The 57671-nt window shown below is 44.5% G+C and carries 48 protein-coding genes (2 of these 48 only partly in view); 16 read left to right on the top strand and 32 right to left on the bottom strand.

What is annotated here, in order from left to right; translation table 11 throughout:
* On the bottom strand, positions 1–124 hold the start of the coding sequence (locus tag L3V35_RS15255; RefSeq protein WP_237290192.1) for a LysR family transcriptional regulator. Its footprint begins 761 nt before the window's first position; only the first 124 of its 885 coding nucleotides appear in the window; the start codon lies at positions 122–124; the stop codon falls past the left edge of the window.
* 238 nt (positions 125–362) lie between these two features.
* Here L3V35_RS15255 and L3V35_RS15250 point away from each other — a divergent pair, with 238 nt between their 5' ends.
* Positions 363–1034 carry a type 1 glutamine amidotransferase domain-containing protein gene (locus L3V35_RS15250; RefSeq protein ID WP_237300194.1) on the top strand — a complete coding sequence of 224 codons (672 nt, stop codon included), beginning with the start codon at positions 363–365 and terminating at the stop codon, positions 1032–1034.
* 156 nt (positions 1035–1190) lie between these two features.
* On the opposite strand, the gene L3V35_RS15245 is transcribed toward L3V35_RS15250, so the two are convergent.
* Positions 1191–2426 carry a cysteine desulfurase-like protein gene (locus L3V35_RS15245; RefSeq protein ID WP_237300193.1) on the bottom strand — a complete coding sequence of 412 codons (1236 nt, stop codon included), beginning with the start codon at positions 2424–2426 and terminating at the stop codon, positions 1191–1193.
* Positions 2410–3066 (bottom strand): 2OG-Fe dioxygenase family protein, encoded by a 657-nt coding sequence (locus L3V35_RS15240; protein WP_004733405.1) that lies wholly within the window; start codon positions 3064–3066, stop codon positions 2410–2412. The genes L3V35_RS15245 and L3V35_RS15240 overlap by 17 nt, the downstream gene beginning before the upstream one ends.
* A 1107-nt stretch (positions 3067–4173) precedes the next feature.
* On the opposite strand from L3V35_RS15240, the gene L3V35_RS15235 reads away from it, so the two are divergent.
* The 5 genes from L3V35_RS15235 (at position 4174) to L3V35_RS15215 (ending at position 11890) form a co-directional block, all read left to right on the top strand.
* On the top strand, positions 4174–5118 hold the full coding sequence (locus L3V35_RS15235; RefSeq protein ID WP_237300192.1) for a hypothetical protein: 945 nt from the start codon (positions 4174–4176) through the stop codon (positions 5116–5118).
* Between the two features lie 514 nt (positions 5119–5632).
* Positions 5633–6592 carry a thioredoxin-disulfide reductase gene (gene trxB, locus L3V35_RS15230; protein ID WP_237300191.1) on the top strand — a complete coding sequence of 320 codons (960 nt, stop codon included), beginning with the start codon at positions 5633–5635 and terminating at the stop codon, positions 6590–6592.
* A gap of 161 nt (positions 6593–6753) precedes the next feature.
* Positions 6754–8538 carry a cysteine/glutathione ABC transporter permease/ATP-binding protein CydD gene (gene cydD / locus L3V35_RS15225; RefSeq protein WP_099165423.1) on the top strand — a complete coding sequence of 595 codons (1785 nt, stop codon included), beginning with the start codon at positions 6754–6756 and terminating at the stop codon, positions 8536–8538.
* Positions 8531–10252, top strand: a complete 1722-nt coding sequence (gene cydC / locus L3V35_RS15220; protein WP_237300190.1) for a cysteine/glutathione ABC transporter ATP-binding protein/permease CydC — start codon at positions 8531–8533, stop codon at positions 10250–10252. The genes cydD and cydC overlap by 8 nt, the downstream gene beginning before the upstream one ends.
* A 231-nt stretch (positions 10253–10483) precedes the next feature.
* Positions 10484–11890: a hypothetical protein gene (locus tag L3V35_RS15215; RefSeq protein WP_237300189.1), complete on the top strand. Its 1407-nt coding sequence runs from the start codon at positions 10484–10486 to the stop codon at positions 11888–11890.
* 82 nt (positions 11891–11972) lie between these two features.
* Here the strand turns inward: L3V35_RS15215 and L3V35_RS15210 are convergent, their stop codons facing one another.
* The 9 genes from L3V35_RS15210 to L3V35_RS15170 form a co-directional block, all read right to left on the bottom strand.
* Entirely contained in the window at positions 11973–13856 is a 1884-nt protein-coding gene (locus tag L3V35_RS15210; RefSeq protein ID WP_004733396.1) for a methyl-accepting chemotaxis protein, read from the bottom strand.
* A 298-nt stretch (positions 13857–14154) separates the two neighbouring features.
* Positions 14155–15726, bottom strand: a complete 1572-nt coding sequence (locus tag L3V35_RS15205) for a BCCT family transporter (RefSeq protein ID WP_017093820.1) — start codon at positions 15724–15726, stop codon at positions 14155–14157.
* A gap of 272 nt (positions 15727–15998) precedes the next feature.
* On the bottom strand, positions 15999–17597 hold the full coding sequence (locus L3V35_RS15200) for a BCCT family transporter (RefSeq protein ID WP_237300188.1): 1599 nt from the start codon (positions 17595–17597) through the stop codon (positions 15999–16001).
* Positions 17598–17766: 169 nt separating this feature from the next.
* On the bottom strand, positions 17767–18405 hold the full coding sequence (locus L3V35_RS15195) for a response regulator transcription factor (protein WP_171316073.1): 639 nt from the start codon (positions 18403–18405) through the stop codon (positions 17767–17769).
* Positions 18398–19753: a cache domain-containing protein gene (locus tag L3V35_RS15190; RefSeq protein WP_237300187.1), complete on the bottom strand. Its 1356-nt coding sequence runs from the start codon at positions 19751–19753 to the stop codon at positions 18398–18400. The genes L3V35_RS15195 and L3V35_RS15190 overlap by 8 nt, the downstream gene beginning before the upstream one ends.
* A gap of 104 nt (positions 19754–19857) precedes the next feature.
* On the bottom strand, positions 19858–21141 hold the full coding sequence (locus tag L3V35_RS15185; protein WP_017083881.1) for a TRAP transporter large permease subunit: 1284 nt from the start codon (positions 21139–21141) through the stop codon (positions 19858–19860).
* Positions 21142–21150: 9 nt separating this feature from the next.
* Positions 21151–21723: a TRAP transporter small permease subunit gene (locus L3V35_RS15180; protein WP_171309127.1), complete on the bottom strand. Its 573-nt coding sequence runs from the start codon at positions 21721–21723 to the stop codon at positions 21151–21153.
* A gap of 211 nt (positions 21724–21934) precedes the next feature.
* On the bottom strand, positions 21935–23029 hold the full coding sequence (locus L3V35_RS15175; RefSeq protein WP_029223544.1) for a TRAP transporter substrate-binding protein: 1095 nt from the start codon (positions 23027–23029) through the stop codon (positions 21935–21937).
* Between the two features lie 594 nt (positions 23030–23623).
* Positions 23624–24016: a hypothetical protein gene (locus L3V35_RS15170; RefSeq protein ID WP_004733388.1), complete on the bottom strand. Its 393-nt coding sequence runs from the start codon at positions 24014–24016 to the stop codon at positions 23624–23626.
* Between the two features lie 220 nt (positions 24017–24236).
* On the opposite strand from L3V35_RS15170, the gene L3V35_RS15165 reads away from it, so the two are divergent.
* Entirely contained in the window at positions 24237–25052 is an 816-nt protein-coding gene (locus tag L3V35_RS15165) for a DUF2982 domain-containing protein (protein ID WP_237300186.1), read from the top strand.
* A 103-nt stretch (positions 25053–25155) separates the two neighbouring features.
* Here the strand turns inward: L3V35_RS15165 and L3V35_RS15160 are convergent, their stop codons facing one another.
* The 15 genes from L3V35_RS15160 to nrfB all read right to left on the bottom strand — a co-directional run bounded on the left by L3V35_RS15160 (position 25156) and on the right by nrfB (position 39892).
* Entirely contained in the window at positions 25156–25809 is a 654-nt protein-coding gene (locus L3V35_RS15160; protein WP_237300185.1) for an MBL fold metallo-hydrolase, read from the bottom strand.
* 100 nt (positions 25810–25909) lie between these two features.
* Positions 25910–26458: a YcbK family protein gene (locus tag L3V35_RS15155; RefSeq protein WP_004733385.1), complete on the bottom strand. Its 549-nt coding sequence runs from the start codon at positions 26456–26458 to the stop codon at positions 25910–25912.
* A 199-nt stretch (positions 26459–26657) separates the two neighbouring features.
* Positions 26658–28196, bottom strand: a complete 1539-nt coding sequence (locus L3V35_RS15150) for a L,D-transpeptidase family protein (RefSeq protein ID WP_237300184.1) — start codon at positions 28194–28196, stop codon at positions 26658–26660.
* An 80-nt stretch (positions 28197–28276) separates the two neighbouring features.
* Positions 28277–29365 (bottom strand): DUF1513 domain-containing protein, encoded by a 1089-nt coding sequence (locus tag L3V35_RS15145; RefSeq protein ID WP_237300183.1) that lies wholly within the window; start codon positions 29363–29365, stop codon positions 28277–28279.
* Entirely contained in the window at positions 29355–30416 is a 1062-nt protein-coding gene (locus L3V35_RS15140; protein WP_237300182.1) for an imelysin family protein, read from the bottom strand. The genes L3V35_RS15145 and L3V35_RS15140 overlap by 11 nt, the downstream gene beginning before the upstream one ends.
* A 158-nt stretch (positions 30417–30574) precedes the next feature.
* Positions 30575–31963, bottom strand: a complete 1389-nt coding sequence (locus L3V35_RS15135) for a di-heme oxidoredictase family protein (RefSeq protein ID WP_237300181.1) — start codon at positions 31961–31963, stop codon at positions 30575–30577.
* A gap of 112 nt (positions 31964–32075) precedes the next feature.
* A complete protein-coding gene (locus L3V35_RS15130) occupies positions 32076–33335 on the bottom strand; it encodes an imelysin family protein (RefSeq protein ID WP_065204828.1) in 1260 nt (419 codons plus the stop codon).
* A 176-nt stretch (positions 33336–33511) separates the two neighbouring features.
* A complete protein-coding gene (gene ribA / locus L3V35_RS15125) occupies positions 33512–34108 on the bottom strand; it encodes a GTP cyclohydrolase II (protein WP_004733379.1) in 597 nt (198 codons plus the stop codon).
* Positions 34109–34357: 249 nt separating this feature from the next.
* Positions 34358–34534: a hypothetical protein gene (locus tag L3V35_RS15120; protein WP_017063565.1), complete on the bottom strand. Its 177-nt coding sequence runs from the start codon at positions 34532–34534 to the stop codon at positions 34358–34360.
* 89 nt (positions 34535–34623) lie between these two features.
* Positions 34624–35064 (bottom strand): heme lyase NrfEFG subunit NrfF, encoded by a 441-nt coding sequence (nrfF, locus tag L3V35_RS15115; RefSeq protein WP_237300180.1) that lies wholly within the window; start codon positions 35062–35064, stop codon positions 34624–34626.
* On the bottom strand, positions 35061–35615 hold the full coding sequence (locus L3V35_RS15110; protein WP_114633719.1) for a DsbE family thiol:disulfide interchange protein: 555 nt from the start codon (positions 35613–35615) through the stop codon (positions 35061–35063). The genes nrfF and L3V35_RS15110 overlap by 4 nt, the downstream gene beginning before the upstream one ends.
* Positions 35596–37512, bottom strand: coding sequence for a heme lyase CcmF/NrfE family subunit (locus L3V35_RS15105; protein WP_114633720.1), 1917 nt, complete (start codon positions 37510–37512; stop codon positions 35596–35598). The genes L3V35_RS15110 and L3V35_RS15105 overlap by 20 nt, the downstream gene beginning before the upstream one ends.
* Positions 37513–37640: 128 nt before the next feature.
* Entirely contained in the window at positions 37641–38615 is a 975-nt protein-coding gene (gene nrfD / locus L3V35_RS15100) for a cytochrome c nitrite reductase subunit NrfD (protein ID WP_029222016.1), read from the bottom strand.
* Positions 38616–38617: 2 nt separating this feature from the next.
* Positions 38618–39304, bottom strand: coding sequence for a cytochrome c nitrite reductase Fe-S protein (gene nrfC / locus L3V35_RS15095; protein ID WP_114633721.1), 687 nt, complete (start codon positions 39302–39304; stop codon positions 38618–38620).
* A 3-nt stretch (positions 39305–39307) separates the two neighbouring features.
* A complete protein-coding gene (gene nrfB / locus L3V35_RS15090; RefSeq protein ID WP_004733372.1) occupies positions 39308–39892 on the bottom strand; it encodes a cytochrome c nitrite reductase pentaheme subunit in 585 nt (194 codons plus the stop codon).
* Between the two features lie 481 nt (positions 39893–40373).
* Between nrfB and nrfA the strand changes: the two genes are divergently transcribed.
* Positions 40374–41804, top strand: coding sequence for an ammonia-forming nitrite reductase cytochrome c552 subunit (gene nrfA / locus L3V35_RS15085; RefSeq protein ID WP_237300179.1), 1431 nt, complete (start codon positions 40374–40376; stop codon positions 41802–41804).
* Between the two features lie 125 nt (positions 41805–41929).
* On the top strand, positions 41930–42274 hold the full coding sequence (locus L3V35_RS15080) for a rhodanese-like domain-containing protein (RefSeq protein WP_065204832.1): 345 nt from the start codon (positions 41930–41932) through the stop codon (positions 42272–42274).
* A 51-nt stretch (positions 42275–42325) separates the two neighbouring features.
* Here L3V35_RS15080 and L3V35_RS15075 read toward each other — a convergent pair whose 3' ends face one another.
* Together L3V35_RS15075 and gyrA are read right to left on the bottom strand one after the other, a co-directional pair.
* Complete coding sequence (locus tag L3V35_RS15075; protein WP_171313118.1) at positions 42326–42955, bottom strand: tetratricopeptide repeat protein; 630 nt, start codon at positions 42953–42955, stop codon at positions 42326–42328.
* A 200-nt stretch (positions 42956–43155) separates the two neighbouring features.
* Positions 43156–45843, bottom strand: a complete 2688-nt coding sequence (gene gyrA / locus L3V35_RS15070) for a DNA gyrase subunit A (protein ID WP_237300178.1) — start codon at positions 45841–45843, stop codon at positions 43156–43158.
* A 258-nt stretch (positions 45844–46101) separates the two neighbouring features.
* Between gyrA and ubiG the strand changes: the two genes are divergently transcribed.
* The 4 genes from ubiG (at position 46102) to yfaE (ending at position 51149) form a co-directional block, all read left to right on the top strand.
* On the top strand, positions 46102–46845 hold the full coding sequence (ubiG, locus tag L3V35_RS15065; RefSeq protein WP_017078713.1) for a bifunctional 2-polyprenyl-6-hydroxyphenol methylase/3-demethylubiquinol 3-O-methyltransferase UbiG: 744 nt from the start codon (positions 46102–46104) through the stop codon (positions 46843–46845).
* Between the two features lie 508 nt (positions 46846–47353).
* Positions 47354–49636 carry a class 1a ribonucleoside-diphosphate reductase subunit alpha gene (gene nrdA / locus L3V35_RS15060; protein ID WP_108176287.1) on the top strand — a complete coding sequence of 761 codons (2283 nt, stop codon included), beginning with the start codon at positions 47354–47356 and terminating at the stop codon, positions 49634–49636.
* Between the two features lie 101 nt (positions 49637–49737).
* Complete coding sequence (nrdB, locus tag L3V35_RS15055; protein ID WP_004733365.1) at positions 49738–50871, top strand: class Ia ribonucleoside-diphosphate reductase subunit beta; 1134 nt, start codon at positions 49738–49740, stop codon at positions 50869–50871.
* The gene (gene yfaE / locus L3V35_RS15050; RefSeq protein WP_004733364.1) at positions 50871–51149 is read left to right on the top strand and encodes a class I ribonucleotide reductase maintenance protein YfaE; all 279 of its coding nucleotides are present in this window, start codon (positions 50871–50873) and stop codon (positions 51147–51149) included. Before nrdB ends, yfaE begins: the two co-directional genes overlap by 1 nt.
* A 178-nt stretch (positions 51150–51327) precedes the next feature.
* On the opposite strand, the gene napF is transcribed toward yfaE, so the two are convergent.
* Positions 51328–51840 carry a ferredoxin-type protein NapF gene (gene napF / locus L3V35_RS15045; protein ID WP_004733363.1) on the bottom strand — a complete coding sequence of 171 codons (513 nt, stop codon included), beginning with the start codon at positions 51838–51840 and terminating at the stop codon, positions 51328–51330.
* Positions 51840–52406 carry a molecular chaperone gene (locus L3V35_RS15040; RefSeq protein ID WP_237300177.1) on the bottom strand — a complete coding sequence of 189 codons (567 nt, stop codon included), beginning with the start codon at positions 52404–52406 and terminating at the stop codon, positions 51840–51842. Before L3V35_RS15040 ends, napF begins: the two co-directional genes overlap by 1 nt.
* Positions 52407–52604: 198 nt before the next feature.
* Between L3V35_RS15040 and L3V35_RS15035 the strand changes: the two genes are divergently transcribed.
* The 3 genes from L3V35_RS15035 to L3V35_RS15025 are packed head-to-tail and all read left to right on the top strand — an operon-like array spanning position 52605 to position 56522.
* Entirely contained in the window at positions 52605–55043 is a 2439-nt protein-coding gene (locus tag L3V35_RS15035) for a DmsA/YnfE/YnfF family dimethyl sulfoxide reductase (RefSeq protein ID WP_237300176.1), read from the top strand.
* An 11-nt stretch (positions 55044–55054) separates the two neighbouring features.
* On the top strand, positions 55055–55675 hold the full coding sequence (locus L3V35_RS15030; RefSeq protein WP_004733360.1) for a DMSO/selenate family reductase complex B subunit: 621 nt from the start codon (positions 55055–55057) through the stop codon (positions 55673–55675).
* Position 55676: 1 nt separating this feature from the next.
* On the top strand, positions 55677–56522 hold the full coding sequence (locus L3V35_RS15025; RefSeq protein ID WP_237300175.1) for a DmsC/YnfH family molybdoenzyme membrane anchor subunit: 846 nt from the start codon (positions 55677–55679) through the stop codon (positions 56520–56522).
* 161 nt (positions 56523–56683) lie between these two features.
* On the opposite strand, the gene L3V35_RS15020 is transcribed toward L3V35_RS15025, so the two are convergent.
* Positions 56684–57671, bottom strand: the 3' portion of a protein-coding gene (locus tag L3V35_RS15020; protein WP_237300174.1) for a CinA family nicotinamide mononucleotide deamidase-related protein. 251 nt of this gene lie beyond the right edge of the window; only the last 988 of its 1239 coding nucleotides appear in the window; its start codon lies beyond the right edge, outside the window; the stop codon is at positions 56684–56686.

Raw genomic sequence — 57671 nt, 5'->3', positions numbered from 1 at the left:
CTTCTAACCTTGAAACTTGACGGCTTACATGACTGGTACTGCAACCCAGTTGTTTTGCTGCTGCAGAAAAGCCGTGACACTCGGCTACCGCAACAAACTCATTAATACCTTCAAAGCTATCCATACTTCACCTGTTTACATATAACGAATTCACATCCGACTAATTCTCACCCTACTATTGCTATATAGCAATAATGTTTTGTCTATTCGGCATATTATCACTCAAATGGTTTACTACTAGTATTACAGCTAACGAAACAGCGGTATCTCAATTGAAAACTTTGGTTTTCTAAATAAAAACCACGATGCCTAAAGCAAACAACGACGCTGAAACCAAACAAACGTGCTCAAAGGGACGAATCATGAAAAAAATACTAATACCTGTAACTAACCACGCAACACTAGGCGATACCGACCAAGCGAACGGTACTTACGCGCCTGAACTGACTCATGCTCTCAAAGAGATCATTGCTGCGGGTTTTGAATACGACATCGCTTCTATCAAAGGTGGCAAAGGCCCATTGTATGGAACCGATATTGAAGGGGATTCAGTAAACGCCGAGATCTTGGCTGACGATGACTTCCAAAACCGTATTAACAACACGATTCCTGTAAGCCAAATTAACGTAGAAAGCTACGATGCTATCTTCTACCCAGGTGGTTTCGGTTTGCTTTCTGACTTAGCAACCGACGAGCAATTCGCAGCTATTGCGGCTAAGCATTATGAAGATGGCGGTGTGATCGCGTCTGTATGTCACGGCCCAGCAGCACTGCTTCCGATTGTTTTAAGCAACGGCGAGAAGCTATTGAGCTCTAAATCGGTGACTGGCTTTACACGCGAAGAAGAGATCGACTTTGGCACAATCAATGACATTCCGTTCTTATTGGAAGAATCTCTTGCTCGCAGCGCAGCGCGTTTCAATAAGGTTCAACCTTGGCATGAGCTTGTGATTGTTGATGAGCGAGTGATTACCGGTCAGAACCCAACCAGTGCGCACGCAGTAGGCGCAGCTCTGGTCAAGCACCTTTCTTAGTTAAATCAAGGTCTTATTTGAATAACTGGCGTTGATCAAATAAGATCAATCAAACAAAAAGAGCACACTTCCTACTCAATATTCTTGAGAGAAGCATGCTCTTTTCTAATTCTGTAGCTATTAATGTGCTAGTGACTTCTTGCTAGTCGCTTCTTACTAGTTACTTCGCAAGATCCCTTCAAGCACATTGAACAACAAGTCGATCTCTTCAATCGAGTTGTAATGCATACAACCAATACGCACCACGCCTTGCTCTTCAATACCCAACTGTTTGACAAGCCCTAATGCATAGAAGTGGCCATTCCACACACAGATATTATGCTCACCTAACTTCTTAGCGATGAACTCTGGAGAGTAATTATCAAAGGTAATCGCAAACGTTGGGGTTCTTAGGTTCGAATCAAATTCGGTTTTCCCGTAAAGCTTTGCCCCTTCAAGATCGGACAAGCGTTTAAGGAAGTACTCACTGAGTTGGCTTTCATGCTTATTATAAAGCGCATAGCTTTGTTCTAAACGAGAACGCAATGAATCGGCTGGATCACCTAACTGCGCCAAGTAATCCACCGCCGCAATCACACCGGCAAGGCCTTCAAAGCTTTGTGTTCCTGTTTCAAATCGACCTGGGCCGATGTTAGTCGCAGGCTCTACCTTGTAAGGCTTTAAAGTATGCAGCCATTGAGGCGCAACATAAGCAATGCCCACATGCGGGCCGAAGAACTTATAAGCTGAACACGCTAAGAAATCACAATTCAGTTGCTGAACATCAATCAAGTGATGCGGTGCGTAATGCACGGCATCGACATAAACCTGCGCACCATGCTGATGTGCAAGCTCGATCACTTTCGCCATGTCGACAATCGAGCCAGTGGTATTCGAAGCAAACGTCACCGCGACAAGCTTGGTTTTCTCGTTAAGCAGCGATTCAAAATGCGCCATATCCAAACTACAATCCGACTCGTCTACACGAACTTGGCGAACAATCGCGCCTTTGTCGTCTGCCGCTTGCTGCCAGCTAGATACATTTGAGTAATGGTCTAACGCCGTGACGATAACTTCATCGCCCTCTTTCCAATCGCGGCTGATCGCTCGGCTAAGTTGGAAGGTCAGAGATGTCATGTTCGCGCCGAACACAACGTTGCCAGAAGACTCCGCATTGAGCAGTGCTTGCGCCGCTTCTCGCGCTTGCTGCATTAAGCTTGTGGTCTTTTGGCTAGAAAAATAGTGGCCGCCTAGGTTTGAATTGAAATGCCCTAAGTATTCGGTCATCGAAGCTAAAACATTCTCAGGCACCTGAGATCCACCCGGACCATCAAAAAAGGTCACAGGCTTGCCGTTATGATATTGCCCTAAAGCACTAAATTGTTGGCGCACATCATTAAGAGTGAAGGACATTGCGCGCATCCTTAGCTGTTAGAACAAACACATCCATATAGCCCATCTCATCGTGGTCTATGGTGCGAATCGGTTGTGCATTGTGCCAAAGCTTACTGTCTGCCAGCATCGCAACCTCGCCATCACCTAGCACCTTTCTAAAGAATGGCGCTTCATGTGAGTCTTGATACAGCATGATTTCACCACCCACAATGTTGTGACGGTTCACACCGATCAAAGCGATATGGTCAAAACCATCTTGGTGAACCCCTTCTGGAGCAACCTGAGTCTCTTCAAAAATAGCGGCAATGCGGATCTGATGGATTTCGATTTCTTGCCCGTCTTCAAGCCCGTTGGTTTCTATAAACAGCTCACACATTTCTTGCATGCCTTCACTGCTTAGAATCTTCGCTTCAATCGGCTCGAACTGACGAACAACGTCACCTTGAAAGTGATTAATGTTTTCAGACTGAACAAAGTTATGTTTGTCTTGCTCAACGACTTGTCCATTACTGAATTGAACCACCGAGTATCTTCTCAATCGAAACTGGCCATCCGCATGCTCTGTGCTTGGTAGCTTAGAGAATGATGGTGACAACTCCTCAACCGCATGGTTACTGAGGTGGGTAATATGTAGGGTATTTTCGTGAGCATGTAACATCATCGACTCCTTAATGATTGTTAATTAACTTTCGATATTTAACGTTTTGTTTACATAAAGGATACTTGAAGATCTTGTCAAATCAACATTAAACAATCATTTATCCCGTCAGATTTAATAATTCAGACACAAAATCCAATTTGAAAATCAAAAGCAGTGTATAACACCAGAATAAAAGATGACCAACTCTTAAAACTAGCACACTCCACTAGCTAGTTATAAATATCTAAAAATTTAAATTTAGCGATATTATTAACTAGCAAGTGATGTTTCATATTGTGTTAGCCCTTTCGCTTCAATACGCCAGCCTCCTTACCTGAGTTCAAGCATCACGCTCGTCATCATTCATTTCTATGCTTTTGCACAACGAAATACGACCTACCTATCAATTGCCAAGCTATTGATTATTTACACAACAAACTGAAATTGGTTAATTTATGAGTACGCCAGAATCCACACGCCTTTGCTTGCGCGTCTGGAACAGGTCGAGTTCGGGGGGAACTCGGCCGCCCTCAAATGGTTTACTTCTTCTTGGGGCTGGGACTTCACTGGTCTTCAATTTTTGAAAGCGCTTGAAGTCGAATATTACGAACGGAGTTGACTTGGTGTTTTTTGACTGCCAGAACATAGTTAGGTGCTCACAAATGTTCGAGGCTTTTCGCTAACACGTTTATGCCCCATTCCGAGTTTGCACACAAGAACGCAGATAAATCCCGCCACAAAATAGTTCGACTTTTACTAATGGCAGACCGCGCAACGCCGATGCGCGGAGCCTCCCAAGAATGAGCAGAAACAGCCATTTTGACCAATGATTGTCGCCAGCATTGTTATACAAGTTGGCTAGGAGGCATATCTCGCAATTGTACGAAGACTCGTTAGAGTAGAGCACCTAGAGCCCGTTATCGCATAACCTTTGGTCTCTCATCAATTGAGCCTCTCTTATGCAGCGATCTTTTTCACACCGCCCATTTTCACTTAGCCTGACAGATAAGACGCATTTTTCTTGGTCGAATTTGAACTGTTCTTGATAAAAGTTATATTTGTTAAGTAGTTACATACATGTTAAAACGCCACATGCATCAACTAAAAATCCCTTAAGGTATCGTAATGTCAACAGGCAGCATCGCCCCTAATTTTCATGAAGGCGCTAGATCAGAGTACCTAGCTCAATATGTATTAACCTCTTTTGGAACAGCTACATTAGTTCCAAGACCCGAAGATTATGGCGTAGATTTTTTTTGTAGTTTAGGCCATAGAATCGGTCAAAGGCTCCACATCGAGAACTACTTTAGCATACAAGTCAAAAGCAACACTAAAGATGTAGTCTACGATGGCAGAAAGTCCGTAGAGTGGCTAACCTCGCTTAATTCTCCATTATTGTTCTGCTGCGTTGATAAGAGCAAAAGTGAAGTAAAAATATACGCAGCACTTGGAATCTGCATGCTGTCTGCAAAAAACAGTTTGGAGTTTGTTCGGCTTATTTTTGAGCCAATACCCTATAAATACAATGAAGTACAAGGGTCTCCAAAGCCAATAGCAGAGCACAAAAATAACCTTCATGCAGATGTGTATTTAGGGGATCCAATTCTTGAGTTTAATATTGATAAACTATCAGACAAGGAGTTCTTGTCTAAGGCGAAATCAATTCTTAAGAAATGGATTGAAATCGATCAAGGAAACTTAGATCATCGTTCAATGGGTTACACTTTCTACCATATGCCTGGAGAGCATGTACCAAACCAAATGCCTCGTGAAGAAACTCATATTGTTGGCAACTTCTTAGATGCGCTCGATGACGAAAAGAATACCCAAAAGCACTATGACACGCTTTATAAGGTTCTCTCACAACAAGTTAACTGGGCTTCAAACTATCAGGACCGTGAGATGTTTAGAATATTGCATAACACCGCGCTCAGCATAGTGAAACTAAAACCTAACACTAAAGGTAACGGTGGAGTTACTCTTGTATCTTCTATAGTGTTCGGAGGACAGCATCTAAATGAAGATGTTGATCCATATTTTAGTGAAGTGTTTGGCCCGATTTTGCCTTAAAAGGAAATCGCGGACATACACTTGTCCGCTATGAAACTGGCACCAATAACTTTGTAATTACTTGGCTTGCATAAATTAAAGCGATACCCCGTGGCTGTCTATGCTCAGATTTGTCCAGCTCCGTGCATTTCGGCCTCCACAGGAAAGCGGTGGCAGACTGCGTTTAAGGATACTAAAAGTTATCCATGGGGTAGAAACAAGTATGTTGCTGTAACACGAAAATGTCCAATTGTGAGTTTAAGAACCTGCAACAAATCTCGCTCGCACCAAAACATACAGGCTTCTTCGGGTCGATTTCAAATCAACGGACGATAAGCGTGACTAACCAAATACAAGCCCACTTGGTACAATGGTTTTCACTGATCTTACAGCCACGAAAACGTTTGTCTCCATTAAGTTCTAACCTATAACGATTAATTACACTTCAGCCCTTGTTTAACCTTTTATTGCCTCCATATTTTCCATACAATCCTAAGCGATTATAAATAAAAACAATTTCAATTTCGGAGTCCTCATGAGCGACGTAAAGCACTGTAATTTATTGATTCTTGGTTCTGGCCCTGCTGGCTATACAGCTGCAGTTTACGCTGCTCGTGCAAACCTAAACCCTGTACTTGTTACGGGTATGCAGCAAGGTGGTCAGCTTACAACCACAACAGAAGTGGAAAACTGGCCGGGTGATGCTGAAGGTTTAACGGGTCCAGCTTTAATGGATCGCATGAAAGAGCACGCAGAACGCTTTGAAACAGAGATCCTGTTCGACCACATTAACGAAGTCGACCTATCTAACCGCCCTTTCCGTCTTAAAGGCGATTCTGGCGAGTACACGTGTGATGCATTGATCATATCAACGGGCGCATCGGCTAAGTACCTAGGTTTAGAGTCTGAAGAAGCATTCAAAGGTCGTGGCGTTTCTGCTTGTGCAACGTGTGATGGTTTCTTCTACCGCAACCAGAAAGTAGCGGTTGTTGGTGGTGGTAACACCGCTGTTGAAGAAGCACTTTACCTATCTAACATCGCGTCTGAAGTTCACCTAGTTCACCGCCGTGACACATTCCGCGCTGAAAAAATTCTAGTGAAACGTTTATTGGACAAAGTAGAGAACGGCAACATTGTTCTTCACACTGATCGCACGCTTGACGAAGTTCTGGGAGACGACATGGGCGTAACGGGCGTTCGCATTAAAGATACTCAGTCTGATAAGACAGAAGACATCGAAGTAATGGGCGCATTCATTGCTATCGGTCACCAACCAAACACTGAAATCTTCAAAGGCCAAGTAGACATGAAAGATGACTACATCATCGTTCAGTCTGGTCTTGAAGGTAACGCAACACAAACTAGCATCCCAGGCGTGTTCGCTGCAGGTGATGTAATGGACCACAACTACCGCCAAGCAATCACTTCTGCTGGTACAGGTTGTATGGCTGCACTGGATGCTGAACGCTTCCTAGATGGCCTTAACGATAAGTAAATCTGAGATTGCAGATTTGATTATCGGTGCTCTCGCCTCAGTAGATGCAGGGCGTCATCACATTTTGTTGTAAATCCCTAGAGCCCAGTGGTATATCCACTGGGCTTTCTTTTGTATACTAGCCGCCCTCAACAAATAATAATTATCATTAAGCCTTCATAATGGATAAGAAAAAACAACGCAGCTTGAACAAGTGGCTTAAGCAACAGAGTAAGTTAGCGAAACGCTGGCTTATGATTGCGATTAGCCTTGGCGTACTTTCAAGCGTGTTCTTAATTGCTCAAGCAGCTCTTCTCGCCTCTATTCTTCACCAGCTGATCATCGAGAATGTCGATAAATCTGAACTGGTTGGTCATTTCGCAGGCTTGGCATTATCGGTCGTTGGCCGTGCTGGCTGTACATGGGGACGTGAAATCGCAGGTTATCGCTGTGGTGAACAGATCCGGGTCTACATAAGGCAACTCATCCTTGATAAGTTACGTGAGTTAGGCCCTGCTTACATTAAGGGTAAACCTGCCGGTACGTGGGCAACCCTGTTGCTAGAACAAGTAGAAGACATGCAAGACTTCTTCTCTCGTTACTTACCTCAGATGTCTTTATCGGTAATGATTCCATTCATTATTTTAGTTGTGGTGTTCCCAGTAAACTGGGCAGCAGGACTGATCTTCTTGATTACTGCTCCACTGGTACCGATGTTCATGGCACTTGTTGGTATGAAAGCGGCCGATGCAAACCGTAAAAACTTCAAAGCGCTGCAGCGTCTTTCAGGTCACTTTTACGACCGTTTGCAGTCAATGACAACCATTCGTCTATTTGACCGCACCAACGCTGAAACAGAAGTACTTAAAGGTGCATCTGAAGTGTTCAGAACGCGTACTATGGATGTGTTGAAAATCGCTTTCTTGTCTTCTGCGGTACTTGAGTTCTTCACGTCTATCTCTATCGCGATGACGGCGGTTTACTTTGGTTTCACTTACATCGGTGAGCTTAACTTCGGCCACTACGGCGCAGGCATTACGCTATTCGCAGGTTTGTTTATCCTTATCTTAGCGCCAGAGTTTTACCAACCTCTGCGTGACTTAGGTACTTTCTACCATGCGAAACAACAAGCGGTTGGCGCAGCCGAAAGTATTGTCGAGTTCCTAGAAACCGACATCACTAAGGTTAAATCAGGCAACACTCAGCTCGATCCGGCTCAAGGCATCAATATTGAAGCTACCGACCTAAAAGTGTTAAGCCCTGAAGGTGTTCAATTAGTTGGTCCTATCTCGTTCGCATTGAACACTCGCCAATCGACTGCGTTAGTTGGCCCAAGTGGTGCGGGTAAAACAAGTTTGATCAATGCCATCCTTGGTTTCATGCCTTATGAAGGAAGCTTGAAAATCAATGGTATTGAATTACGTGACCTCGACTTAGCCTCTTGGCGTAAAACGATTAGTTGGGTTGGTCAAAACCCATTGTTGTTGCACGGCAGCATTCGTGACAACGTCACTCTAGGTAAGCACGATATTGCTGACCAAGTTGTCGAAAATGCTCTTGAGCAATCATTTGCTAGCGAGTTCGTTAACGAGCATGGCTTGGATTACATGATATCTGATCGCTCTGGTGGCCTGTCTGTTGGTCAATCTCAACGTTTGGCTCTGGCTCGCGCAATGATTCAAGACGGTCAGTTCTGGTTATTAGATGAACCAACAGCCAGCCTAGATACTCGTAGCGAACAGTTAGTGATGAAAGGCATCAATAGCAACATTGAAAGCCGCACTGCCCTGCTTGTGACGCACCAACTCGCTCCTCTTAAATCAGTCGATAATATTCTGGTTATGCGCGATGGTGGTCTGGTTGAACAAGGTCATTACTCTCAGCTTTCGACTGCGGGTGGTTTGTTTGAAGAGATGCTGAACGCGAACTTAGCTCAACAAGATAATAAGGGTAATTTAGATGCGTGATTTACTGCCTTACCTGAAACTCTATAAAAAGCATTGGTTTGGCCTATCGCTAGGCATGCTATTGGCTTTAGCTACTCTGTCGGCTTCTATCGGCTTGTTAACGCTATCAGGCTGGTTCATTTCAGCTTCTGCGGTTGCAGGCCTTACGATTGCACGTGAAACCTTCAACTACATGCTGCCGGGTGGTGGCGTACGTGGTTTGGCAATGAGCCGAACGGCGGGTCGTTGGGGTGAACGTGTTGTCAGCCACAATGCAACATTCAAGCTGTTAACTGATTTACGTATCTTCTTCTTCAAGAAGCTAGCTCCGCTGATCCCAGGTCGAATTTCGAACCTTCGTGATGCTGACCTTCTCAACCGTTTGGTTGCTGATGTCGACGCAATGGATCACGTGTACTTGCGCTTAGTAAGCCCAGTGACGGTGGGTGTGTTCGGGATTTTCTTCCTAACTCTGTTCTTGATGTGGTTCGATAGCTCACTAGGTTTAATCTTGGGTTCTATCCTTCTGATCATGCTGTTGGTTTGGCCAATCTTGTTCTACAAATTGGGCAAACGTAACGGTGGCGAGCTTACACAGAACAAAGCGGATCTTCGTGTAACGACGCTAGATTGGATTGAAGGCTACAGCGAACTGACTTTGTTCGGTGCTGAAGAGCGTTACCGCAATGCGATTCTAGAAACGCAACAGAAGCTGATGGCGAATCAGTTTGTGAATGCTAACCTAACCGGTATGGCGTCAGCAGCTCTGATGCTGTTCAACGGTTTGACGCTTGTTCTTATGCTTTGGCTTGCGGCTGACGGCGTGGGTGGTAATGCACCAGACCCGTTCATCGCGCTAATGGCATTCGCAACTATGGCAAGCTTCGAGCTATTAATGCCAATTGCAGGTGCGTTCCAGCATTTAGGTCAAACTCTGTCTTCAGCACGTCGCTTGAACGAAGTTATTTTGTCGGAGCCTGAAGTTCAGTTTGCTGAAGAGAAACTCGACATCAACAAGCCGCTTGATATTACGTTCTCAAACGTGACGTTCAACTACCCTGATTCTGAGCGTAGTGTTCTGAACGCTGTTGACCTAACGATCCCTGCCACGCACAAGGTTGCGATTGTGGGTCAAACGGGTTCAGGTAAATCGACTCTGATTCAGCTTCTGACTCGCTACTGGGATCCTAAAAAGGGCTACATCTCAATCGCGGGTATTGAACTGACGCAGTGGAACGAATCACAGCTTCGTGAATCAATCAGTGTAGTAAGCCAACGTGTCGATATCTTGAACGGTACTTTGCGTGACAATCTATTAATTGCAATGCCTGAAGCAGCGGATGAGCATTTAGCGAACATCTTAAAAGACGTGGGTCTTGAAAAGCTTCTTGACGGTAACGCGCTTGATAGCTGGTTAGGTGACGGTGGTCGTCAACTGTCTGGTGGTGAGAAGCGCCGTATTGGCATCGCACGTGCGATTCTTCATGATGCTCCTATCCTGCTTCTCGATGAGCCGACAGAAGGCTTAGATAAGCAAACAGAACACAGCATCATGACGCTGTTCGAGAAGCACTTTGAAGGCAAGACGGTTATCTTCATCACACACCGTTTGATTGGTCTGGAATCGATGGATTCTATCGTTCTGATTGAACAAGGCGAGATTGTAGAAAACGGTTCCCATGAAACGCTGTTAAACGAAGCAGGACGTTATTTCCAACTTCGCCAGGCAATCTAGTTCCTCATAAGTTATAAAGAAAACCATTCAAAGCCCGAGTTTATACTCGGGCTTTTTTGTGTCTGTGATTCTAGTATCGAGCAGCTACCAACCGACAACCAATAGCTTCAATAAATAACAAGTTATTAATTTGTAAGCACCATCAATACAAAACTTACAAAGGCTTACCAAGAGCAAATGCCATTTCTTGTAACATGCTGGCTTTATAGCTTGCAGATAACTTGGTTCCCTATGGTATACAAACTCACTATTCCAACTCTTGTTCTGACTACGATGCTCACTGCATGCGGCGGCAGCGACAGCAATAACACTAGCGCGTCAAAGAATGTAATCGATGCATCAAGCGCAAAATCCGTTGTTAGCTTAGGAAGCAATTACTCACTGCATTTCAGCGTGAAGTCGATTGCTGCGGGTACAGACAAAAACGTAAATATTGATATTACCCAGTACGGTAATACACAAAAAGCGAGCGGCAGTTTCGCGCAAGTCCACGGCATTCCTGAGCGCAATTACAAGACTCAAAGCGATGCAGATATCACCTTCTCTGTGACGGCAACAAACTCTGCGGGTAAGACATTCGACGTTGAAAATTTCAGTATTTACTACGAAAACTTTAACTCAACGAGCACTCTTGAAAAGCTTGCTATTGCAGAAGTTGAAAACAATATAAACAACGTTGTTCGATGGAAACAGGCCGATACTGTCACTATCAACAAGCAATTCATTACCGATAGCACGGGCGTGAAGTTTAATATCGATCAAATGAGACCGATGAACCTCTATGTTCGTGTGGGCAACACTTTAAGCAACGGCATTCAATTTGTTCCATCCTTTGCTCAAAGTAACTCAGAGACATTCGCCCGAGTCTCAACAAATGACTGTTCAGTTATCTCCAACACGACCGGTGACCTGCTCGCGAAGGGCATCAAGCAAAAGACTTGCGTAGAAGCGCACGGTTATCAGATCCCACTGTTAATTGAAAACAAATCTGCAAACAATTCAGAAGCAAAGGTCGCTCATATTAAGAACATCATGGAGTACTACCTTGATAGCTTCCCTGCTGAAGTGACTAAGGCAATTTACGACAGTAAAGCGACCATGGCATTCTTTTACGATGAAGATTGGTCTGACAGAGATGGCGGTGACTTCTTAGATGAGAATTACCGTTTCCAAGATCTATTTGCGACAGAAACCACTGACACAACAACAGGCGAGAACAAACCGGATTTAGTGGATCAGAGAGACGCTGCGTTTGAAGAGATCATCCACTTTGTACACGATTACGGTGTGATGAACCTAGCGGTACAATCGTCTTCTTCGAAATGGGCGACGATGCAAAAAGAGTTAGACGAGCTTAATGAGAAAGCAATTCTTGCGGGCTCTTACTTTCCAAACGGAAAAGACTCTACGATTGTCGAAGCTGATCTAGACGCTGAGTCATACGACCAAGAATACCTAGCCTACTCTCTTTACGCCTACTACGACTTGAACTATCAGGGTTACAGCACGCAAGAGTTAAGTTCAGCAACGTTCACTGAGCTGCAAGCGAACGACCCTGCGATGGTTAAATTTATGGAGCAGTACTTCCCTACTCGTGCAGCCCTTAAAGCTAAGTTCCCAGGTTATCCGAACAACTAATTTGGGTTCATAACTCTAACTAGCACGCACAAAAAAGCCGAATGTGATAATCACATTCGGCTTTCAAATTATCTGTTAGCGCTTACAGCTTAAAGCGGCTAATTTCGCTTTCTAGCTCGTGAGACAGCTCAGAAAGCTGCGCAGCTTGCTCTGCAGCTTGGTGTGCTTCGTCTGCTAGCTCGTTAGATACGTCACGGATTCCCTCAGTGTTACGAGTAATCTCAGACGTTACTGACGCTTGCTCTTCTGCAGCAGAAGCTATCTGTGTTGCCATGTCGCTAATGCGTTCAACAGCAGCGTGGATTTGCGTTAAGCTTGCAGCTGCTGAGTTCGCGTCATCAACACTGGTTTCAGCAAGACTACGGCTATCGTTCATGATGCTAACCGCTTTACCTGTTGTACCTTGTAGCAACTCAATAGTTTGCTGAATCTCTTGCGTTGAACCGTGTGTACGTTGGCTCAGAACTCGAACTTCATCCGCTACTACTGCGAAACCACGACCTTGCTCACCGGCACGTGCAGCTTCAATAGCGGCGTTAAGTGCAAGTAGGTTCGTTTGTTCTGCAATACCTTGAATGTTAGACAAGATAGCGTTGATGCTGTTGCCGTGCTCTTCAAGTTCTAGGATCACGTTAGTTGCGATTTGAACTTCTTGAGCAAGGTTTTGGATAGAGCTTTGAGTCTGTGTCACTTGACCAGTACCGTGCTCACACGCGCCAACCGCTTCAGATGAGTTCTGTGCAGTGTGGTCTGCGTTACCCGCGATCTCTTGTGTTGCTGCAGCCATTTCGTTAACGGCTGTTGCTACCATGTTGATCTCGTCTTGTTGCATTTGGATACGAGCACTACGTTCTTCAGCTTGAGAAGCTGTTTGACGTGCTTGGTTGCCTAGCGCAGCAGATACTTCGCTTAGCTTGATCACCATGGTGTGCATGTTGCCTACAAAACGGTTGAAGTTTTCAGCAAGCTTACCAATCTCGTCATCGCTCTTAGGCTCAAGACGTTGAGTAAGGTCGCCCTCACCTGAAGCAATTTCTTCAAGTGCCGCTGAAACACGGTTCAAATCACGGAATAGGAAGCTCACTAACCAAGACACTAATACGATTACGATTAACGTAATAATGACCGCCGTTGTGATCAACTGAGTAAGTAGTGTTGAGTGGTTCGCTTCTTCTGTTGCTTTGTCCATCTGAACCGCGAAGATCCAGTTAGTGTTAGGCACCTTCGTGAAGTAAAGCAGCTTCTCAGCGCCACGTTCTTTGATGATCTCGATGCTACCCGTACGCACTGCGTTCTCGATAATTGGCATAGAGATGTCGTTTGAAAGCTGGCTTACTGGCTTTAGGCTCAGTGCAGAATCTGGGTGTGCTAGGAATGTGCCGTCAGAGGCATCAATTAGCATTGCGTAAGCGTTGTCACCAACATCAAGGCTGATTACATCGTTCACTAGTTGGTCGATAAGTACGTCTGCACCCACTACACCAACAAGTTTGCCGTTATGACGCACAGGTTCTGCAATCGTTACTAGCAATGCTTTAGTGATCGCATCTTGGTAAGCCGTTGTGATGATTTGCTTACCTGCAGCGTTTGCTTCTTGGTACCAAGGACGTTGACGAGGATCGTAACCGGCGCGATTACGTTCAGGATGTGAACGGTACATTCCGCCTTCTGGAGTACCTAAAAAGATATCGTCAAAGCCACCCGCTACACGAGCTTGCTTAAGGAAAGGAACAACATCATCCTCTCGTGAAAAGTCATTAAATGCTGATGCGATATCGGTGCGGATATCAATCCAGTTTTTAATACCTTCAGATGCTGCTTCTGATACGCTTTCAGCTCGCAGGTATACGCCGTTACGAGTCTGTTCAAATAATTGGTTTGCTGATAACCAAGTTAACGCTGTTGCCATAACGACAACAGCAGATAGGCTAGCACCTATTAACTTCTGCTTAAGTGTTAGTTTCATGTCAAAGTTTCACGAGTAGTGGGAAATCTCGCGCATACTACCCAATATCAGTATTAAATTCGAGCGATTTTATAATTTAATAACGTAATATAATTTTAAGCAAACCATTGGCTTATCGAATGTCAATTACTTGGCTAATCGCCAAATTTAAGACGTTATTTTGAAGGTAATTCCATCGAAATATACTGTTCTCTAGACTGTAAAATAGATACAAAAAAGGCAGGAGAGTTTCCTCTTCTGCCTTTCTTTTTACTTTATATTCGACTTCAACTAAATGGAAAGTCGATTAACGATCAGTCTATCGCTTCTCGGTGCGCATACCCATTAGCAAGCTCACACACATCAGTAATAGAATGATGGTGAATGGCAATGCCGTAGAGATTGCACCCGCTTGCAGAGCTTGTACTGCTTCTGTACCGCCAACCCACAATAGAGCGACTGCGATCGCACCTTCAAGGAACGCCCAGAACACACGTTGAGGCACTGGCGTATCAACTTTACCACCTGCGGTGATGCTGTCGATTACTAGAGAGCCTGAGTCAGACGATGTAATGAAGAATACTAGAACTAAGATAACCGCAATGATTGATAGCAGCGTACCGAACGGTAGAGCATCAAACATCTGGAACATCGCTAGTGATACATCAGTCAAACCATCTTGACCAAGGATACCCACGTTATTCACGATTTGGTCAATCGCCATGCCACCAAATACTGACATCCAAATGATAGTAACAGTCGTTGGAACAATCAGAACTGCTGTGATGAACTCACGAACCGTACGACCTTTAGAAACACGCGCGATAAACATACCTACGAATGGTGACCATGAAATCCACCAAGCCCAGTAGAATACCGTCCAGCCGTGCATCCACGCTTCATCTTCACGACCATGAGGGTTACTCAAAGGAATGATGTTTTCAACGTATGCCATAAAGGTTGTTGGGATAGAACCTAAACTCACCGCATAGCCGATTAGAGCCACTAAGATAAGCAGTAGGAAAGCAACCAACATGTTGATGTTACTGATAACTTTAACGCCGCCATCAATACCGCGAAGCACTGACACGACCGCTAATAACGTTACTACGGTAATAACAACAACTTGTAACCCTAAGCCAGCCTCGATTCCGAAGACATGTTGAATACCACTTGCTGCTTGTTGTGCACCTAAGCCCAGCGACGTCGCCAAACCAAACAGCGTTGCAAGAACCGCCAGAATATCAACAATGTGACCAGCCCAACCCCACGCTCTATCACCCAAGATTGGGTAGAAAATAGAACGAATAGAAAGAGGCAATCCCTTGTTGTAAGAGAAAAACGCAAGTGACAGTGCTACTACGCCATAAATCGCCCAAGGGTGTAGACCCCAGTGATACATGGTTGCACCTAGCGCCAACTTAGCAGCTTCTGGTGTGTTTGGTTCAACACCTAACGGGGTTTCAAACCAACCCGTGAAGTAAGCAGCGGGTTCCGCCACACTCCAGAACATTAGGCCGATACCCATACCTGCGGCAAACAACATCGATAGCCAAGACATGAATGAGTAATCTGCCGTCGCATCAACACCACCAAGGCGGATTTTACCATACGGAGAAACAATTAAGCCTAAGCAGAAAACAACGAAAACATTACCCGACCAGATGAAAAGCCAATCAAACGAATTGATGATCTGGCCTTTAACGCCATCTAGTGCTGCCTTTGCTGAAGCGGTATCTGTAATCAGAATGCCGATCAGGAACAAAGCAATAAGTCCTGCACTGATACCAAATACTGGGTTATGAACATCAAAACCCCATTTTTGGACGTTATCTTGACCGACAGTGTAATCCGTACTGTCGATACTGTATTTATCTATACCTTTAGTCATTATCCCTCTCTACGGAATATTGATAGGGTCTGTTGACCTTACTATCCCTTACTTACTTGTGACTGAATCACAAACTCGAACACACGATCCAAGTAATACAAGCTGTTGTCACAATAATTCAAATACTTGGATGTCTGAAGTTTAGCAGGTTAACTTATTGTTTTCAGTAAACCAGAATCGGTTCGATGGGTTTTCATCCAATATTCACGTAATTACTCAAATTACTGACGAAAAAAAGGCCGAACAAGTCGGCCGTTATTTGAATAATACTTTTAACTCAAAGCATTTTGCTGCTTAACCAATTGATTTTCGGTACGCAAACCTAGCAATAAGCTTAGGCACATAAGCAATAATATGAACGCAAATGGTAGCGCCATTGATACCGTTCCAGCTTGCAGTGCTTGAATGGATTCCGTACCGCCAACCCACAATAGAACCGCTGCAATCGCACCGCCCATCAACGCCCAAAATACACGTTGAGGAACAGGGGCATCAACTTTACCGCCAGAAGTAATGCTGTCGATAACTAATGAGCCTGAATCTGACGAGGTGATGAAGAACACCATAATCAAACCAATCGATACTACAGAAAGCACAGAACTCATTGGCAGCGCATCATAAGTGTGGAATAGAGAAAGCGTAATATCTTGCAAACCATTCACGCCTATCTCACCCACCTTGTTCGCCACTTGATCAATCGCGATACCACCGAAAATAGCCATCCAGATGATGATTACTGTCGTTGGGATGAACAATACAGCGACGATGAATTCACGAATAGTACGACCTTTAGAGATACGCGCGATGAACATGCCTACGAATGGTGACCAAGACATCCACCAAGCCCAGTAGAATACCGTCCAACCCTGCATCCAAGTTTCATCATCACGACCATGAGGATTACTTAGAGGAATAAAGTTTTCAATGTAGCCCATTAGCGCGGTTGGGATTGCTTTAATACCCGCCATACCACCAGCGATCGTTACGAAGATAAGCAAGCCCAAAGCAACCAACATGTTGAGGTTACTTAAAACCTTCACGCCACCGTTAATACCGCGAACCACTGACATTGTTGCTAAGAAAGTGACCACTGCAATAACAATCAGCTGCATGCCAATACCACCATCGGTACCAAACACATGGTTAATACCACTGGTTGCTTGCTGTGCGCCTAGGCCAAGCGATGTTGCAAGGCCAAATAGCGTAGCCAGTACCGCGACGATATCAACGATATGTCCAAACCAACCCCAAGTTCTGTCACCGAGTAGCGGGTAAAAGATTGATCGAATAGAAAGCGGTAAGCCTTTATTGAAAGTGAAAAAAGCGAGGGCTAGAGCAACAACGGCGTAAATAGACCAACCGTGTAAACCCCAGTTATAAATAGTTGCGCCAAGCGCCAACTTAGCAGCTTCAGGAGAATAAGCTTCAACACCGAGTGGCGTTTCATACCAACCCGTGAAGTAAGCTACTGGCTCTGCAACACCCCAGAACATCAAACCAATACCCATTCCCGCGGCGAATAACATCGACATCCAAGATAGGTTGGAGTGCTCTGCTTTGGCATCATTGCCACCTATACGTATCTTGCCATACGGGGAGACAATGAGGGCAAAACAGAAAATAACAAAGATGTTGGCTGCCCACATGAAGAAACCATCGAAGTTACCGATGACTTTCCATTTAATTCCATCCAATGCTGATTTTGCGGTTTCAGGATCAGCGATCAAAAGTGCAACTAGGAAGATGATAATCGCTCCTGCACTGATTCCAAATACTGGGTTATGGACGTCAAAACCCCATTTCTGAACGTTATCTTGTCCTACTGTATAATCGGTATTTTCAATACTATACCTATCTTTTACAGGCTCCATGTTTCCTCTCTAATTTGTAGCGCACAGTTTGCAACATTGCATTCGGCGCTTAAATTTCGAAAAGAAGGATATCAACCTGTCGCAAAAATACTAAAAAAACCGCCAAGAATCAGGCATAAATTACAACTTTAGTAATTAAATTACACATTTAATGTAATTTAGCGTAAGATCACTCTACAAGCCCAGAATTAACAGCATATTTAGCTAGCTCTGCCGTAGAGTGAATATCCAGCTTATGCTTAATGTTTTGTCTATGAGTTTCGACGGTTCGGTAACTGATATTCAGCGCCTTTGCGACCTCTTTACTGCTCTCCCCTTTTGCAACTAATTTCAATACCGCTTCTTCACGCCTGCTCAATGGATTCTTCACAGATTGCGTGGGAGTAATCGGCTGAGTAAACAAATTCTGCGTCACTTTTTCACAAAAATAGGTCGAGCCTTGATTGACCGTTTTGATCGCTTGCACCATTTTTTCAGCCGAAATCTCTTTCAACATATAGCCGACTGCGCCCGATTGCATCACCTTCATGATGTATTCACGGTTGTTATGCATAGTCAGCATCAACACCTTCGCTTCTGGGTCTTCTTCTTTAATCAGATGGGTCGCATCAATGCCGTTCATGATAGGCATGCTGATATCCATCAACACCACATCGGGACGTAAAGACTTAACAACCTCTACCGCTTCTAAACCATTACTGGCGGTACCTATCACACAAATATCTGGCTCGAGTTCCAATCTCGCCATAAAGCCATCCAATACCACTTGGTGATCGTCAGCGATCACAACTCGAATAACTTCACTCATTCATTAATCCCTCTAGTGTCAGTAACACTGTAATTTCCGTTCCGAGGCCAATCTCACTCATCAGTTCAAAATCACCACCGATGAACTCCACTCGCTCTCTCATATTGCGCAGACCGATCCCTCGTTTTTCCATCGCTTTATAGGTGTTGAAACCGACACCGTTGTCTTGGATTAGAAGCTGTAACACGTTGCCAATTTGCTGCGCGATAACCGTTACTTTGGTCGCTTGTGCGTGTTTCTCTATGTTATTTAAGGACTCTTGCACCACTCGATATAAGGTCGTCGCAGCCTCTGATTTCAATTTTCCGGGCCGAGTACTAAACAAGGTTTCAACCTCAATACCCGAGTGCGCCTGAAAATCCAATAACAACGAAGACAGCGCCGCTTCTAAGCCGATATCATCCAAAGAACTTGGGCGAAGTTGATGCGAGATGTGCCTCACCTCTTCGATCGCTCGCATCAATGAATGCTGCGACTTATTCAAATGCGCTTTGAGGTCTTCATTTTGTAACTTATTACCAAGTAGTTCTAAGTGGCAACGACTTGATACTAATAATTGATTAATACCGTCATGTAGCTCTCGCGCTAAATGCTTCTTCTCGTCTTCTTGGAACATCACCGTTTTATGGGCGAGCTCTTTTAAATTATTATCCGCGATTCGATGTTCATGCATGTTAATGGCCAACGTCAGCACGATAATAACCGCCACCGTCACGCTAAGAATCACCACAATCGAGAAGAACGTGGTTTCAATATTTTTGTTGATCGCAGCCTGCATTGAAGCCACTTCTTGGTGCACGTCTTCAATATACAAACCCGTGCCAATCATCCAATCCCAACGCTCTAACCAAGCGGCGTAACTCAGCTTAGAGACCACTTCCCCAGTCGAGGGCTTTTGCCACAAATACTGGTGGAATCCTCCTCCGGTTTGCGCCTCTCTTAGCAGAGCTTCGATCAGAAAGTCGCCATCTTCATCTTGTAATTGAAGCAGATTTTTTCCAATCAATTCCGGCTGTATTGGATGAACCAAATTGGTTCCGTGGCGATCATATGCGAAGAAATAACCATCAGAGCCATACCTAAGTTTAGACAATATGGTTCGAACTTCTTTTTTGGCTTGCGCTTCTTTGATATCGGGGTCGTTGTAGATGTGTTCAATGGCGTCGAATGCGAGGTCGACGGTGTCTTTGAGGGCATTTTCACGCGACTTGATTAAGCTGTCCCTGAAGATCTCAACCTCTTTCGCACCCAACGTCTTGGTTTGGTGTAACGAGATCCAACTTATGCTCGCCGTGACCAGTAGCAACGGGAGTAGCGTCAGCAAAATCAGCTTAGCTTTTAGAGGCATTCCTTTCCCTCACAAAAAACGGCTTACTGAACATCAATAAGCCGTTTTACTTTAGCAATTTATGGATAGCCGTTGAAACATATCATTCACATTCTTGGCTTCACTCACATTCCATAGAAAGAAGGGAAAGCGAGAAGTGATCCAAGTACGAGGATTTGAATCAGAATGAACGGCATCACGCCTCGGTAGATGTCTTTTGTGGTGACGCCTTTCGGTGCAACCCCTTTCAAATAGAACAAACTAAAACCAAATGGCGGCGTTAAGAAGGAGGTTTGTAGGTTCATCGCGATAAGGATAGCGAACCAAGTCATGTTGATACCCATCAGTTCAGCAACAGGCGCAATGATCGGTACGATGATGAAACAGATCTCTACGAAGTCGATGAAGAAACCAAGAATCAAAATCACCAACATGGTAATGATTAAAAAACCCCATTTTTCACCCGGCAACTGAAGCATCCACTCTTCAACCAGATAATCACCGCCAGTATAAGTGAACGCCATCGAGAATGCCGTCGCACCAAGCAAGATAGCAAAGACCATTGCCGTGACTTTCACTGTTTCTTTGGACGCTTCATACACCATCGACCAACTGAATTGACCGTACAGCAAAGCAAGTACCAAGGCACCCGCGCCACCTAATGCAGCTGACTCTGTCGGCGTGGCAACACCCGCGAAGATAGAACCCAATACGACAATGATCAGCGCGAGTGGCGGTACGATAGCTTTCAGTGCATTGATGACTTCTTGTTTACGACTAATTGAGTCATCACGTTCAATCGGCTGAGCCGCTTCTGGGTTAAGTTTTGCGTATATCAAGATATAAACGATATACGCGCCCACCAACATTACGCCCGGCCAAATCGCCGCTTGGAACAAGTCCCCTACTGGCACACCGAGTACATCACCTAATAAGATCAGTACGATAGAAGGCGGAATGATTTGCCCTAACGTGCCAGACGCACAAATAGTGCCGCAGGCTAAGCCTTTGTCGTAGTTGTACTTGAGCATGACTGGCAACGAGATAAGACCCATGGCAACCACAGAAGCACCTACTACGCCCGTTGAAGCAGCAAGCAGTGAACCTACCAATACCGTCGAGATAGCAATACCACCACGAACACCACCAAACAGTCGTCCCATTGACTCTAGCAACTGCTCTGCAAGCTTGGTCTTTTGTAGAACAAGCCCCATGAAAACGAACAATGGAACGGCCATCAGCACCGTATTTTCCATGATCGATTGAATTCGATATGGCATGAAGGCGAACATTTCGATGCCTTCAGCCCAAACACCAAAGATTAACGCGATACCACCAAAGGTGAACGCAACCGGGAAGCCAAGTAAAAGTGCAAACAAGGCTACGAAAAACATTACTATTCCAATCATGTTCAGCCTCTACTTATTCTTTGTGTGAGTATTGTTTGCATGCGTGTTATTTGCATGGATAAGGTGCGGATTAAAAATCTTATTCAGAGAATGCAGAATCAAGCCAACGCCACTGACTGCCATCAGGAAAAACGACAGTGGGATCATCGCTTTAATGATCCAACGATACGGCAAGCCACCGGGATCGCCCGACGTTTCACCCAGGTTATAACTCTCTTTGGCAACATCGATACCAAACCAAGCCACCAGCAAACAAAAAGGAAGCAGGAAGACAACGGTGCCGATTAGATCAATAATCGCTTGCGCCTTGAAGCTGAGTTGTTCGTAAAAAACATCCACTCGCACGTGGCCACCAGCCTTGATGGCATAAGGAACACCTAATAGGAAAACAGCTGAGAAAAGATGCCATTCCATCTCTTGGAAGGCGATTGAGACATCATTGAAGGCATATCTCATGACAACGTCATACACGACGTTCGCGATAAGTAAAATAAACAACATACTGGAAAGCCATCCCAGTGCATCACCGATACGATTAAATAGGCGTTCAATATAAATTAGACTTCGCATTCCCGACTCCATGGAATTTGAAAAGACATCGCGTATTAGAGTTAGGGCAACTAAAACAAGTAGCGCTAACAAGATGCACGACGTAGAAAGGGTTCTTGGGATCTTGTTACAGGATTTATCCTGCTTAATTATTATGGTTAAAATGAACCCGCCGCTTAGTCACTCTTAGTTACCTAACAAGAACAGCTTTGGGTTCATTTAGCTTCAGTTCAACAACTGTCGATTATTTCGCTTGGCTATTTAAATAAGCTCTGTGTGAAATATCCGTCCATGAGCGCACTTGCTCTAGGTAGCTTGCTTGTGAAGCTTGGATCTCTTTTGCCAGTGCATCTTTCTCAGCATGTGCCGCAAGTAGGCGATCGTTCGCTTCTTTCAGTGCCGACATGACTTCTGGTGGGAAATCTTTAACTTGTACGTCTGGGTATTCTGTTTTCATTGAAACCCAGTTCTTGCCACTTTCGTGCGTTGCTTGTGTGTACATGTCGTAAGCCGCTGTACGCATTGCAACACGCAAGATTTCTTGTAGGTCTTCAGGAAGCTTGTTCCATGTACGTTTGTTCACTAGGAATTGAAGCTCTGAACCCGGCTCATGCCAACCTGTGTAGTAGTACGGCGCGATTTTGTGGAAACCCATACGCAAATCAAGTGATGGACCCACCCACTCTAGCGCATCGATTGTGCGACGCTCTAAAGACGTGTAAAGCTCACCAGGGGCAATGTTAGTCGGCTTAGCACCTAGTTCCGCAAGGATCTCACCGGCAAAGCCTGGGATTCGCATTTTCAGACCTTGTAGATCTTCAACGCTGTTGATCTCTTTTTGAAACCAACCACCCATCTGGATATCCGTGTTACCACCTGGGAACGACATTAGGTTGTGTGGAGAGTAAACCTGCTCCATCAACTCCATACCGCCACCGTGATAGAACCACGCGTATTGTTCTGCTGGCGTCATACCGAAAGGCATAGAAGTGAAGTAAAGAGTGTTTGGAACTTTACCTTTCCAGTAGTAAGAGCCTGAGTGACCCATGTCGTATTGACCAGACTTAACCATGTCAAAAACGCCAAGCGGTGCTTTGTGTTTGTTTGCTGAATCGATTCTGATTTGAAGTCGACCATTCGACATCTTCTCAGCCATCGCAGCCATGTTTTTGGTTGCATCACCGAAAACAGGGAAGTTTGGTCCCCATGTTTCAGCGAGCTTCAAGCGATAAACCTTATCAGCAGCAGTGGCGCCAGTTGCGACCAAAGCTAAACAAGCCGCTGCAGTAACCGCAACGTTTTTAAAAACTCGTGTGAGGGAGTTAGAAATGAGACTCATGTTCACGTCCTTTTGTTGGATTAACACTCTTTCTGTGAGTATTTTTTATGGTTCAACATAAGAGTGCACCTTGATGAGGCAACTAGATATCAGGGAGAGCACGCACGACAGACCCACAAAAACTGCGTATTAGACCAAAGGATTACGTAGAACTACGTAGGAAATAATTGAGTTATGTCGGTTTTAAAGGACTTACTCTATTCATCAGGGGAATGCTTATTGATAAGTACCTAAGTATTAATAATTAAATATCGTTAACAATTGATTGCCATTTCGTGATGAGGCTCTATTCACACCACAGATCAAATACGCACCTGAATGCATTCAATCCATGAGGATCAAGGTTTCACAGAATCCGACGCCCTACTTTGGTGCTTACTGATTCGAAACAAGGGACACGCGAAAGACAGAGGAATAACGGAAGGGGTCAGCCGATTGGAAATAAGGCTTCTGAGACTAGGTTCGAATGCTAGATTTGAATATGAGTATGGGTTTGGGGGATTTGGGTTTGGGTTTAACATGATCCGCCAGATACAAAAAAGCCTCGAAAATCGAGGCTTAAAAACTTAACGAAGCGAATGTAATCCCACAGGATTAGATAGCTTTGTAGATAACCTTGTTACCTGCAAGTTGCTCTTTCGCTACTAGGTTTTCTTCAAGAAGTTTTTTCAATGCGCCTGTTGCCCATGAAGCTGCTTTCGCGTCTTCTTGACCAGCTGCTAGGCCGATACCTTTAGGGTTAATGCCTTCAGCATTGCTAACAACGATGTCTAGAACTTGTTGTTGCTTAGGAGTCAGTGCTACTGCAACTTCTTTAGTTGCTGCTACTGCTTTCTCTACCGCTGGTTTTGCTGCTACAGTTTTTTCTGCTACAACTTTCTCTGCGACAGGCTTCGCTTTTTTCGGCGTTGCCACTGCTTTAACTACAGCCGCTTTAGTGCGTTTCTGCAGTTTAGCCTGCACCTTACGCTTATGAGCAAGTCTCATTGAATATTTCTCCAGTTCACTGCTCTTTTCGCAGTGGTGAAAATTTGAAGCGCGATTTATACCAAAAAACAGGAGCTATTTGTAGAGTGAAGCGCCGAAAGTCGACGAAAAATACCGATATTGTCTACTAGCGTCTATTATTTAATCATCGACTTATCAATTCAGGGTCATATACACTGGTTATCCATCCAGACAAAAATATGAAAACTTGGTGTTGCCTATGGACACTCGTCACCTTACAAATTTCTCTTTGCCTTCGTTCACACGTTCGTACCGTATTCTGGCCGTTGTTTTAGGCTTCCTTTGCTTGATCGTTGCTCTGTACAGTGACAATCCAAAGTTACTGATCGTGGGTGCATTTTGCATTATTGCCCTACTCGGAACTGGCTATTATTTAATGTTGCGCAGCAGAGTGATGTTCACTCTCACACCGACTCATTTTCAGCAGCATTTTTATAAAGGTGGGTGGGTTTTAAAGTGGAGCAATATTGAAAAGATTGGCCTATGTACTTACGAACAAGATGGGTGGCATCAACCTCTTCCTTGGGTTGGTATCAAGGTTAAAGATTACTCGCCCTACCTCGATTCAATTTGCCCTAAAATCACTTGCGAATTATTGCTGAGCCAGCGAGCACTTTTATATCTGGGCGCCAAGCAAGCGGGTAAAGAGTCAAACTTTGAAGATATGGTTCTCGACTCATCGCATTACCATGCGCGCTGCACTGAGAGCGGTTGTGTGGAACTAAACAGATATAAAGAGTCACAAAATACTGACGAGGTTATCTTCAACGATAGCCAAACACAGACTAGCCCAGGTTCATCCCATGAATCGAAATCCCATAAATCGAATGCGCAAAACGCAGTGATTAAAGACTATTCAGGATTGCAGGCGATGCTTGCGAACAGGATGAAATATCAGAGGGGTTTCCACGGTTACGATATTTTCATATCAACTCAAGATTTGAATATGAGTGGAGAAGAGTTTATTGGACTGGCACGACGCTACTTGGCGGCTGCCGAGCGTCTTTCTGATTAAAATTAAACAGGTTTAAAAATAAACTCGTACGCAATAAAAAAGCTTAGCTTTCATAGGAAAAGCTAAGCTTCATTTTCAATCGTTCTTCTATTAAATCATAGACCTAGTACAGAGGCATTTCATCCGCTACGAATGGGTTTGATGCGCGCTCACGGCCAAATGTCGATTCAGGGCCATGACCCGGAACGAATGTTACGTCGCTTCCTAGTGGCCAAAGCTTAGTCTTGATTGAAGCAATCAGCGTGTTGAAATCACCTTGAGGGAAATCCGTACGACCAATAGCACCGTTAAATAAAACATCACCAACAAACGCCATGCGCGCTTGCTCGCTGAACAGTACAACGTGACCTGGCGTATGACCCGGAGTATGAATCACATCAATCACTTGGTTACCAAAATTAACTTTGTCGCCCTCTTCCAACCATGTGTTTGGTTCAAAAGCTTTACACAATGGGAAACCAAACATCTGGCTTTGATTCTCTAGACCTTGAAGCCAAAAGTTATCGGCTTTATGCGGGCCAACAATGTTCACGTTCAAGATCTCAGCAAGCGGTACAGTGCCACCCACATGGTCTAAGTGACCGTGCGTCAGGACCAAGTTCACCACTTTAATACCTAGCTCTTCAATGATCGCAGCCAGCTGTTGAACGTCACCGCCCGGATCGACAACGATGCCTTCCATTGTCTCATCACACCACACGATTGAGCAGTTTTGAGAGAAAGAGGTAACAGGGACAACTTGATACTTGAGAGACATATACAAACCTTAAAGGGCAAACTGAAATTTGGGCAAACTATGACATTGGATGTCTACTTTGACAAGTCCCTACCGTTTCGCTCTCAATTTAAGCTTAGCGCTACCAGCTGCGAACTGGGCCAGTATCGATATGGATAAAGTTGCTACGTGCATAATAACCCACACCACCCGCGTTCAGGCTTTTGGCTACGTCTCTTAATTCTTTTAGGTTGACGCCATCAATACGGAAATCAATCGCTTTACCCAACATGTGGTAGCTCTTCTTAGCTACGCCACTCGACTTAGAGCGCAATGCTTCATTGGTCGCTGGAGAACGGTAACCAGAGATGATTTGAACTTCTTTTTGAATACCCAGAACATTTTGAATCTGTGTGATCTGGTCAAACAGGTTCTTGTCCATCGGATGAATTTCGTTGCGGCGGAAATCACGGCACAATTTGCTTAAACGAGCCATTTCATCACCAACATAGTTAGTGCCATCGAAATAACAAGTCTCTAATCGTTCACCGGTGTGAAGATTGTTCATACTAATCGTTCTTGGTTGATCAGGGTATGAAGCAAAAGCGATAGAAGGAGTAATTGAGGCGACAACAGCGGTACCACCAGCGTAAGTCAGAAACTGACGGCGTGAAAATAAACTTTGAGACATACAGCAAAAAAACCAATTAGATCGAACGAAAAATGCACGATACATAATGGAAATTGCTGCGTCAACGTACAAAAACCGCCCAAAAGGTTAGTATTTGTAACCTTTGCACGGTTAGTTATTGATCCACATTATAATTTTATCAATAGAAGCTTGGTTGTCATTTTTTGGTCAAGATCACCCTTATTGACTTCACTGATAATTAACCACCCTCTTTATCATATTGATAGATGTCACCACGATACTGAATGCCCTCTTCTTCAAACAATACGGTTTGATAAATGATATGTACGGGGATTCGCTTCTTAAGGCGAACCTTAGTATTAGGAGCAAGGTCATCACTTTGGTTCGGTACTTTCCTTACCTTGGTAGCAAACAACAACTCAGCCAATTCCTCTGCATGTTCAACACGTATACAGCCGGAGCTATAAGCACGGAAGTCGTCATTAAACAGACCTTTACTTGGCGTATCGTGCAGATAGATCGCTCGCTTGTTAGGTGTGTTGAACTTGTACAAACCTAATGCATTACGCGAGCCTGCCTGCTGACGCATTCGATATGGGAAAGAATTGAAATTGATGGTCTGCCAATCGATCTCAGTGGTGTCGACCGTCTCCATAGTGCGCCAACCATCAATCACTTGGAAGTTGTGTGTATCTAGATAGCTTTCGTCCGCTTTCACCTTAGGCAAGATGTCTTTGACCATGATTTTCCATGGCACATTCCAAGTCGGGTTTAGGATGACCGAATCGAGATTTATCTCTAAAAGTGGTGTTTTTCGCGACTTTCTGCCCACCACGACTTTGGACTCAAAGACCTCTTCGCCATCTTCCCAATACTTCATATCAAAACTAGGGACATTGACGACGATGAGAGAGTCTCTGTCTCTTGGCCACAAACGAACACGTTCGGCATTCAAAGCCAATGAAGTCAATCGATCATCAAAGCTCATGTTGATCCATTTGATCGTATCTGGCCCGACGATCCCATCATCTGTAAGGCCGTGCATACGCTGAAATGATTTAATCGCCGTTTGCAGATCTCGATCGAACTCGGGAAAATCGACTGCGATCATCGAGGTATCAACACCAACCAAAGCAATGCGCTCAACAAGAACCGTTTTGTCTGAAAGCTCGTCACCCAAGCGCTTCAAACCTTTCTGTCTATATCGTTCAATATTGAGTTCAGAGGCGGTTTCTAACACCGAATAGGTTGTTTTGAATTGGTCAAAATCCCCTACAGGCGGAGCGTAGGACAGCACCATCTCCAATAAATAATCATCGGAAACACTGCTTTTTAATCTCATCAGAATATGAGGAGAAGGCGCCGGTAATTTGGAATGTAGCTTTCCGGAAAAATACCATTCCTTTCCCATTAGTGGCGCATTTTCAACGTAACTTAAGTAATAGATAAAGGTATCGGTTAAAAGAACGTCCAACTCTTGCCATTGACCGCGGGATTGATACTGACGGATTTGCTTGAGTTGTCGTTCGAAGAGCGGTGCCATTTGCGCTTGTTCGAGAAGCGACAATTGGAATTCAAACGCTTTAACAAGTTCAGGGGAGTCCCATAGAATAGGCAGAGAGGAGTCTTGATAAATACTCTGGGTAAGCTCTGGATAAATCAACATAAAAGAGAGCTCTGAATCAGCCGGAATAAATCGGCTCTCGTCAGAACTCGTATAGCTCCATGCGTGCACAGAAACTAGAACTAATAATCCACAGAAGTATTTTGCGAACATGCTTAACTCCATCACCAACCATCTCATAAGTATGGCAAAGAAATAGAAGTAAGCATGTTATTTTTAAGAGGCTTTATAAATCAGATTGAACTCCAATGGTTATCCCACTGGACCGATGATTGCTGAGTTGATTTCTCATAAGGCTTGCTCTGGCTTACCACACTTCCCGCCCCAGAGCTTAGTCGAAACTCACCATCAAGCAGCACAGCGCCAGAAGCATCAGATAATGCAGACAGTTCTACTAACTCTTTGGTTTCTTTAGACCAAATTCCGTAGCAGTTGCCTCTTGGCGAAGTCGCAATAATCCAATTGTCTGACGCCGCAATACTGGCGATATAGTGATTGAACCTTGCCCATTGCTCTGGCTCTGCGTTCAGTGATTCAAACTGCCCACCTTTAGTATGCATAGCTAATAGCGAAGGATACTCATCTGGTTCACCACGATATTGCTGGCCACAAAGCACGGTTTCAGCACCATCATGGGCTAAGTGTCGAATGCTCAGCTTCTTATCCAACAATTCAACCTGATCAAGTAACACACCTTCAGGAGAAACATAACTCAAGCTCGGCTGCATCGAATCGAGGTTTTTCGGTGTTCTACCATCAGTATGAACGCCACCAACGCCGATCGCGAGATTACCATCCGGCATGATGATCACTTCATGAGGCCCAATACCAAACCCGCTGAACTGTTCGACCTTACGATAGCCTTGTTCGACATCGTAAACGCCAATCACCCCTTGGCTGCTGTCCGTTTTCCCTTCAGTGGCATACAGTAACTTGCCATCTAATGAGTAAGCGCCATGACCATAGAAGTGACGGTTGTTACCTTTCACGACCATTTTGATCTGCTGACCGTTTTTATAGTCAAACACCATAAAATAGTCACCAGGACGACGAGCAAAAACCACCGCATGTGATGAGGTTGGGCAAATCGCGACGCCATGACCACGATCTGGGATCGGCAGTTGACTCAATGGCATTCCATATTCGTCAGCCACAACCGCTGAATATTGACCTCGCCCATTCAGCGCACAACCGATTAATTGAGGCTCACGAGATGAGCTCACAGCACCAGAGCGACTAGCACAGCCAAATGGAAGTACAGGAACAGCTGCACAACCCAGTGCAGCCTTGAGTAACCTTCTTCGTGTAGTATCAGTCACCATCGGTAGCATTAAATCCTATTACGACACCAAGCTCTATCGCCACTTCTTCATGAATCAGGTACTTCAAACGTTCTAGTTTATTGTATTGAGTCAGCACATCTCGGTAGCCCTCTTTGCTCTGCAGTAACTCGAACAAGCTTGAGTCTGTAGGCCAAGTATCTAGCGTCAATGTGAACTGGTCAGCAACACGGTCAGCAAGGTCGTTTAAGCCCTTCTCTCTCAACAAGCCGTCTAGGCCATTGCCATCGGCAAGGTACAAATTCTGCAGTGCTGCTACATTGGCTTTTAGTTGAGTCATCGAGGTTTGTGCACGCCATGATTCTGAGAAGTAAGGACGCGGATGACCAATTTTCGCCATCGGGCGACTCAGCTTTTTCATGCTGTAATCAAGTTGGTTGGTCAATAAAGCGATGTATTCAGACTCCCAGCGAGTATCGTCTAGCGCTAACCAAGGGTTAACCTGCCATGCCTGCGCAATCGAAGATGACTTAATCGCTAAGTTTTCAGTAATCGCTTGTGATGACTGGCAACCTAGCGCTTTGTCTTGAAGCAGTGGCGATTGCTCGTCATAAAGCGACCATTCCAACGCACCTAGCCCTTGCACTGTCACACTCTGCTGCGCGATTTCGTCTTGAGTCCAAGTTTTGTTCTGCTGAGTTAATTGACGCATCTTTAGACCCGTCGTGTTCTTTTTGTCTGGCCAGAATTGAACATTCCAGCTCTCTTCAAGCGCTGCTGTCGGGCCTCTTTCTTGGCCTTGTAGTGCCATCCAGCTGTTCATGGTGAGCTGCCACTGATTTTTCAAGGCATCTAACTCAACATCATTGGTTTGGCAGTAACCCTGCATCAAGACTTCTAGCTCATTGGCTTGCTTGGCGAATAGGACTGCAGAATCAAACTCTTGTTGATAGACACTACGACTGATGTGATCGGTCGTGTCTGCTTGATAAGACACACCGTTAACCTCAGATGAAGCAGCTTGCTCACCCGATGATTGGCAGCCTGCCATGATTAATACCGACAAAGGCATTAACAAAAATTTATGAGTCATGCTGTTACCTTACTTCCTAGTTTTTCTTTTAATTATATGAGTTCAATAAATATGAAACGACCGCTGACCTCGTATTCCTACAAGTGCAGCGGTGCTAAGTGGTTTGATAGCGGCTTTCTTAAGTCGCTAGCCGTTAACTAAACTGAATTCAACTCAGCCTATAACGAGTTTAAGAACGCCAATAGCGCTTCACGCTCGCTGCTACTAAGAGCTAAAACGTTTTGTTTCGCCATTTCTGCTTCACCGCCATGCCAAAGCACAGCTTCCATAACATTTCTCGCACGACCATCATGAAGTAAGAACGTGTGACCATTCACTTCTTTGGTATAGCCTAATCCCCATAAAGGTGTTGTGCGCCATTCTTGGCCATTCGCAAGATACTCAGGACGGTTATCCGCTAAGCCTTCACCCATATCGTGCAGCAACATATCGGTATATGGGCTAATTAACTGCTTAGACAACGCAGGCAAACCTTCACGCTCTGCCGTGCGGAATTCAGCTTGGTGACAACTTTTACAACCAGCATCTTTAAACAGCTTTTTACCTTGCACGACAGCAGGGTTGTCGACGTTACGACGAATAGGCACGGCTAAATGCTGCGAATAGAACTCAACAAAATCTAAGATGTTGTCGCTGACTTCTGGTTCTCCACCATTTGGAAAATCATCACACGTTGATTGTGCTGATGTGCAGTTTTCATTTGGAAATAGACGACTCGTTAAGCCCAAATCACCGTTAAACGCCGCCGCATTTTGCTGCATTAGGTTTGGCTGTCCAGCTTTCCAACCAAAACGGCCTAGAGCCATTTCGTTGGTTTGAACATCGAGAACATAGTTAGCTTTACCAGAAACACCTTGCTTATCGGCCAATTGCTGCTCAGCAAATCCGAGAATTGTTTCTTGCGGAATGCTCTCGAGTAGGCCAAGCCCAATCATTGGAGGCGCAACGCGCGCAGAAAACTCTGTTTTAGGGTGCATCTCGCCAAAAGCGAGATCAGTAATCTTTAGGGTTGGTTTACGCAGAATCACGGCTGTGCCGTCTTTGAATTCAACAGGAACATCGGTGTAGCTGATGTTCACTTTACCCTCTGGTTTAACACCTTGAAGCGCGAAATCTTGTAACTGGCCGCCGTAAGTCGGTTCTGGAATACCACCATCGCGAATAAAGGCTTGTCTCTGCTCTGGCGTTTCAGCCGGAATGCTTAAACGAACCAACATGGATACTGCGTTCTCATCGCCCTTTTCTGGCGCGTGACCACGACCATCTTTGATGTGACAGTTTTGACAACCGTTGGTGTTGAACAATGGACCCAATCCATCACGCGCATCGGTTGATGATGGTGCAGGAACCCAAGGGTTTCTAAAGAAGCTGTTACCTACGCTGAAATCCAAGCGTTTACTCATTGGCAGGTTGGCAGCAGGAAGAGAAAAAGCATTAGCGCCCTCTTTCTTCACCGTTGTTTTACCACCTGAGTAGGTTTCATGGGCGTGTAATGGAGATAAGAAAAACAGTGCGGTTAATAGTGAGGCTGAGAGATACGACTTCATACATTGCCTTGCTGTGTTTTTGATTTTAGTTTTTATTTGGGAGTAACTTTCTTGAGTAGCAAACAATTAAGGGCTCAATGAGAGCCCTTACAATAGTTTTGGACTCGGGTTCTTAGAACTCGTGATCAGCCGTGTCTGGGTTTAGGCTATCAATGCCAATAACACCTGCAGCACGCTCGATTGCAGCTGTTTGAGACACTAGCGCAACAATTGTTTTGTTTACTAGTGCATTACCTGCAGCGTTGTCAGCAGCAATTAGCTGATCGAAGTGCTGGTTGTTTTTCTCTGCAGAAACAACAAGCTGACCAACTTGTGCACGTGCTAAGTCAAACTGCTTTTGAATCTCTTTCGCAGCTTGCTCGTCTTTTTGCTCAACTAGGTCAAACAGGCTAGGGCCTGAAAGTAGAGAACCATCTTCACGCTTGTACAAGCCAGTGTATACGTTGTAGATACCTTGCTCGTTGTAGTAGTGAGAGTTGTGCGTGTTATCAGAGAAACAGTCGTGCTCATCTTCAGTAGAGTTAGCTTCTAAAGCCACTTTCATACGCTCACCCGCCAATTCACCTAGAGACAGTGAACCCATGCCGAACAGCATTTTACGTAGGCCGTTATCGCTAGATTCAGAAAGAAGCTCTTGGCGGTAGTTGCCTTTCTCGCCTTCAGCCCACTGTTTTTCCATCCACTCTAGATCTTGGATAAGTAGTTCAGCTGATGCTTTTAGGTATGCGCCACGACGGTCACAGTTGCCGTTAGTGCACTCAGCACCAACAACGAAATCAGTGTAAGCACGCTCACCTGCACCGCTGTTTGTGCCGTTTAAATCTTGGCCCCAAAGTAGGAATTCAATCGCATGGTAACCAGATGCTACGTTTGCTTCAGAGCCACCGATCTCGTTGAGATCTGCAATTAGTTCTGGAGTAATGTTGGTTGCGTCTACCGTTGTCTGACCAATTTGGAACGTTTTGTTCGCAACGATGTTTGCGCTTGCGCCTTCGTTACCAAGCTCATATTGGTAATCAGAAGAAACGTAATCGATAAGGCCTTCATCTAGTGGCCATGCGTTTAATTGGCCTTCCCAATCATCAACAACAACGTTACCAAAGCGGAATACTTCAGACTGTTGGTAAGGTACGCGAGACTCAAGCCAAGCTTGTTTTACTTGTTCGAAGTTGCCAGCAGAAGGAGAAGCTAAGAAGGTATCAATAGAAGAGTTCAACGCTTTTGCTGTAATTACTGAATCTGCAAACACGGCATGAGCAATATCTGCGTAATGTTCTACAACTTGATCTTGAGTTACTGCTGCGAAAGAAGAAGCAGAGGCAAAAAGGAGTGACGAAGTTACGGCTTTTGTCACTAAAGATTTAATAGTCATGAAGCGTCCTTGTTGAGCTTTAAATTATTATTCGTAGTAATAGTGCAAACCATTATCATTTGCACTACGGATTGGAATAATACAAACTTACAATTTTATTGCAAGATAAATACAAAAAAACCTCACATATGTGAGGTCTTTAAACATTTTTATGTTAAGCGCAACAAAGAGGCTAATCAGATATCCAGATTATGCTTACCGTGTGAGACTTTTGCCTTCAGGTAGCTTTCATTACCCGACTTAACATGAGCAGAGGTGTTCACCACTTCTTCAATCTCAATACCAAAAGATTTCAGCTCATTAATTTTCTTGGGGTTGTTAGTGACTAGGCGAATTTTTGTGGTTCCTAAAGCACGAAGCATTTCTGCCGCTTCAGTAAAATCACGCAAATCATCACCGAAACCTAGATGGTTATTGGCTTCATAAGTGTTCATACCTTCACTTTGCAGGCGGTATGCATCGATTTTATTGTATAAACCAATACCACGACCTTCTTGGCGTAAGTAAAGAATCACTCCACCCGTCTCACCCATAATTCTAATGGTTTCGTCTAGCTGCTCGCCACAGTCACAGCGAGAGGAATGGAAAACATCACCAGTCAGGCACTCAGAGTGCATACGAACAAGAGGTATGTCTTGTGTCTTGTCTGCTGATTTAAATATCACAGCAACATGCTCTTTATCTGTTTTCAATCCATGAAAAGACAGAAGTTCAGCATCAATACTGCTTGTTACCCCTACTTTGAAATCTATTCTGGCACGCACTTCCGCCATAGCTATACTCACTTGAAAATTCGATGTATTTAACAACACTACATTATATGTCTAGGCAATATTTTGTAGCTAACTATCTAATGATAGACACTATGAGGCTGTTAACAATTTTTTTCAAGGTCGACCATGCACTAATTGTTATATTATAACAATAATTTTTCAGGTAACAAAAAACCCCACATTGGAATGACCAACATGGGGTTATAAATTAATCAGTTGCGGCTAAGACTACGATTTTTTACAGAACGATCAACTTACTTGAGTTTGCTTCCAGATGACAAGCTGAACCCAAGCGTTCTCTAATTCGGTTAACTCTTCTTGAGTAAGCGTAGAAATGCTCGACTTTGCACTGTATTTTTCTGCCCATTTGTCAGATCGGACATGAGTATGGAACTCTTTCTTTAAATTTGAGATTACGTTATCCACAGATACATCCTTATATAACAGTGCTTAGCCTTTATAATCCTTTAATGTTACAAAATACAGGTCAATTGGTAAACAGTAATACATAATTTTTATGAGCTCTTTCTAACACTTTTTATTGATAGATGTATAAATAAGAGGAATAATACGCTCGGAAGTAGCCAAAGTAATAAGTTTGAAACACTCATTGCTGGTTTATAGAGCACAAATTCACCGAACCTTTCCGTCATATATTGAGTAATTTCATTATTACTCTTCCCTGCTTTCACCATATTGAATACAACGAGGCGTAAGTCTTTTGCAATTGGAGAGTTCGACTCAATCAGGTTTTGATTCTGACATTGCGGGCAACGTAGGGTTTTTGCCAATGTAATAGCGCGCTGCTGCTGTTCTGGGTTTTCAAACTCAAACAGTTCAACTTGAATACTCGTGTCCTTATTACTGGCTGTAAACAGATCTTCTGCCAAAGTCGGAAAACTAATAACCATAAGCGTAGACAGCATAACGAGTGCTTGTATTAAAGGCTTCATCATCCATTCGCACCATCAAAATACATCGCAAGTTCTTTGCGCCAAACCGATTCATTAATCACGCCCAGTAACTTCTTAATGATTTGGCCGTCAGCATCGACTAAATACGTCTCAGGAGTACCGATTACACCGAGTTCTAACGCCAACTTCCCTTGAGGATCGCTGATCACAGTTGAGTACGGGTTGCCGTCGTTGGACAATACATTAAGCGCAGCACCGGGGTTATCTCGATAATTGAGACCAACAATTGGAATACCTTCCTTTTGTAGTTCGAGTAAAAAAGCGTGCTCGGTTTTACATATTCCGCACCATGAAGCCCATACATTGACCAGTTGGTAAGGATGTTGAGTGACATCAGCCAACGTAATTTCCTGTTTACTACTGATGCCTTCACTATTCGCTAACGCAGTAGATATGAATTCTGGAAATGCCCTTTTTTGCTCCGACACAATCGTCGATTGCTGTTTATTATTGAGCGCAAAGGCAAAGCCCAACACCACCATTAATGCCAAGATAATTAACGTGATGAGCTTGTTACGAACGCTGGTATGCATACTGTGACGCCTTAACGGTTTTCTTTTTACGATGAGTCAATGAGAGTAAAGCGCCAAGAATGGAAAACAACCCACCAAACCAGATCCAGCGTGCATACGCCTTGTACTGCACTCGAAATGCATAAGCGGTGGAATCGACTTTCTCGCCCATGGTGATATAAACATCGCCATGCCAGAACCACTTCATTGCAGGCTCACTCATGTTCATGACTCGAACTTGGTAGTGTCTTCTTTCTGGCGCGATGGTAAAGCTTTTATCGCCTGCATCTAAGTTTAGTATCGCCTTCTCTGCGGTAAAATTTGAGGCGACATAAAGCTCGGTATCACGATGAGAAAGCGTCCAATCCATGAACTCTACTTGTGTGCTAGGGCTTAGTTTATAGCTGCGCTCAAACGAGTGATAGCTATTCATTGCAGCGCCTACGGCGAGCACCGCAACCCCGACATGAGCAAAGGTCATCACCCAGACTTTGCGTTGGAACTTAGCGCCGCGCGTTACCGCCAAGCCATACACATGAGTGAGTAACACCCAAAATGCGAGTGACCATGTCATTAGTACCATCACTTGGGTCTGCTCGACTTGCAAAGCGTAACAGGCGAACCCTAGACCAATAGATACTAGAGCGATCAGCGTAATAACACCTTTAGTCGCTTGAGGTTTAATACTCAGCAAAGGGGCTAAGCCGACGACGGCCAACGCAAGCAAAGCCAAAGGTGCAATCAACAGATTAAAGTAAGGCGCACCTACCGATATGTTCCCCAACCCAAGCAGTTCAAATACCATTGGATAAAACGTACCAAACACCACAACAGCGGTCGCCAGTACAAAAATGAGCACCGCGACTAGGCTTAAAAAGCTCTTACTCGCGAAGCTGGTAATCGGGTTAGATTCAAAAGACTCTCCTCTAATGATAAGCAGAGAAAATGAGCTCACCAGTACCAATACTAATATAAGTAGCAGTGCGATACCTTTGGTTGGGTCAACGGCAAAAGCATGCACCGACGTTAATACGCCAGAACGAACAATAAAGGTGCCTAAGATACTCAAACAAAACGTAATGAAAGCAAGGCTGAGAGACCATTTCAAGAGCTGTTGTTTGCCCTTGGCAACGCCTAAGCTGTGCAGTAAAGCCGTTGAAGTAAGCCACGGTAACAAGCTTGCATTTTCAACAGGATCCCAGAACCACCAGCCGCCCCAGCCTAATTCGTAATACGCCCACCAAGAGCCAAGAATGATCCCTGCAGTTAAAAAGATCCAAGCGACTAGACACCAACTGCGACAATGAGCAACCCAATCAAATTCAATTGGATCAACCAGCAAAGCGGCAACTGCAAATGCCAGCACCACAGAAAAGCCGACATAGCCAAGGTAAAGTAATGGCGGGTGAAAGATCAGACCGACATCTTGCAACATTGGGTTAAGGTCACGCCCTTCTAGCGGCAAGATCGAGTTCATTTCAAACGGATTTGATGCGAATAACGTGAACCAAGCAAATATCGCGAGCAGTAGGTTCATCACCCACAGCACTCGGCTTTGGTATTCATTCGAATAGTGTTTTTGTAAGGCGATCACGCCAGACCAGACGCTGATCGTCAGCACCCAAAATAACAAGGAACCTTCATGGCCTGCCCATACGGCTGCGAGCTTAAAAAATGAGGGTAATTGAGTATTTGAATGCTCAGCGACATAGAGAATAGAGAAGTCATCACTGACAAAAGCATAGCCAAGCAATGCGACAGAAGTGAGAGAAAGCAATGCACTTGAAAGAGAGAAACTGCGGATTAAACCTATATTTTGCGTCCGTTTGTTTAGCATTTGATAAAACGAATGCACACCAATAATGCTACTGAGTACAGCAACCAACACTAAACTAAACAGCCCCAAAGAACCGACCATATCACCTCAATAAGGCTCCGCTTGAGCAGAGCCAATCTGAACACGCATCTCATGTTTATTTAAAGCATGTTCATTAATAAGCAGATATTCAGTATCTAACATCTGCTCACTAATAAACTTGAGCAAAATTAAGCTATCGTTAACTGCCCTGCATAAAGAACAAAAGTTCGTAGCATCAATACGCCCATTAGGCTTAGCGAAGTCACGGAGAAAATATACACCGAGCTATGGCGGATTGAGGTTGGTGTAACGGCATTCAGCAGCAACGGTAAAACCATACCGACACCGATGACACCATACCAGAACCAACTTGCCCAGAAGCCACTGCCAATTGCGTTCCATACTGCTTGTTCACTTTGACCACCAGCGAAGATAAGCCCAGTAAAGAAAGTAATAAGAACAAACAATTCAAACATCACGACTGGACGTTCGAATCCGTGGATCCATGAAATAGTCGGGCTATGAGGTGATTCTTTAAAGACCAGCACACCAAATAAAATACACGCCGCCGCTCCCGAAGATAAGCTCGAGAATAAGAACAAAATCGGCAGCACTGGGTTATTCAATAGTGGGAAGGTATTTAAAGCTGAAAGCAAGAATCCGGTATAAGCGGCAAGCATCAGAGCAAGAACAGCTAAGAATATTTCCAGAGCATTCTCAAACACTTCTAATTTGCCAATCCAATTACCGACAAAATCAAGTCGCCCTTTTAACCATGCTTGATCATTCAAGAACACGACTATTTGATCCCTAAATATAATGCCGATCCAAAGGAATAAGATCACCATATATACTTGGAATAAGATCACCCCCATCGACATCACAGACGTTGGATTATAGAAGATCATGATCTTCCAAAAGGATAACGGTTTTGTCAGGTGGAAAACCAAGATAAGCAGACCTGAAATGATCCCAAATGGCGCAAGAAAAGCCGTGGCCTTTAACACACCATTATGAGCAGGGTCGCCTTCAATGACCTTACGTTTTAGGTAAATGGAGATCATTACGGCACCGGCCGACATCCCCGCGAGAAATAGATAGATTGCTATAATCCAGTCCCATACCACCGTACCAGACTGAAAAGCTGCGTCCCATGCACTCATAATCAAATCTCCCCTTTTTGGTGTGGCACTTTATAGAGCTTTGGTTGAGTACCTAGATAAGCTTTATCTCTGTAAACCACCTCAGATTGAAGCACCTGGTTTATCTCACTCTTAGGGTCATTTAGATCGCCAAAGACCAGCGCATTGGTCGGGCAAGATTCGACACAAGCAGGCAACTTCCCTTGTGCTAGATTGGTATCACGACAGAAGTTACATTTATCTGCGGACTTGTTCTCTGGATGGAAAAAGCGCACTTGATATGGGCAAGCCAATAGACAATAACCACAACCGACACACTTCTCTTGATGAACGTCGACAATGCCGGTTTTTTCATCTTTGTAGGCCGCGCCTGTTGGGCAAACCATCACACAAGGTGCGTTATCACAATGTTGGCAAGAGTTACGAGTAAAACGGTAATCAACATTGGGATATTCGCCTTGGGGCTCACTCTTAATAATTTCTAAGCGCGATACACCTTCAGGTACTTTGTTTACTTCACGACATGCTTCAGTACAGGCGGTACAACCAATACAAGCGGTTTCGTCATGAATCATTCCATAACGTTTAGCGCCATCTTCTTGAACATTGGCTAGCGTCTTGCGACTTGTTACCGCCGCAGTTCCCGCTACACCTGTGGTAAAAATAACGGCACCAGCGCCTGCTAAAAAGTTTCTTCTTGAGCAGCTCATAGATTACTCCTCTTCTTTCTTCTGGTTGAAGTCTGAATGGCAATCCACACACAGCTTAATGGTTTGCTTCTTATCTAAGCCCAACACCTTTGCTTCAGTCGCATGAACATCATGGCAGTTTGAACACGTTAAGTTTTGCGCGTGAACATCGTGAGTCCAACTCGCTTCACGCAGATCATCAGGCTTGTGACAATCGATACATTGGCTATTGGCATCTAAAATTAAGCTAGGGTCTAGGAAAACCTTTTCAGTTCCCGGTTGTGATTGAGCCTCGCGATACTTCACCACTTCAGGCGCACCTTCACGGTGATCGGGGCTAATAGAACTATGACAGTCGGTACAATTTACTTCGCGGCCAAGCAAAGCGTGTGCACTTTCACCATGTGAACCCAATACCGTTTCTTTTGAATCTTTATGGCATTGAACACACTTGTAGTCTTTGTCGCGGATTAATTCGACTTCATGTCTTGTTGATTCTCCTACTGGCGTAACAGCAGGCTCAGCAACAGCATGAATGGAATAACCATAGAGGCAGAATGCTAGAAGGGATTTAAGCATTATGACTATGGCCAATTTAATATTGCCCATTTTATCCTTTCCTTATACCGGCATTATTTAACTCTCAACTAAATAATATTCCGGTTAAACAAAAGTACCCTTAAACGATATTATTACCGCTTAAATGATATCAATTCTTATTTTGGATAAGCCACAACGCTTTCTACAGTTAGAATATACCTCTAATTAGGTAATACGAAATTTGGATGGGTTAATCTGTGAACGCAATCACCCTATTTATACCATGGTCAATTTAGGTAATTGATTGTTATATATGATAATAATTCTCAATTAAATTTTAATAACACTGCCCACCAATACCCCTTTAGGGGTATATAAACTTCAACGTGATTGAAGTCACTACCATTAATTGATCTAAGACAAGCTATATCCAACACGTAACAAAATGTGTTTGTTTATGAATTAATATAAACAGGAATTCTCCAGTTCTTAATTTGAATAGCAAACTCACAACGCTTGGTATAAGAATCAGTATATTGGAGATATCACTGTGAAAAAGCATTGGATACGTAATTCGGTCACAGCACTATTAATGGTTAGCGCATCACTAGCAAGCGCGACCAGTTTTGCTGCGTCTGAACAAAAAGAAATTGGCGATCCTCGTAACGACCAGTTCGAGCAAAACCACCCAGATCAATATCATTCATGGAGACAGACTTCAGAAAGCGAAGTTATTGAAGACGCACTAAAAGAAGATCCCAACATGGTTATCATGTGGGCTGGCTACGGCTTCGCAAAAGATTACAACAAGGCACGTGGTCACTTTTATGCGATTGACGATGTACGACAAACGCTTCGTACTGGCGGCCCAACAGACGAAAGCTCAGGCCCAATGCCAATGGCATGTTGGAGCTGTAAGAGCCCAGACGTAGCACGTGTTATTGAAGAACGTGGCGAAGATGGTTACTTCGAAGGTAAGTGGGCGCGTCTTGGCAACGAGATCATTAACCCTATTGGCTGTTCAGACTGTCACGATACCAAAAGCGAAGGCTTTAAAAATGGTGAACCAGCACTTAAGGTGACTCGTCCTTACGTTGAACGTGCATTTGAAACGATTGGTAAAAAGTTTGATGAACAAAGCCGCTTAGACCAACAAGCTTCTGTTTGTGCTCAGTGCCACGTGGAATACTACTTCACAGGGCCAACCAAAGGTGTGAAATTCCCTTGGGACCAAGGTACAACCGTTGGCGACATGGAACGTTACTATGATGCAATCAACTTTAAAGATTGGACGCATAAAGTATCGAAAGCACCCATGCTGAAAGCACAGCACCCAGGTTTCGAAACATGGCGCGAAGGCATCCACGGTAAGAACAAAGTCGTTTGTGCTGACTGTCATATGCCGAAAGTGACCAAAGAAGATGGCACCGTTTATACCGACCATAAAGTGGGTAACCCATTCGACCGCTTCGAAGATACGTGTGCAAACTGTCACACTCAATCGAAAGAAACCATGCGTAACATCGTTTCAAGCCGCAAAGCGCAAGTTCTGAACATGAAGCTGACTGCTGAGAAACAAATCGTAGCTGCTCACTTTGAAGCAGGCGCGGCATGGGAAGCGGGTGCAACAGAGCAAGAGATGGAGCCTATCCTACTGGATATCCGTCACGCTCAATGGCGTTGGGACTACGCTATCGCGTCTCACGGTATTCATATGCACGCACCTGAAATCGCTCTAGAAGTGCTAGGTACTGCCGTTGACCGCGCAGCCGATGCTCGTACTAAGATTGTTCGTCTACTGGCGAGGAAAGGCATCACCGATCCAATCGAGATTCCAGATATCTCGACAAAAGAAGCGGCTCAAAAAGCGCTTGGAATGGACATGGATAAGATGAACGCTGAGAAACAACACTTCTTAGACACGGTTGTTCCTAAATGGGAAGAGCAAGCTGAAAAGCGTGAAGCCAACTACGAATACTAGTTTCTTCAATTAGACCATTAAGTAAAAACCAGTCACACTATTGTTGTGTGGCTGGTTTTTTAGGTTTTGGGGAATACACATCAATATCGCATCCCCGATCCGCTCGCCAATTCAAGGAATAAACAATGAAAAGCTTACTTTCGCTTTCGGCATTATGTCTTGCACTATTCAGTTCAGGCGTTTACGCATCTGAGCGTGCTGAGACTGGGTGGGAATTAATAGAGAAAGGCGCATTGGTGGTTGATGTCAGAACACCTGCAGAGTTCGAACAAGGGCATCTAGACAACGCCATCAACTACCCTCTTTCTGAAGTGGCTACTCACTTTGCTAAGATAGATAAAGACCAACCCATCGTATTGTATTGCCGTAGTGGCAATCGTTCAGGGCAAGCTTATCAATTCTTGCGTGCTCAAGGGTTTACTCAAATCCACAATGCTGGTGGCTTAATCGAAATGCAGGAAAACCAATAGTCTTAGAGATGAGAGCTTAAGTAAGGCCGCCTCTTTAGCAATTAGCCAAGCTTAACGGATCATCTGTTTGGCTTGGTTGATCGAATGGATAATAGAGACACGATCAATGCCCTTCTGATTGGAATCTAAGATTTGAGTCCACGCATCGATCGCTTGTTGATAGCGCATGCTGATGAAGTGATCGGTCGCAATCAGCATCAATGCCGTACGATCATTGGGATCAAGCTGCATTGAGAGCTCCAACAACGCATTAACATCATCACTCATCGCTTGAGAGCTAAGATAATAAAGTGCGGTTGCTTTGGCAGCATAGAGGCCAGAAGGTGCTTGAGGATCTAAGCGAATCGCATAGTCGTAGCAAGTGAATGCCGCATCGAACTCCCCTCTCTGCATGTACACACCACCAAGCTTAAACCACAAGTCGGATTGATTCGGGTCTTGTTTGAGGCTTTGTTGAAGCTCATCTTCGAAATCTGTCGCCGTGTAGTTATTGCTATCATCCAAAGGAAGTTGAGGTAACTCTTGTTTCAGTTGAGACCAGACCAGCACGCTCAAAGCCACTGCAGTAAGAGAAATCACCACATTGCCTTTTAGATGGCTGCCATTGTTGCTCGCGGCAATAACGACCGCGATCAAAAACAGACTCATTAGTACCAACGCAACCAACAACCAAATATCCATTTCACACTCCTTTTTTATTCCCCTCTACTCTATCGTTTTCATCTCCTCGCTATATTGATCAAGGTTTAGCTATCGATATTTTGACGATCACAGTTCAACGATAAAGTCAGAGCAAGATCCACACATAGCAGGCAATAAAAAACCGAGCACTTAGGCTCGGTTTTTTCATTGGTAAGCTTAATTACTTAACGTAATCGAGATTACTCAGTGTCTTGCTCGCTATCACTTTCAGAGTCAAAAGCATCTGATGCTTGCTCTTCACTTGATTCAGAAACAATCGTTCCTTCTGCATTAACTGTTTCTGCGTTTACTGCGTCAGCATTTGCTTCTTCAGTTTCTTCGCCTTCAACAATCTCAGCTTCTTCTACTTCGTCGATACGTTGTAGACCTACAACATTCTCGTCTTCAGCAGTACGAATCAGTGTTACACCTTGAGTGTTACGACCAACTTGGCTTACTTCCGCTACGCGAGTACGTACTAGTGTACCTGCGTCGGTGATCATCATCATTTCATCGCCTTCTTCAACCTGAACAGCACCAACAACTGGGCCATTACGATCAGAGACTTTGATAGATACTACACCTTGCGTTGCACGGCCTTTCGTTGGGTATTCAGCTAGCTCAGTACGCTTACCGTAACCGTTTTGAGTCACAGTTAGAATATCGCCTTCGTTTGAAGGAACAATCAGTGAAACCACTTGATCGTCTTCTGGAAGCTTCATACCACGAACACCAGAAGCGGTACGACCCATTGGACGTACTTTGTCCTCGTTAAAGCGAACAACTTTACCCGATTTAGAGAACAGCATGATGTCGCTATTACCATCAGTAATATCAACGCCAATCAGTGAATCATCGTCACGTAGGTTAACTGCGATTAGGCCGTTAGCACGTACGTTTGCGAATTGATCCAGTGATGTCTTCTTAACTGTACCGTCGCCTGTTGCCATGAAGATGAATTTCTCGTTAGAGAACTCAGAAACAGGCAGGATAGCCGTAATACGCTCACCTTCTTCTAGAGGAAGAATGTTAACGATAGGCTTACCACGAGCGGTGCGGCTTGCTTGAGGCAGTTGGTAAACTTTCAGGCGGTACGTTTTACCACGAGTAGAGAAACATAAGATGTTATCGTGAGTATTAGCAACAAGCAGACGCTCAATGTAATCCTCATCTTTCATCTTAGTTGCACTCTTACCTTTACCACCACGACGCTGAGCTTCGTAGTCGCTTAAGATTTGATACTTAACGTAACCTGCGTTAGAAAGCGTTACTACAACGTCTTCTTGAGCGATTAGCTCTTCCATGTCGATGTCATGAACCGCTGCTGTGATTTCTGTACGACGCTCGTCGCCATAGATATCACGTACCGCTTCAAGTTCTTCACGGATCACTTCCATCAAACGCTCAGTGCTTGCAAGAATATGCATTAGCTCAGCGATCTCTTCTAGAAGTGCTTTGTACTCGTCTAGAATCTTCTCGTGCTCAAGGCCAGTTAGGCGGTGAAGACGAAGTTCTAGAATAGCTTGTGCTTGAGTTTCCGTTAGGAAGTATTGGCCATCGCGGATGCCGTATTGATCTTCTAACCAATCTGGACGAGCCGCATCAGTACCTGCACGTTCAAGCATTGCTGCAACATTGCCCAATTCCCAGCCACGAGCAACAAGGCCAGCTTTCGCTTCTGCCGGTGTTGGTGCGTTTCGGATCAGTTCAATGATTTCATCAATGTTTGCAAGTGCTAGAGACAATGCTTCAAGGATGTGTGCACGGTCGCGTGCTTTCTTCAATTCGAAGATAGTACGACGAGTTACAACTTCACGACGGTGATCAACAAAACACTTCAACATATCTTTAATGTTGAATAGCTGTGGTTGGCCGTTGTTCAGAGCAACCATGTTGATGCCGAAAGTCGTTTGCAGTTGAGTTTGTGAGTAAAGGTTGTTTAGAACAACTTCACCAACAGCATCACGCTTACATTCAATAACAATACGCATACCATCTTTATCAGATTCGTCACGTAGAGCACTGATGCCTTCAACTTTCTTGTCTTTTACAAGTTCTGCAATCTTCTCGATCAGACGAGCTTTGTTCACTTGATATGGAATTTCAGTAACGATAATTGTTTCTTTACCGTTCTTTTCCATTTCAATGTTCGCGCGCGAGCGCATGTAAACTTTGCCACGACCAGTCTTATATGCATCGACAATGCCCTTACGGCCACTGATTAATGCTGCTGTCGGGAAGTCAGGACCAGGGATGTAGTCCATTAGCTCATCAATAGTGATGTCTTCATTATTGATAAATGCTAAACAGCCATCAACAACTTCGCCAAGGTTATGCGGCGGGATGTTGGTAGCCATACCTACTGCGATACCAGAAGCACCGTTAACCAATAGGTTTGGTATTTTTGTTGGTAGAACTGCTGGTATTTGCTCGGTTCCATCATAGTTAGGAACGAAGTCAACCGTCTCTTTATCAAGATCCGTTAATAGCTCACCAGCTATTTTTGACATACGAACTTCGGTATAACGCATTGCCGCAGCTGAATCGCCGTCAACCGAACCAAAGTTACCTTGGCCATCGACTAACATATAGCGTAGTGAAAACGGCTGAGCCATACGAACAATTGACTCGTATACCGCACTATCACCGTGTGGGTGATATTTACCGATTACATCGCCTACTACACGAGCAGACTTTTTATATGATTTGTTCCAATCATTACCTAATACATTCATCGCGAACAAAACGCGGCGGTGTACTGGTTTTAGGCCATCACGCACATCTGGAAGGGCACGACCAACGATGACGGACATCGCGTAGTCTAGGTATGAACCTCTAAGCTCATCTTCAATATTTACGGGCGTGATCTCTTTCGCTAGATCGCTCATAGAGCCATTTTCCCTCTATAGTCAGATCGTATTTTTGAATACGTATAAGACCGAAAAATATAACACAAATTTACCTACGGAGGCATCACTTTCCCTCTCCTTTTACCATCTTGTGACCCTTGTAGCCAATCTATTGATGAGAAATTGCACCTCAGCGTCATATCTTGCTGAAACATGGTCACTTTACACCCAATAAACTAGCAAAATTGTAGATCTTCTGGTCAGCAGGAAAAGGCAAGTTATAATGCCTGCAATTTCATGGATGCATTATTTAACTTGGAAATGCCGATTATGACTAAATCACAGAACGTAGACCCAGCAGAAATCAAAAAATTCGAAGACATGGCGTCGCGCTGGTGGGATCTAGAAGGCGAGTTTAAGCCACTACATCAAATCAATCCGTTGCGCTTAAATTACGTGCTAGAGAAAACCGAAGGCCTTTTTGGTAAGAAAGTTCTCGATGTTGGCTGCGGCGGCGGTATTCTGGCTGAAAGCATGGCTGTAGAGGGTGCGGTAGTCACCGGACTAGATATGGGTAAAGAACCGCTCGAAGTCGCTCGTCTGCACGCATTAGAAACCGGCACCAAGCTCGATTACATCCAAAGCACCATTGAAGACCATGCAGAGCAAAACCCACACACTTACGATGTGGTGACGTGCATGGAAATGCTAGAGCACGTTCCTGACCCACAATCAGTTATCTCGGCTTGTTCAAAATTAGTGAAACCGGGCGGCCATGTGTTCTTCTCAACATTGAACCGTAACTTTAAGTCGTACCTGTTCGCTATTGTTGGTGCAGAGAAGTTACTTAAGATTGTGCCAGAAGGTACTCACGACCACGAAAAGTTCATTCGCCCTGCTGAGCTTATCAAAATGGTTGATAACACTCCGCTTCAAGAACTAGGGATTACAGGACTGCACTATAACCCGTTAACGAACACCTACCGTTTAGGCCAAAAAGTCGATGTGAACTACATCGTTCACACTCAAAACTTGGGCTAAAAAATATCGGTAGCCCTACCGTAAAATATTTTGTAAAAAAGACGAATGAAAAGAGTTGCAATTACCATAAGTTTGCGACTTTTTTCAGTCTAAATTTCGTGCGCTAGCTTCCATTTTGACCACCTCGATTTAAATTTAATCGTCCAAAATCCATTGCCTATTTTACCCAAAGATCAAGGGATTTTTTTTTATGGGCGTGCAAAAATAAAGCATCCTTAAAAGGCGACTTTTGTACAATCAAGTCACGTCTAACGTCATCAGTTAGTGGTCACTTACAGTTTTTTTTCAATCCACCACTTATCCACAAGCAACCCCATTTCTTTACCTTGAAAAATATCAGTTGTAGCACTATCTTGTAACCCAACAAACAAATGACCCCTATATGTTGTGTTTGAACTACAATATATGGGTAGACCAAGATCACAAAGCCGAAACGTAATTTACAAAAATTACACAGAAATACACAAAAACACGGCCTTGTTCAGTTTTGTTAGGGAAATTAAGCAGAATGAACCAACAACTTACTGTTACCAAGCGTAACGGGCGCAAAGAAACGATCGATTTAGAGAAAATCCATCGCGTGATCACATGGGCAGCTGAAGGCTTGCACAATGTTTCTGTATCACAAGTAGAATTGAAAGCTCACATTCAGTTTTACGATGGCATTACCACGACTGACATTCATGAGACAATCATCAAGTCAGCAGCGGATTTAATCTCTGAAGAGACTCCTGATTACCAATATCTAGCAGCACGTCTGTCAGTGTTCCATCTACGTAAAAAAGCGTACGGTGAATACGAGCCGCCTGCACTTTATGACCACGTTGCAAAACTGGTTGATATGGGTAAATACGATAGCCACCTAATGGAAGACTACACGAAAGCTGAGTTCGAAGAGCTTGACGCGTACATCGACCACAAGCGTGACTTAAACTTTTCTTACGCGGCGGTTAAGCAGCTTGAAGGTAAATACTTCGTGCAGAACCGTGTAACAAAAGAAATCTACGAGAGTGCTCAGTTCCTTTACATTTTAGTTGCTGCGTGTTTATTCGGTAAATACCCGAAATCGACTCGTCTTGACTACATCAAACGTTTTTACGACGCATCGTCTACGTTTAAGATTTCTCTACCTACACCAATTATGTCTGGTGTACGTACGCCTACTCGTCAATTCAGTTCATGTGTACTGATTGAGTGTGGTGACAGCCTTGATTCTATCAACGCAACAGCAAGCTCTATTGTTCGTTACGTATCTCAACGTGCTGGTATTGGTATCAACGCAGGTCGTATCCGTGCGCTTGGTTCTGAAATCCGTAATGGTGAAGCGTTCCACACTGGCTGTATCCCTTTCTACAAATACTTCCAAACAGCAGTAAAATGTTGTTCTCAAGGTGGTGTTCGTGGCGGCGCAGCAACAGTGTTCTACCCACTATGGCACGGTGAAGTTCAGTCTCTATTAGTACTGAAAAACAACCGCGGCGTTGAAGAGAACCGTGTTCGTCACATGGATTACGGCGTACAGCTGAACAAGCTTATGTACTCTCGCCTAGTTCAAGGTGGCAACATCAGCCTATTCTCTCCTTCAGACGTACCTGGCCTTTACGACGCGTTCTTCGAAAACCAAGAGCGTTTTGAAGCACTTTACGTGAAGTACGAAAACGATCCTTCAGTGAAGCGTGAAACGGTTAAAGCCGTTGAGCTATTCTCTCTGCTAATGCAAGAGCGTGCTTCTACTGGTCGTATCTACATTCAGAACGTTGACCACTGTAATACACACAGCCCGTTTGATTCTGAAGTAGCACCTGTTCGTCAATCGAACCTATGTCTAGAAATCGCGCTACCAACTAAGCCGCTTTCTAACGTAGAAGATGACGAAGGTGAGATTGCACTATGTACGCTTTCGGCGTTTAACCTAGGCGCAATCAACGAGCTAGACGATCTGGCTGAGCTTTCTGAACTGGTTGTTCGTGCTCTAGATGCGCTACTTGATTACCAAGACTACCCGCTTCCAGCAGCACGTAAGTCGACAATGAACCGTCGTACTCTAGGTGTGGGTGTAATCAACTACGCATACTACCTTGCGAAGAATGGTGTTAAGTACTCTGATGGCAGCGCAAATGGCCTGACTCACCGTACTTTTGAAGCAATTCAATACCACTTGCTAAAAGCGTCTGTTGAACTAGCGAAAGAGCAAGGCCGTTGCCCATCTTTCCACGAGACCAACTACGCGAAAGGCCTACTACCAATCGATACTTACAAAAAAGATATCGACTTAGTATGTGAAGAGCCACTGCACTACGATTGGGACACGCTACGTGAAGAGATCATGGAGCACGGTCTGCGTAACTCTACGCTAACAGCGCTTATGCCTTCTGAGACTTCGTCTCAAATCTCGAACGCGACTAACGGTATCGAGCCACCACGTGGCTATGTATCAGTGAAAGCGTCGAAAGACGGTATCCTGAAGCAAGTTGTTCCAGATTTCCTAAATCTTAAAGAGAACTACGAACTACTTTGGAACATTGGTACTAACGACGGTTACCTGCACTTAGTGGGTATCATGCAAAAATTCGTTGACCAAGCTATCTCTGCAAACACTAACTATGATCCAAGTGTTTACGACAGCGGTAAGGTACCAATGAAGCAGCTGCTTAAAGACTTGCTAACAGCGTACAAGTACGGTGTTAAGACGCTTTATTACCATAACACTCGTGATGGTGCTAAAGACGACCAAGGCGATGCAGTTCAAGTGCCGGAAGAAGATTGTGAAGGCGGCGGTTGTAAGATCTAAACCGCAATAAACATTAAGACCCCAGAGAAGTTATCTTCTCTGGGTTTAAAGCATTAACAGGGTCCGTTTTATTGCGGGTCTTTAAAGGATTTGAGGCATTTATGGCTTACAGTACTTTTTCTCAACAAAAAAATGACCAACTAAAAGAACCAATGTTCTTGGGTCAGTCGGTAAACGTTGCACGTTACGACCAACAGAAATTCGAAATCTTCGAAAAGTTGATCGAAAAGCAGCTTTCTTTCTTCTGGCGTCCAGAAGAAGTAGACGTGTCTAGCGACCGTATCGACTACAACAAGCTTCCTGAGCATGAAAAGCACATCTTCATCTCTAACCTGAAGTACCAAACGCTTCTAGATTCTATCCAAGGCCGCAGCCCTAACGTTGCCCTACTTCCTTTGGTATCACTGCCAGAAGTTGAAACTTGGATTGAGACTTGGTCATTCTCTGAAACGATTCACTCTCGTTCATACACGCACATCATCCGAAACATCGTGAATGATCCAGGCGTAGTATTCGACGATATCGTTGAGAACGAAGAGATCCTGAAACGTGCGAAAGACATCGCGTTTTACTACGATGATTTGATCAAGCTGACGGCTGACTACCACCGCTACGGTGAAGGCAACCACAACATCAACGGCGAAGACGTTAAGATTTCACTTCACGACCTGAAGAAGAAACTTTACGTATGTCTAATGTCTGTAAATGCACTGGAAGCGATTCGTTTCTACGTAAGTTTCGCATGTTCATTCGCATTCGCTGAGCGTGAGTTAATGGAAGGTAACGCGAAGATCATCAAGCTAATCGCTCGTGATGAAGCACTTCACCTTACTGGTACACAGCACATGATCAACTTACTACGTAATGGCCAAGATGACTTCGAATTCATGCAGATCGCTGAAGAGTGTAAGCAAGAGTGTTTCGACCTATTCAAAGAAGCGGCTGAGCAAGAGAAAGAGTGGGCAGAATACCTATTCAAAGATGGTTCTATGATTGGTCTAAACAAAGATATTCTTTGTCAATACGTTGAGTACATCACTAACATCCGTATGCAGGCTGTTGGTCTAGGTACTGCTTACCCAGAAGCAACGTCGAACCCAATTCCATGGATCAACGCTTGGTTGTCTTCAGATAACGTTCAAGTTGCTCCACAAGAAGCTGAAATCAGTTCTTACCTAGTTGGCCAAATCGACAACGAAGTAAAAGCTGACGACTTTGAAGGGTTTGAGCTGTAATGCCAACAATCAAAATCAACAAGCTGACTTCTATTGAATCTAACCCTTCAAATACTCTATTGGAAACAATGGAACAAGCAGGGTTAGAGCCAGAATACAACTGCCGAGATGGCCACTGTGGCGCTTGCCGCTGTACGTTGGATTCTGGTGAAGTCGAGTACGTTGGTTTTGCTATGGCTTACACACAAGCCAATGAAATTTTGCCATGCATCTGCAAAGCAAAAACTGAGTTATCGCTGAGTAACGTTATTCATAGAAGCAAGCAAAAACGCGCATAAGCAACTGGCTTTAGGTCGCTTTGCTCGAATAACTTCAATAAGAACTAAAAAGGGTCCGCTTCCTCTAGGAATGCGGACCCTTTTCTATTTATGTCTTTAGGTATCTGAGACGACTCGCCTCTCACTCAACCAAAGCCTTTCTGCTAACTTGCTGCCACAAAGCCAAACCAGACGTTTACTACTGAATAAGGTTCAAAGTCACTGAGCCAATGTAACAAGCGCTTCGGCACTCTCCGCAGCCGTTACACTTATCTTTGTCCACCGTAGGCAACTCCCCTGCTTCGATTTGAATCGCACTTGCTGAACAAGCGGTTTGGCACGCATTACAATCCATTTGCATGTAGTTGTTACAGCTATCCGCAAAGCTAGGCTTGAGGTCGATATAAGGCGTGACCGTTGGATGAAGTGCGCCAGTCGGACACACTTCACTGCACTTGTTACACATAGAACAACTGTTGTAATCCAAATTCAGCAGCGCACTGCCCTCTAGCATCTCTATAACGCTATTCGGACACGCTTGCTCACACAATCGACAACCGTCGCAAAGACGCTCAAACAGCACCTCATCGACCGCTCTTGGCGGCCTTGCATACGAGCGCTGTGACTTCTCTTCATAATTCGCGGCAGCTTTAACCGGTTTAGAAAGTCGAGTTAAGAAACCGCGTCTATTTGAATTTATTTGTTCAGACATTAGTCGATATATAACTTTTTAGGAACAACGTTTATTTTATATTCAGATGTTAGGTATTTAAGCCAATATATTACATCAGTTGATAGTTTCTTATAAAAAGATAGTTCTGATGCTGTATTTAATTTTTCCAAATAAACAGAAGACCAAGTTAATAAATGGGACCCCAATAATTCACACGCTGAATCAATATTATTGTTCTCTAACAAATACGCATGGGCGAATAACATTAAACCAAATTGATCTTCCGGTTCTCTTAAGCCCGTGTCTAATTCAATCTGATTCAATTCTAAAAACTGTCGATACTTTACAGTAGAAGCACCGAACACAACGCGGTCTTTATCTAGGTAAACAGACCCCCAAGGCGGAGCTGGCATGTCGCCAACGCCTTCAAACAGGCGGCTAAACTCCGCTGAGAGTGCATCTTCGTCTTCACTTCTCAATGCCTGCAAGCATTCTTCAGAGAGCACTTTACTCTCCACCAAAGCTTCGACAATGGTGATCAACTGTTCTTTACTTGTCGCTTGATAAAATAGCGAACCCAATAATTTATGCGTATCGATAATCATTATTATTTATACCGTTATAGGTTTAAAGATAATTATATTAATAAATACATTTCATTCTTTGATCCATTTTATACATTCGATTCATAACATTTAAATTTCGCTCTTATTTGATGCCAATCAATCAATATTTAGAAATAAAAACATAAAGAGCAAACTACCTATAAAGTGCTAGTCATCAATAACAATAGGCATCTTAGAATGACGAATAAGAAAGAATCTGGGGTAATGAATCTTACTCGAAGAGGCTTCATGAAGGCTTCTTCTGCGGTAGGTAGCGCAGCCGCACTCGCGGGCGGTATCGCTTTACCTTTCAAATCCAAACCAGTAGCGGCTGCGGTTGCTGAGAGTGTGGATGAGAAAATCGTATGGAGTGCATGTACTGTAAACTGTGGCTCTCGCTGCCCATTACGTATGCATGTGCAAAACGGTGAAATCAAATACGTAGAAACAGACAACACAGGTACTGACGAATACGGTCATCACCAAGTTCGTGCGTGTCTACGTGGTCGCTCTATGCGTCGCCGTGTTTACAACCCAGATCGCCTGAAATACCCAATGAAACGCGTGGGTAAACGTGGTGAAGGTAAGTTCAAGCGTATTAGCTGGGAAGAGGCTTACGATGAAGTCGCTGGCACCATGCAACGTCTTATCAAAGACTACGGTAACGACACCATCTATCTAAACTACGGTACAGGTACGCTGGGCGGTACGGTAACTAAGTCTTGGCCACCAGCACAAACGCTGATTGCTCGTCTAATGAACTTAAGTGGTGGTTACCTAAACCATTACGGTGACTACTCAACAGCGCAAATCGCGAAAGGCTTGAGCTACACCTACGGTGGTTGGGCAAACAACAACTCTTTCTCTGATCTAGAGAACACCAAGCTTAACATCCAATTTGGTAACAACCCTGCTGAGACTCGTATGTCTGGCGGCGGTCTGATCCACCATTATGTAGAAAGCAAAAACAAGTCGAACGCAAGAACGATCATCATCGACCCTCGCTACACCGATACTGCCGGTGGCCGTGAAGACCAATGGATCCCAATCCGTCCTTCTACAGATGCTGCATTGGTAGCGGGTCTTGCGCACGTAATGATCACTGAAGACCTTGTCGACCAACCGTTCCTAGACAAATACTGCGTAGGTTACGACGAGAAGACACTGCCGGCATCGGCGCCTAAAAACAGCGACTACAAATCTTATATCCTAGGTTTAGGTGAAGATGGCGTAGAGAAGACACCAGAATGGGCTTCTAAGATCACCGGTATTCCCGTTGATACTATCGTCAAGCTTGGTCGCGAGATGGGTACGGCGAAACCATGTGCGATTCACCAAGGCTGGGGCTTACAGCGCACTGCGAATGGTGAGCTAGCGTGTCGTGCAATCGCAATGCTGTCATTACTAACCGGTTCTGTGGGTGTGTCTGGCGGTTCAACAGGCGCTCGTGAAAGTGACATCAACATTCCGTTTGTTCGCTTCCCTACTGTGCCAAACCCAGTTGAAACTTCAATTTCAATGTTCATGTGGACAGACGCGATTTACCGTCACCATGAAATGACCGACATCACTGACGGTGTTCGCGGTGCAGAGCGCCTTAAGAACCCAATTAAGATGATCTGGAACTACGCAGGTAACTGCATCATTAACCAGCACTCAGACATCAACAAGACTCACGCGATTCTTCAAGATGAAAGTGCGTGTGAAATGATTGTCGTGGTTGATAACCATATGACTTCTTCAGCGAAATACGCCGATATCATCCTGCCAGACTTAACAACGTCTGAGCAAGACGACTGGTGTATGGATGGTAAAGCAGCGAATATGCCTTACTTCATCTACGCGCAGAAAGCGATCGAACCTCAGTTCGAAGCGAAGTCTATCTATGAAATGTGCTCTCAATTAGCGAAGCGTATGGGCGTCGAAAAAGAGTTCACAGAAGGCCGTACACAAGAGCAATGGATTGAGCATCTTTACGCTGAAACTCGTAAGAACGATCCAACACTGCCAACCTTCGAAGAGATGAAAGAGCTGGGTATCTACAAACGTAGCTACGACCACCACTACATCGCTTACGAAGACTTCCGTAACGATCCTGAAGCGAACCCACTGACAACACCAAGTGGCAAGATCGAGATCTACTCAGAGCAACTGGCTGATATCGCGAAGACTTGGAAACTGAAAGAAGACGAAGTAATTCACCCACTTCCCGTTTACGTGGACTCTTTTGAAGGTCATAACGATCCACTAGCAGAGAAGTACCCACTTCAGCTAACCGGTTTCCACTATAAGGCTCGTACTCACTCGACTTACGGCAACGTTGCTGAAATCAAAGCAGCAGCACCGCAAGAGTTGTGGATCAACCCGATTGATGCTCAAGAGCGCGGTATTAAAAATGGCGACATGGTCAGTATTTTCAACGACCGTGGCGAAGTACACATTCCAGCGAAAGTGACACCTAGGATTCTTCCTCGAGTTGTCGCACTAGGCGAAGGTGCATGGTACGCACCAGATGGTCAGAAGATCGACCATGCAGGCTCTATTAACGTGCTGACGACTCAGCGCCCGAGCCCACTTGCTAAGGGTAACCCTCAGCATACAAACCTAGTTCAAATCAAAACGCTAAACAAAGCATAAGGTAGGTTGGAATGAAACAATACGGCTTTTACATTGATTCAAGTAAATGCACGGGTTGTAAAACCTGTCAGCTTGCTTGTAAAGATTATAACGATCTAGACATCAAAACGAACTACCGTCGCGTATACGAATACGCAGGTGGTGGCTTCACTCAAGATGGTGATACCTGGGTTCAGAAAGATGTCTTTTCTTACTACCTTTCTATCGCTTGTAACCACTGTACTAACCCAGCGTGTGTGAAAGTGTGTCCTTCGGGCGCGATGCACAAACGTGATGAAGACGGTTTGGTTGTGGTTGATGAGAGCGTATGTATTGGTTGTCAGCACTGTAGCAATGCGTGCCCTTACGGCGCACCACAATACAATGCTAAGAAAGGTCACATGACCAAATGCGACGGTTGTTACCAACGTGTTTCTGAAGGCAAACAGCCTATCTGTGTTGAGTCTTGCCCACTTCGTGCATTGGAGTTTGGCGAAATCAATACACTTCGCGAGAAGTACGGCTCTGGTGCGGATGTGGCTCCACTGCCATCTTCAACAGAAACGCTACCAAACATCGTGATTAAGCTGAACAAAAACGCGAAGCCGACTGGCGATACCAGTGGTCACCTAGCAAACCCGAAGGAGGTGTAAGATGATTTTTCATGAGTGGTCTTTAATCTTCTTTACGGTGCTGGCGCAAACTGCGGTTGGTGGTTACTTACTGATTGGTGCTCGTGCACTGGTACTTGGTCATGACGAAGAGAAACTAAACAGCTACAAGGTTCCAATGTTCATTCTGTGGGTATTAATGGGTCTTGGTTTTATGTTCTCGACAACGCACCTAGGTTCTCCACTGCGCGCGTTTAATGCCTTTCACCAATTAGGCTCAGCTTGGTTGTCTAACGAAGTGTTCTTCGGTGCAGCATTCTTCGCTGTCGGCGGCCTGCAATGGCTACTGTCTGTGGTTAAGAAAGGTGGCGTTGCTATCCAGAAAGCACTGATGGTCGGCGCTATGGTGCTGGGTGTTATCTTCATGTACGCGATGATTAACGTATACATGATCAACACAGTACCTACGTGGGACAACATCTACACACCACTGAGCTTCATCATGACGATGGTTGTGGGCGGCTTGCTGATGTCTCAGTTTGTGATTGTATTCGCAAATGACAGCCGCTTTACGGTTGACCGTAACATCACCATGCTGGCTGTTATCGCAGTTGCTATCAGCTTGCTTGTGACAGTAGGAAAGCTGAACCTAATCGGTGACATCCAAACTTCAGCGGCAAAAGCGTCTGAGTTAGTCGATGGTTTAGGTAACTATGTGATTCTTCAAGTGGCACTGCTAATGGCAAGCTTGTTGATTTGGATTCTACCTATGCTGAACAAAGCAAAAGTGAACCCAGTTAACCTTGGCTTAGCACTAGTATTGTTCTTGGCTTCAGAGTTAATCGGCCGTGGTTTGTTCTATAGTCTACATATGACAAGCGGTTTGTAATCAAGTTTTTACAGACATGAGTTACGTGTAAACATAGCTGCTTGTTTGGTTATCTAGAAGGCTAGATAAACTAAAGGCCCAACACCTATTTAGATGTTGGGCCTTTTTATTTCGTTTTTTCTCGCGTTTTTAGTACGGACTTGGTTAGCTCGCCTAAATACTTACTTAATAATAGCCGCAGGAATAAACATGTCTTTCAATCGCTTAACTGAAGAGTAAGTACCAAACATCGGTTTGTTGTCTAAATGCCTTCTCAGCATATCGGCAGCAACGGTCTTAATCACGTTACGTTGGTCTTCGCGTGAGTATTGACGATAAAATTCAAGCACCAGGCCCCACTCTCCCGCTTCGGTCGACAATGCAACGCTGAATGTGTTGCCTTCTAACTTGCCAGTCACCAAAGCTAGCTCAGTACCGCACTTCTCTCTTGTTGCGCCAGCCAGAGCAAAGGTTGCAGCTAATGGATCGCTCTTCTCAAGTTCACTCTCTTTTGGCTCAGCCATCACCCACGAATGCCCGAAGCAATCTTCAACCTGCTCATTCAATTGCAGCCACGCTGACAATGCGCCTTTGGTCGACACTTCAGACACAGATAATGTCTTCTTTTTCTCAGCCATGATGTGTCCAATATGAGCAATCATAGGCTCATCAACACTGACGACATTACTTTCTAGTAGCTTGTAAACCATTTGCAGCAACTTAACGCGAGTTTCTAAGTCTGCCTTAGGACCAAACAGTTTGACCTCAATGAACGGCAGATAAGAGCGATAACCCAACTCATAACCTTCTGGCAGCTTTAATTGGTCCAAAACATCAGAGATACCGGATTCAGACAAACCAAACGTAAACAATCGACTGCATTCAGAGGCAACCACTTGAGGATAGGTACGTGACAGATCAGGAATGATCTCAAACGTGACCATGCGTTTGAATTCACTCGGTACACCCGGAGTGAAATAGAAAGTCGCATCGTTGATTTTCAGTTTGAAGCCGCAAGCCGTGCCCACAGGGTTATCGACAATCTCTGAACTCGCTGGCAACAAAGCTTGTTTAAGGTTGCTGTCCGGCATCGGCATACCACGTCCAGAAAACATCTCTTCCATACGAGTTAGCCATTCAGGGAACATGACGAGTTTCTGCTCTGAAGCC

Origin of the sequence: Vibrio sp. L5-1 (assembly GCF_021728315.1) — a bacterium.
Lineage (GTDB): Bacteria > Pseudomonadota > Gammaproteobacteria > Enterobacterales > Vibrionaceae > Vibrio > Vibrio splendidus_K.
Note: the sequence above shows the minus strand (reverse complement) of the source record. Positions and strands in the feature narration are given on the sequence as shown.

Coding starts and splice junctions, on each gene's coding strand:
- L3V35_RS15155 (WP_004733385.1), bottom strand. CDS start 26,458: ATGTCTCAAAGTTTATTTTCACGCCGTCAGTTTCTGACTTACGCTGGT.
- L3V35_RS15110 (WP_114633719.1), bottom strand. CDS start 35,615: ATGCATACCAGCGTTCGTAACAAGCTCATCACGTTAATTATCTTGGCA.
- L3V35_RS15145 (WP_237300183.1), bottom strand. CDS start 29,365: ATGGTGACTGATACTACACGAAGAAGGTTACTCAAGGCTGCACTGGGT.
- nrdA (WP_108176287.1), top strand. CDS start 47,354: ATGAACCAACAACTTACTGTTACCAAGCGTAACGGGCGCAAAGAAACG.
- nrfB (WP_004733372.1), bottom strand. CDS start 39,892: ATGGGCAATATTAAATTGGCCATAGTCATAATGCTTAAATCCCTTCTA.
- yfaE (WP_004733364.1), top strand. CDS start 50,871: ATGCCAACAATCAAAATCAACAAGCTGACTTCTATTGAATCTAACCCT.
- nrfD (WP_029222016.1), bottom strand. CDS start 38,615: ATGAGTGCATGGGACGCAGCTTTTCAGTCTGGTACGGTGGTATGGGAC.
- L3V35_RS15030 (WP_004733360.1), top strand. CDS start 55,055: ATGAAACAATACGGCTTTTACATTGATTCAAGTAAATGCACGGGTTGT.
- L3V35_RS15105 (WP_114633720.1), bottom strand. CDS start 37,512: ATGGTCGGTTCTTTGGGGCTGTTTAGTTTAGTGTTGGTTGCTGTACTC.
- ribA (WP_004733379.1), bottom strand. CDS start 34,108: ATGGCGGAAGTGCGTGCCAGAATAGATTTCAAAGTAGGGGTAACAAGC.
- L3V35_RS15040 (WP_237300177.1), bottom strand. CDS start 52,406: ATGATTATCGATACGCATAAATTATTGGGTTCGCTATTTTATCAAGCG.
- L3V35_RS15210 (WP_004733396.1), bottom strand. CDS start 13,856: ATGAAACTAACACTTAAGCAGAAGTTAATAGGTGCTAGCCTATCTGCT.
- gyrA (WP_237300178.1), bottom strand. CDS start 45,843: ATGAGCGATCTAGCGAAAGAGATCACGCCCGTAAATATTGAAGATGAG.
- L3V35_RS15135 (WP_237300181.1), bottom strand. CDS start 31,963: ATGAAGTCGTATCTCTCAGCCTCACTATTAACCGCACTGTTTTTCTTA.
- L3V35_RS15245 (WP_237300193.1), bottom strand. CDS start 2,426: ATGTCCTTCACTCTTAATGATGTGCGCCAACAATTTAGTGCTTTAGGG.
- L3V35_RS15175 (WP_029223544.1), bottom strand. CDS start 23,029: ATGAGTCTCATTTCTAACTCCCTCACACGAGTTTTTAAAAACGTTGCG.
- L3V35_RS15160 (WP_237300185.1), bottom strand. CDS start 25,809: ATGTCTCTCAAGTATCAAGTTGTCCCTGTTACCTCTTTCTCTCAAAAC.
- L3V35_RS15250 (WP_237300194.1), top strand. CDS start 363: ATGAAAAAAATACTAATACCTGTAACTAACCACGCAACACTAGGCGAT.
- nrdB (WP_004733365.1), top strand. CDS start 49,738: ATGGCTTACAGTACTTTTTCTCAACAAAAAAATGACCAACTAAAAGAA.
- L3V35_RS15075 (WP_171313118.1), bottom strand. CDS start 42,955: ATGGATATTTGGTTGTTGGTTGCGTTGGTACTAATGAGTCTGTTTTTG.
- L3V35_RS15035 (WP_237300176.1), top strand. CDS start 52,605: ATGACGAATAAGAAAGAATCTGGGGTAATGAATCTTACTCGAAGAGGC.
- L3V35_RS15235 (WP_237300192.1), top strand. CDS start 4,174: ATGTCAACAGGCAGCATCGCCCCTAATTTTCATGAAGGCGCTAGATCA.
- trxB (WP_237300191.1), top strand. CDS start 5,633: ATGAGCGACGTAAAGCACTGTAATTTATTGATTCTTGGTTCTGGCCCT.
- L3V35_RS15240 (WP_004733405.1), bottom strand. CDS start 3,066: ATGTTACATGCTCACGAAAATACCCTACATATTACCCACCTCAGTAAC.
- cydD (WP_099165423.1), top strand. CDS start 6,754: ATGGATAAGAAAAAACAACGCAGCTTGAACAAGTGGCTTAAGCAACAG.
- L3V35_RS15170 (WP_004733388.1), bottom strand. CDS start 24,016: ATGAGACTTGCTCATAAGCGTAAGGTGCAGGCTAAACTGCAGAAACGC.
- cydC (WP_237300190.1), top strand. CDS start 8,531: ATGCGTGATTTACTGCCTTACCTGAAACTCTATAAAAAGCATTGGTTT.
- L3V35_RS15140 (WP_237300182.1), bottom strand. CDS start 30,416: ATGACTCATAAATTTTTGTTAATGCCTTTGTCGGTATTAATCATGGCA.
- L3V35_RS15180 (WP_171309127.1), bottom strand. CDS start 21,723: ATGGAGTCGGGAATGCGAAGTCTAATTTATATTGAACGCCTATTTAAT.
- L3V35_RS15025 (WP_237300175.1), top strand. CDS start 55,677: ATGATTTTTCATGAGTGGTCTTTAATCTTCTTTACGGTGCTGGCGCAA.
- nrfC (WP_114633721.1), bottom strand. CDS start 39,304: ATGAGCTGCTCAAGAAGAAACTTTTTAGCAGGCGCTGGTGCCGTTATT.
- L3V35_RS15200 (WP_237300188.1), bottom strand. CDS start 17,597: ATGGAGCCTGTAAAAGATAGGTATAGTATTGAAAATACCGATTATACA.
- L3V35_RS15195 (WP_171316073.1), bottom strand. CDS start 18,405: ATGAGTGAAGTTATTCGAGTTGTGATCGCTGACGATCACCAAGTGGTA.
- L3V35_RS15080 (WP_065204832.1), top strand. CDS start 41,930: ATGAAAAGCTTACTTTCGCTTTCGGCATTATGTCTTGCACTATTCAGT.
- L3V35_RS15165 (WP_237300186.1), top strand. CDS start 24,237: ATGGACACTCGTCACCTTACAAATTTCTCTTTGCCTTCGTTCACACGT.
- napF (WP_004733363.1), bottom strand. CDS start 51,840: ATGTCTGAACAAATAAATTCAAATAGACGCGGTTTCTTAACTCGACTT.
- L3V35_RS15215 (WP_237300189.1), top strand. CDS start 10,484: ATGGTATACAAACTCACTATTCCAACTCTTGTTCTGACTACGATGCTC.
- L3V35_RS15205 (WP_017093820.1), bottom strand. CDS start 15,726: ATGACTAAAGGTATAGATAAATACAGTATCGACAGTACGGATTACACT.
- nrfF (WP_237300180.1), bottom strand. CDS start 35,064: ATGATGAAGCCTTTAATACAAGCACTCGTTATGCTGTCTACGCTTATG.
- L3V35_RS15130 (WP_065204828.1), bottom strand. CDS start 33,335: ATGACTATTAAATCTTTAGTGACAAAAGCCGTAACTTCGTCACTCCTT.
- L3V35_RS15190 (WP_237300187.1), bottom strand. CDS start 19,753: ATGCCTCTAAAAGCTAAGCTGATTTTGCTGACGCTACTCCCGTTGCTA.
- L3V35_RS15150 (WP_237300184.1), bottom strand. CDS start 28,196: ATGTTCGCAAAATACTTCTGTGGATTATTAGTTCTAGTTTCTGTGCAC.
- L3V35_RS15185 (WP_017083881.1), bottom strand. CDS start 21,141: ATGATTGGAATAGTAATGTTTTTCGTAGCCTTGTTTGCACTTTTACTT.
- ubiG (WP_017078713.1), top strand. CDS start 46,102: ATGGATGCATTATTTAACTTGGAAATGCCGATTATGACTAAATCACAG.